Source organism: Nostoc sp. CALU 546 (assembly GCF_048836525.1).
Map to the genome: position 1 here is coordinate 1 of NZ_JAWJTF010000008.1, position 57671 is coordinate 57671.

The 57671-nt window shown below is 41.9% G+C and carries 50 protein-coding genes and 1 tRNA gene; 25 read left to right on the forward strand and 26 right to left on the reverse strand.

The window, feature by feature from the left end; genetic code table 11:
• Nucleotides 1–695: 695 nt before the first annotated feature.
• Complete coding sequence (locus RRG12_RS05950; RefSeq protein ID WP_420758674.1) at nucleotides 696–6374, forward strand: trifunctional serine/threonine-protein kinase/ATP-binding protein/sensor histidine kinase; 5679 nt, start codon at nucleotides 696–698, stop codon at nucleotides 6372–6374.
• Between the two features lie 356 nt (nucleotides 6375–6730).
• Here RRG12_RS05950 and RRG12_RS05955 read toward each other — a convergent pair whose 3' ends face one another.
• Nucleotides 6731–8116 (reverse strand): cytochrome P450, encoded by a 1386-nt coding sequence (locus RRG12_RS05955; protein ID WP_420758675.1) that lies wholly within the window; start codon nucleotides 8114–8116, stop codon nucleotides 6731–6733.
• Between the two features lie 148 nt (nucleotides 8117–8264).
• A complete protein-coding gene (locus RRG12_RS05960) occupies nucleotides 8265–9230 on the reverse strand; it encodes a terpene synthase family protein (protein ID WP_420758676.1) in 966 nt (321 codons plus the stop codon).
• Between the two features lie 650 nt (nucleotides 9231–9880).
• On the opposite strand from RRG12_RS05960, the gene RRG12_RS05965 reads away from it, so the two are divergent.
• From RRG12_RS05965 to RRG12_RS05975, 3 genes are all read left to right on the forward strand, one after another.
• Entirely contained in the window at nucleotides 9881–11203 is a 1323-nt protein-coding gene (locus RRG12_RS05965) for a response regulator (protein ID WP_420758677.1), read from the forward strand.
• Between the two features lie 193 nt (nucleotides 11204–11396).
• On the forward strand, nucleotides 11397–11939 hold the full coding sequence (locus RRG12_RS05970; RefSeq protein ID WP_069070074.1) for a methanogen output domain 1-containing protein: 543 nt from the start codon (nucleotides 11397–11399) through the stop codon (nucleotides 11937–11939).
• Nucleotides 11940–12021: 82 nt separating this feature from the next.
• Nucleotides 12022–13413, forward strand: a complete 1392-nt coding sequence (locus RRG12_RS05975) for an ATP-binding protein (RefSeq protein ID WP_069070075.1) — start codon at nucleotides 12022–12024, stop codon at nucleotides 13411–13413.
• 295 nt (nucleotides 13414–13708) lie between these two features.
• On the opposite strand, the gene RRG12_RS05980 is transcribed toward RRG12_RS05975, so the two are convergent.
• Nucleotides 13709–15313, reverse strand: a complete 1605-nt coding sequence (locus RRG12_RS05980) for an NAD(P)H-quinone oxidoreductase subunit N (protein ID WP_069070076.1) — start codon at nucleotides 15311–15313, stop codon at nucleotides 13709–13711.
• 3 nt (nucleotides 15314–15316) lie between these two features.
• Between RRG12_RS05980 and RRG12_RS05985 the strand changes: the two genes are divergently transcribed.
• Nucleotides 15317–15541 carry a hypothetical protein gene (locus tag RRG12_RS05985; RefSeq protein ID WP_420758678.1) on the forward strand — a complete coding sequence of 75 codons (225 nt, stop codon included), beginning with the start codon at nucleotides 15317–15319 and terminating at the stop codon, nucleotides 15539–15541.
• Nucleotides 15542–15642: 101 nt separating this feature from the next.
• Here the strand turns inward: RRG12_RS05985 and RRG12_RS05990 are convergent, their stop codons facing one another.
• From RRG12_RS05990 to RRG12_RS06000, 3 genes are all read right to left on the reverse strand, one after another.
• Entirely contained in the window at nucleotides 15643–15915 is a 273-nt protein-coding gene (locus RRG12_RS05990) for a hypothetical protein (protein WP_069070077.1), read from the reverse strand.
• A 60-nt stretch (nucleotides 15916–15975) separates the two neighbouring features.
• On the reverse strand, nucleotides 15976–17037 hold the full coding sequence (locus tag RRG12_RS05995) for a WD40 repeat domain-containing protein (RefSeq protein ID WP_069070078.1): 1062 nt from the start codon (nucleotides 17035–17037) through the stop codon (nucleotides 15976–15978).
• 100 nt (nucleotides 17038–17137) lie between these two features.
• Nucleotides 17138–18109, reverse strand: coding sequence for a CobW family GTP-binding protein (locus RRG12_RS06000; RefSeq protein WP_289795361.1), 972 nt, complete (start codon nucleotides 18107–18109; stop codon nucleotides 17138–17140).
• A 518-nt stretch (nucleotides 18110–18627) separates the two neighbouring features.
• Here RRG12_RS06000 and RRG12_RS06005 point away from each other — a divergent pair.
• Nucleotides 18628–19572 carry an all3515 family Zur-repressed PEP-CTERM protein gene (locus tag RRG12_RS06005; RefSeq protein WP_420758679.1) on the forward strand — a complete coding sequence of 315 codons (945 nt, stop codon included), beginning with the start codon at nucleotides 18628–18630 and terminating at the stop codon, nucleotides 19570–19572.
• Between the two features lie 52 nt (nucleotides 19573–19624).
• Here the strand turns inward: RRG12_RS06005 and RRG12_RS06010 are convergent, their stop codons facing one another.
• From RRG12_RS06010 to prfC, 5 genes are all read right to left on the reverse strand, one after another.
• On the reverse strand, nucleotides 19625–20539 hold the full coding sequence (locus tag RRG12_RS06010; RefSeq protein WP_420758748.1) for an alpha/beta fold hydrolase: 915 nt from the start codon (nucleotides 20537–20539) through the stop codon (nucleotides 19625–19627).
• Between the two features lie 94 nt (nucleotides 20540–20633).
• Complete coding sequence (locus tag RRG12_RS06015) at nucleotides 20634–21074, reverse strand: SufE family protein (protein ID WP_420758680.1); 441 nt, start codon at nucleotides 21072–21074, stop codon at nucleotides 20634–20636.
• Nucleotides 21075–21543: 469 nt separating this feature from the next.
• A complete protein-coding gene (locus RRG12_RS06020; RefSeq protein ID WP_420758681.1) occupies nucleotides 21544–22059 on the reverse strand; it encodes an RNA recognition motif domain-containing protein in 516 nt (171 codons plus the stop codon).
• Between the two features lie 633 nt (nucleotides 22060–22692).
• The gene (locus RRG12_RS06025) at nucleotides 22693–24963 is read right to left on the reverse strand and encodes a M48 family metalloprotease (RefSeq protein ID WP_420758682.1); all 2271 of its coding nucleotides are present in this window, start codon (nucleotides 24961–24963) and stop codon (nucleotides 22693–22695) included.
• 268 nt (nucleotides 24964–25231) lie between these two features.
• On the reverse strand, nucleotides 25232–26860 hold the full coding sequence (gene prfC, locus RRG12_RS06030; RefSeq protein ID WP_069070085.1) for a peptide chain release factor 3: 1629 nt from the start codon (nucleotides 26858–26860) through the stop codon (nucleotides 25232–25234).
• Between the two features lie 122 nt (nucleotides 26861–26982).
• Between prfC and RRG12_RS06035 the strand changes: the two genes are divergently transcribed.
• The 8 genes from RRG12_RS06035 to RRG12_RS06070 all read left to right on the forward strand — a co-directional run bounded on the left by RRG12_RS06035 (nucleotide 26983) and on the right by RRG12_RS06070 (nucleotide 33988).
• Nucleotides 26983–27342, forward strand: a complete 360-nt coding sequence (locus RRG12_RS06035) for a DUF4870 domain-containing protein (RefSeq protein WP_069070086.1) — start codon at nucleotides 26983–26985, stop codon at nucleotides 27340–27342.
• Nucleotides 27343–27752: 410 nt separating this feature from the next.
• Nucleotides 27753–28733 (forward strand): porphobilinogen synthase, encoded by a 981-nt coding sequence (gene hemB, locus RRG12_RS06040; RefSeq protein WP_069070087.1) that lies wholly within the window; start codon nucleotides 27753–27755, stop codon nucleotides 28731–28733.
• Nucleotides 28734–28889: 156 nt separating this feature from the next.
• Nucleotides 28890–29111, forward strand: a complete 222-nt coding sequence (locus tag RRG12_RS06045) for a hypothetical protein (protein WP_420758683.1) — start codon at nucleotides 28890–28892, stop codon at nucleotides 29109–29111.
• A 342-nt stretch (nucleotides 29112–29453) separates the two neighbouring features.
• Complete coding sequence (locus tag RRG12_RS06050) at nucleotides 29454–30437, forward strand: alpha-ketoacid dehydrogenase subunit beta (protein ID WP_069070088.1); 984 nt, start codon at nucleotides 29454–29456, stop codon at nucleotides 30435–30437.
• 150 nt (nucleotides 30438–30587) lie between these two features.
• Nucleotides 30588–31997 carry a protein translocase subunit SecD gene (gene secD, locus RRG12_RS06055; protein WP_069070089.1) on the forward strand — a complete coding sequence of 470 codons (1410 nt, stop codon included), beginning with the start codon at nucleotides 30588–30590 and terminating at the stop codon, nucleotides 31995–31997.
• On the forward strand, nucleotides 31997–32983 hold the full coding sequence (secF, locus tag RRG12_RS06060; protein WP_420758684.1) for a protein translocase subunit SecF: 987 nt from the start codon (nucleotides 31997–31999) through the stop codon (nucleotides 32981–32983). The genes secD and secF overlap by 1 nt, the downstream gene beginning before the upstream one ends.
• Nucleotides 32984–33049: 66 nt before the next feature.
• Nucleotides 33050–33421: a hypothetical protein gene (locus RRG12_RS06065; protein ID WP_069070091.1), complete on the forward strand. Its 372-nt coding sequence runs from the start codon at nucleotides 33050–33052 to the stop codon at nucleotides 33419–33421.
• Between the two features lie 96 nt (nucleotides 33422–33517).
• Nucleotides 33518–33988, forward strand: a complete 471-nt coding sequence (locus RRG12_RS06070; RefSeq protein ID WP_069070092.1) for a GNAT family N-acetyltransferase — start codon at nucleotides 33518–33520, stop codon at nucleotides 33986–33988.
• Here RRG12_RS06070 and RRG12_RS06075 read toward each other — a convergent pair.
• The 5 genes from RRG12_RS06075 to RRG12_RS06095 form a co-directional block, all read right to left on the reverse strand.
• Nucleotides 33951–34871, reverse strand: a complete 921-nt coding sequence (locus RRG12_RS06075; protein ID WP_069070093.1) for a sensor histidine kinase — start codon at nucleotides 34869–34871, stop codon at nucleotides 33951–33953. The two genes, RRG12_RS06070 and RRG12_RS06075, sit on opposite strands and share 38 nt — an antisense overlap.
• Nucleotides 34872–34993: 122 nt before the next feature.
• The gene (locus tag RRG12_RS06080) at nucleotides 34994–35578 is read right to left on the reverse strand and encodes an L-threonylcarbamoyladenylate synthase (protein ID WP_420758749.1); all 585 of its coding nucleotides are present in this window, start codon (nucleotides 35576–35578) and stop codon (nucleotides 34994–34996) included.
• 71 nt (nucleotides 35579–35649) lie between these two features.
• Complete coding sequence (prmC, locus tag RRG12_RS06085; protein ID WP_420758685.1) at nucleotides 35650–36540, reverse strand: peptide chain release factor N(5)-glutamine methyltransferase; 891 nt, start codon at nucleotides 36538–36540, stop codon at nucleotides 35650–35652.
• A gap of 25 nt (nucleotides 36541–36565) precedes the next feature.
• The gene (locus tag RRG12_RS06090; RefSeq protein ID WP_420758686.1) at nucleotides 36566–37381 is read right to left on the reverse strand and encodes a Tic22 family protein; all 816 of its coding nucleotides are present in this window, start codon (nucleotides 37379–37381) and stop codon (nucleotides 36566–36568) included.
• A 591-nt stretch (nucleotides 37382–37972) separates the two neighbouring features.
• Nucleotides 37973–38046: transfer RNA gene (locus tag RRG12_RS06095), tRNA-Pro, on the reverse strand.
• 99 nt (nucleotides 38047–38145) lie between these two features.
• On the opposite strand from RRG12_RS06095, the gene RRG12_RS06100 reads away from it, so the two are divergent.
• Nucleotides 38146–38280, forward strand: a complete 135-nt coding sequence (locus tag RRG12_RS06100) for a hypothetical protein (protein WP_420758687.1) — start codon at nucleotides 38146–38148, stop codon at nucleotides 38278–38280.
• 65 nt (nucleotides 38281–38345) lie between these two features.
• On the opposite strand, the gene RRG12_RS06105 is transcribed toward RRG12_RS06100, so the two are convergent.
• On the reverse strand, nucleotides 38346–38891 hold the full coding sequence (locus RRG12_RS06105; protein ID WP_069070095.1) for a GNAT family N-acetyltransferase: 546 nt from the start codon (nucleotides 38889–38891) through the stop codon (nucleotides 38346–38348).
• Between the two features lie 844 nt (nucleotides 38892–39735).
• Here RRG12_RS06105 and RRG12_RS06110 point away from each other — a divergent pair.
• The 3 genes from RRG12_RS06110 to RRG12_RS06120 all read left to right on the forward strand — a co-directional run bounded on the left by RRG12_RS06110 (nucleotide 39736) and on the right by RRG12_RS06120 (nucleotide 43342).
• The gene (locus RRG12_RS06110; RefSeq protein WP_420758688.1) at nucleotides 39736–41310 is read left to right on the forward strand and encodes a group II intron reverse transcriptase/maturase; all 1575 of its coding nucleotides are present in this window, start codon (nucleotides 39736–39738) and stop codon (nucleotides 41308–41310) included.
• Nucleotides 41311–41588: 278 nt separating this feature from the next.
• Nucleotides 41589–42308: a hypothetical protein gene (locus tag RRG12_RS06115; RefSeq protein ID WP_012410214.1), complete on the forward strand. Its 720-nt coding sequence runs from the start codon at nucleotides 41589–41591 to the stop codon at nucleotides 42306–42308.
• 122 nt (nucleotides 42309–42430) lie between these two features.
• On the forward strand, nucleotides 42431–43342 hold the full coding sequence (locus RRG12_RS06120; RefSeq protein WP_420758689.1) for an alpha/beta fold hydrolase: 912 nt from the start codon (nucleotides 42431–42433) through the stop codon (nucleotides 43340–43342).
• Between the two features lie 157 nt (nucleotides 43343–43499).
• On the opposite strand, the gene tsaD is transcribed toward RRG12_RS06120, so the two are convergent.
• Complete coding sequence (gene tsaD, locus RRG12_RS06125) at nucleotides 43500–44549, reverse strand: tRNA (adenosine(37)-N6)-threonylcarbamoyltransferase complex transferase subunit TsaD (RefSeq protein ID WP_420758690.1); 1050 nt, start codon at nucleotides 44547–44549, stop codon at nucleotides 43500–43502.
• Nucleotides 44550–44817: 268 nt separating this feature from the next.
• On the opposite strand from tsaD, the gene RRG12_RS06130 reads away from it, so the two are divergent.
• From RRG12_RS06130 to RRG12_RS06140, 3 genes are all read left to right on the forward strand, one after another.
• Nucleotides 44818–45312 carry a Photosystem I reaction center subunit III gene (locus RRG12_RS06130; RefSeq protein WP_069070098.1) on the forward strand — a complete coding sequence of 165 codons (495 nt, stop codon included), beginning with the start codon at nucleotides 44818–44820 and terminating at the stop codon, nucleotides 45310–45312.
• Nucleotides 45313–45351: 39 nt separating this feature from the next.
• Nucleotides 45352–45501: a photosystem I reaction center subunit IX gene (gene psaJ, locus RRG12_RS06135; protein WP_069070099.1), complete on the forward strand. Its 150-nt coding sequence runs from the start codon at nucleotides 45352–45354 to the stop codon at nucleotides 45499–45501.
• Nucleotides 45502–45774: 273 nt separating this feature from the next.
• Nucleotides 45775–46296, forward strand: coding sequence for a photosystem I reaction center protein subunit XI (locus RRG12_RS06140; RefSeq protein WP_069070100.1), 522 nt, complete (start codon nucleotides 45775–45777; stop codon nucleotides 46294–46296).
• 66 nt (nucleotides 46297–46362) lie between these two features.
• Here the strand turns inward: RRG12_RS06140 and gmk are convergent, their stop codons facing one another.
• Together gmk and remA are read right to left on the reverse strand one after the other, a co-directional pair.
• Nucleotides 46363–46962, reverse strand: coding sequence for a guanylate kinase (gmk, locus tag RRG12_RS06145; protein WP_069070101.1), 600 nt, complete (start codon nucleotides 46960–46962; stop codon nucleotides 46363–46365).
• 286 nt (nucleotides 46963–47248) lie between these two features.
• Nucleotides 47249–47515: an extracellular matrix/biofilm regulator RemA gene (remA, locus tag RRG12_RS06150; protein ID WP_041233849.1), complete on the reverse strand. Its 267-nt coding sequence runs from the start codon at nucleotides 47513–47515 to the stop codon at nucleotides 47249–47251.
• A 253-nt stretch (nucleotides 47516–47768) separates the two neighbouring features.
• Between remA and RRG12_RS06155 the strand changes: the two genes are divergently transcribed.
• Complete coding sequence (locus RRG12_RS06155; protein WP_420758691.1) at nucleotides 47769–48794, forward strand: phosphotransferase enzyme family protein; 1026 nt, start codon at nucleotides 47769–47771, stop codon at nucleotides 48792–48794.
• 5 nt (nucleotides 48795–48799) lie between these two features.
• On the opposite strand, the gene RRG12_RS06160 is transcribed toward RRG12_RS06155, so the two are convergent.
• Genes RRG12_RS06160 through tyrS form a run of 3 tightly spaced genes read right to left on the reverse strand, consistent with a single transcriptional unit; the run spans nucleotide 48800 to nucleotide 51473 of the window.
• Entirely contained in the window at nucleotides 48800–49534 is a 735-nt protein-coding gene (locus tag RRG12_RS06160) for a hypothetical protein (protein ID WP_420758692.1), read from the reverse strand.
• Nucleotides 49531–50262, reverse strand: a complete 732-nt coding sequence (gene pyrF, locus RRG12_RS06165; RefSeq protein WP_420758693.1) for an orotidine-5'-phosphate decarboxylase — start codon at nucleotides 50260–50262, stop codon at nucleotides 49531–49533. The genes RRG12_RS06160 and pyrF overlap by 4 nt, the downstream gene beginning before the upstream one ends.
• Nucleotides 50263–50282: 20 nt before the next feature.
• Nucleotides 50283–51473: a tyrosine--tRNA ligase gene (gene tyrS, locus RRG12_RS06170; protein WP_420758694.1), complete on the reverse strand. Its 1191-nt coding sequence runs from the start codon at nucleotides 51471–51473 to the stop codon at nucleotides 50283–50285.
• 173 nt (nucleotides 51474–51646) lie between these two features.
• Between tyrS and RRG12_RS06175 the strand changes: the two genes are divergently transcribed.
• Nucleotides 51647–53572 carry a transglycosylase domain-containing protein gene (locus RRG12_RS06175; protein WP_069070103.1) on the forward strand — a complete coding sequence of 642 codons (1926 nt, stop codon included), beginning with the start codon at nucleotides 51647–51649 and terminating at the stop codon, nucleotides 53570–53572.
• 84 nt (nucleotides 53573–53656) lie between these two features.
• Here RRG12_RS06175 and RRG12_RS06180 read toward each other — a convergent pair whose 3' ends face one another.
• Nucleotides 53657–53980, reverse strand: coding sequence for a DUF1825 family protein (locus RRG12_RS06180; RefSeq protein WP_069070104.1), 324 nt, complete (start codon nucleotides 53978–53980; stop codon nucleotides 53657–53659).
• 126 nt (nucleotides 53981–54106) lie between these two features.
• Nucleotides 54107–55039 carry a J domain-containing protein gene (locus tag RRG12_RS06185; protein ID WP_420758695.1) on the reverse strand — a complete coding sequence of 311 codons (933 nt, stop codon included), beginning with the start codon at nucleotides 55037–55039 and terminating at the stop codon, nucleotides 54107–54109.
• 174 nt (nucleotides 55040–55213) lie between these two features.
• Here RRG12_RS06185 and RRG12_RS06190 point away from each other — a divergent pair, with 174 nt between their 5' ends.
• Together RRG12_RS06190 and RRG12_RS06195 are read left to right on the forward strand one after the other, a co-directional pair.
• Nucleotides 55214–55588, forward strand: a complete 375-nt coding sequence (locus RRG12_RS06190; RefSeq protein WP_069070106.1) for an NINE protein — start codon at nucleotides 55214–55216, stop codon at nucleotides 55586–55588.
• 14 nt (nucleotides 55589–55602) lie between these two features.
• Nucleotides 55603–56136 (forward strand): helix-hairpin-helix domain-containing protein, encoded by a 534-nt coding sequence (locus RRG12_RS06195; RefSeq protein WP_420758696.1) that lies wholly within the window; start codon nucleotides 55603–55605, stop codon nucleotides 56134–56136.
• A gap of 85 nt (nucleotides 56137–56221) precedes the next feature.
• Here RRG12_RS06195 and lepB read toward each other — a convergent pair whose 3' ends face one another.
• Nucleotides 56222–56794 (reverse strand): signal peptidase I, encoded by a 573-nt coding sequence (lepB, locus tag RRG12_RS06200; protein ID WP_420758697.1) that lies wholly within the window; start codon nucleotides 56792–56794, stop codon nucleotides 56222–56224.
• Nucleotides 56795–57671 lie beyond the last annotated feature (877 nt).

A 57671-nucleotide genomic window follows, 5' to 3' on the forward strand; every position in this document is an offset into this window, starting at 1 on the left:
CTTTAACCCGTAAGACTTCATGCAAAAAATGTCTCACATGTTTATGTACTAAACTGCCTAAAACAGGCAGTTTAAGTCAAACAAAAAATAACACCAATAATCCGACTCGGAATGCATTCATTGAGTCTCTGACTCAATATCTGACTAAAGGCAGAGCCTCTAATCAGGCATTCCTATGCAGAGCAGAGGAACGAGATAAAACGAGATAACAATGAGAAATTGATCTTCTTTTGACTTGTGTGTACACCGTAGTTAATAAGGGGGGAACTGGAAAAACATCTATCAAAGTCCCCCAATTTATCGGGGGATTTAGGGGGATCAAGATATATGCAAATTCACATTAAATTGGTATAAGAGCAAATATTTATCAGACATAGGACTCATATTTGATTTTTGAACAAAACTCAGTACACCTTTATTCCTTCTTCCTAGTCCCCAGTCCCCAGTCCCTTACCTCTACGAGTGATTCAGAAATCAAATCGGATTGTTATACATTTGCTAGCAATATTCTTATAAGCTTTATAGCTTTTAGCATTTCCATAATACATAGTTCGAGATTCAGATATTCGTGAAAATTATATTATAAATTATGTTTTTTAAGACAAATTAAACAAAAAAAGCCTATTTAATGATACGGACAGTCTTAGCACGGGAATAATAAGCCATAGAAACAAGAATTATGAGCATAGTTTGCAATGTTAGTAGTATTAGATACTTTATATGCATTTCCTGGTTATCGCATTACCGAGGATATCTACTCAGGTAGCAAAACCCTGGTTTATCGGGCTATTAGAGAAAAAGACAAAAAACCAGTCGTTCTCAAATTGATGCGGAACGAATATCCGACGTTCGCGGAAATCGCCCAGTTCCGAAATCAATATATCATCACCAAAAACCTTGAGCTTCCTGGCATAGTCAAAACTTATAGCTTAGAAAGCTACCGTAACAGCTACGTCTTAGTAATGGAAGATTTTGGCGGCATTTCCCTCCAAGACTGGCGACTGGAGGACAAGGGGAAGAAGGAAAACTGGCTTTCCCTCAATGAGTTTTTCCATATTGCTATTAAAATTGCTTCTACCCTTGAAGGATTGCATCGCGATCGCATCATTCACAAAGACATCAAGCCTGCCAATATTCTAATAAACCCTACCACAGATGAAATAAAAATCATCGACTTTAGTATCGCCACCCTCCTACCAAGAGAAATTCAATTTCTCACCAATCCCAACATCTTAGAAGGCACTTTGGCTTACATTTCTCCAGAACAAACCGGAAGGATGAACCGAGGTATCGATTACCGCACTGATTTTTATTCCCTCGGTGTCACCTTCTTTCAACTCCTCACCGGACAGTTACCCTTCACCGCTAAAGATCCGATGGAGTTAGTTTACTCTCACATTGCCAAACAACCGCTAAAAGCAAGTCGAATTAACTCTGATATTCCGCTAATTTTGTCTGACATTATCAGCAAGCTGATGGCAAAAAATGCCGAAGACCGTTATCAGAGTTCTTTGGGATTAAAGCATGACTTGGAGATATGTCAAAGTCAGTGGCAAGAAACAGGAAATATTGCCCTCTTTGAACTAGGTGTGAGGGACATCTCAGACCGTTTCGTAATCCCCGAAAAACTCTATGGTCGTCAGAGTGAAGTTGAAACCCTACTCGCCGCTTTTGGGCGCGTGGCAGACGGGGCAACAGAAATGATATTAGTCGCAGGTTTCTCTGGCATTGGCAAAACTGCTGTGGTTAATGAAGTCCACAAACCCATTGTACGGAAGCGTAGCTACTTCATCAAAGGAAAATTTGACCAGTTTCAACGCGACACCCCCTTATCAGGATTGGTGCAAGCTTTTCGAGACTTAATCGGGCAACTCCTCTCGGAAACTGATGCCCAAATTCAACAATGGAAAGTCAAAATACTGCGAGAGTTAGGTACTCAAACTCAGGTAATTATTGATGTCATTCCTGAACTCGAACAGATTATTGGCAAGCAACCTCCGGTTACAGAGATATCTGGTAGTGCTGCCCAAAATCGGTTCAATTTATTGTTTCAAAAATTCATCCAAATCTTTACTACAAAAGAACATCCCCTGGTCATATTTATCGATGACTTGCAATGGGCAGATACGGCTTCTTTGAAATTAATTCAGCTATTAATGTGTGAGAGTAAATTCTCTTCACTTTCAGAAGAGACAGAACAAATACATGAAATTCAGGGTGGTTTATTGTTAATTGGTTCCTATCGAGATAATGAAGTTTCAAAGGTGCATCCGCTTTATTTAACACTACAGGAGATTGAACAAGCAGAAGCAACTATTAATACAATCGTCCTAGCACCGTTAAATCAGGGTGATTTAAATCATCTCATTACAGATACTCTTCATTGCTCTGAAGCAGTTGGTGTTCCTCTCACTCAGATGGTATTTGCCAAAACTAAAGGCAACCCCTTCTTTTCCGTTCAATTTCTCAAATCTTTACACGATGATGGGCTAATTATATTAAATTTTGATACTGGTCATTGGCAGTATGATATTTCAAAAATTAAAGAATTAGCTCTCACAGATGATGTCGTAGAATTTATCGGACTGCAAATAGAAAAATTGCCAATATATACCCAAAAAGTTCTCAAACTGGCTGCCTGTATTGGAAATCAATTTGACCTAAAAACTCTAGCGATCGTCAATGAAAAATCTGTAGTAGATACAGCATCAGACTTGTGGCAAGCATTACTTGATGGGCTAGTCCTACCACAGACTGAAAACTATAACATCTTTTCAAAAGAGAATAATAATCAAGAATCTATTGTTCACGGAATAGAATCTACACAATTTTCAAATTCTAATTCACAGCTACCTAAATATAAATTCGTCCATGACCGAGTACAGCAAGCTGCTTATTCTTTGATTCCCGAAGAACAAAAAAAGCCAATTCACTTAAAAATTGGACTACTGTTATTGAACAATATTCCAGTTGCAGAACAGGAAGAAAGGGTTTTTGAACTTGTCAATCAGTTTAATATCGCAGTGGAATTAATCTCTCCTCAAGCTAAACGAGATGAACTAGCCCAGATGAATCTAATTGCTGGACGTAAAGCTTTAGCATCAACAGCTTATCCCACTGCTGTGAAGTATTTAACTACCGGCATCCAACTACTGTCAGATGATAGTTGGGAAACTCAATATAAGCTAATCCTAGCTTTGTATGAGACAGCAGCAGAGGCAGCATATTTAGCTGGCGACTTTAGGCAAACCGAGCAATTAGCAGAGATAGTATTGGTACAAGGGAAAACTCTTATAGATAAAGTTAAAGCTTACGAGGTAAAAATTAAAGCATCTGGGGCACAGAACCAAGCACTTAAAGGAATTAATACTGCACTAGCCTTTTTGAAGCTTTTAGGAGTAGAGTTTCCTGAACATCCAAGCCAATCTGATGTTCAGCTAGTAATGGGAGAAATAGCCTCAAATTTGGCTGGTAGGGATATTGAAGATTTAATTAACCTACCAAAAATGACAGAAGCTAAAACGCTAGCAGTAATGAGTATTTTATCGAATATTCATGCTTTAACTTATCAAGCTATTCCTGAATTATTCGCACTGATTATTGTTAAACAAATCAACTTATCTCTACAATATGGCAATGCACCATTATCTGCCTTTGCCTATGTTAATTATGGACTAATACTGTCTGCGCTAGTGGGAGATGTTGAGTCGGGCTATCAATTTGGTAAACTAGCTGTAAATCTTTTATCGAGGTTAGAAATTAAAGAAATTAGCGCGAAAATTCTTGGCTCTTTTCTTTCACTTCTTAGACCTTGTAAGGAGCACGCCAAGGAAATATTAAAACCTTTGTTGCAAGCTTATTCTATTGGTATTGAAACAGGAGATTTAGAGTATGCAGCTTATTCTCTACACATTTATTCTTACTGCTCATATTTTATCGGTAGAGAAGTTTCAGAGCTAGAACAAGAAATGGCAAATTATAATAATGCCATCAGACAACTCAAGCAAAAAACAGTATTCCAATGGAGTAATATTTATCGGCAGAGCGTATTGAATCTACTAGGGTGTGCAGAAAATTCCTGTTCTTTAATTGGTGAGGTTTATAACGAAGATAAAATGCTGCCGATCCATTTGGAAACTAAAGATGGACTTGGACTTCTATATCTCTATGTCAGCAAACTTCATCTCTGCTATCTATTTCAAGAATTTCATCAGGCAGTTGAAAATGCCACACTAGCGAAAAATTATTTAGATACTGCAATAGGACATCTCGTTGTTCCAGTTTTCCATTTTTATGATTCTTTGGCAGGTCTAGCTGTATATTTTGAGGTATCTGAATCTGAGCAAAAATGTATTCTCGATCGGGTTCAAGCCAATCAAGAAAAAATGGAGCATTGGGCAAATCATGCCCCAATGAATTATCTGCACAAATATTATCTTGTAGAGGCTGAACGCTATCGGATTGGAAGTCAATATCTCGAAGCAATGGAATTTTACGATCGCGCTATCTTCCTTGCCAAAAAACATGAGTATATCAATGAAGAAGCCGTTGCTCAAGAACTTACTGCCAAATTCTATTTAGAATGGGGTAAACATAAGATTGCCCAAACCTACCTAACAGATGCTTACTATAGCTATGTTCGCTGGGGAGCGTTAGCCAAAGTTGACGATTTGACAAAACGCTATCTCCAATTACTGGCTCCTATATTTCAGCAAGAAAAACTGAGTATCCATTCCAGCGAAGAAAGCACTTCTTTAGATAAGACATCTATATCATCTTTATCTACCCTGAGTAATCAACAAACTGTTATTGGCTCGAAGACAAGTATTTCTGATTCTCTGGATTTAGCCGCATTCATTAAAGCATCTCAAGCACTCTCTGGCGAAATCGAGCTTGAGCGACTACTTTCTACTTTGATGAAAGTTGTGATGGAGAATGCAGGAGCTTCTAAATGTGCTTTAATTTTGAGCGAAGGTGATAACTTAGCATTAACTGTTACAGCAGTTTGTTCAAGTTCAAATTTTGAGCATACCCACACGGAGTTTCCATCCACTTCTTTGGAGTCAAGTTACGATGTTCCCATTACTTTGATTAACTACGTTAAGCGCTCCAGAGAAATTTTGGTTATTGATGATGCAATAACTGTTTCCTTTTTAGCAGGTGATAGCTACATTCTGAGTGAAGAACCTAAGAGTTTGTTATCTATACCTCTTCTAAATCAAGGTAAATTGATTGGAATTATTTACCTAGAAAATCATTTGACGACAGGAGCATTTACACGCGATCGCGTAGAAGTCCTCAAACTACTCACTACTCAAGCAGCAATATCCCTAGAGAATGCTATCCTCTACAAAAATTTGGCACAAGCTAAAGAAACCTTGGAAGAATACAACCATACCCTAGAGGAAAAAGTCCAAGAAAGAACGCAGGAACTCAACGACAAAAATCACTGTTTACAACAAACTCTACAAGAATTGCAACGTACCCAAATCCAATTGATTCAAAGTGAAAAAATGTCTTCTTTAGGACAAATGGTGGCAGGAATTGCCCATGAAATAAATAACCCTATTAACTTTATTAATGGCAATATTACTCATGCTAGTGAGTATGTCCAAGACTTGCTGGATTTGGTAGTTGTTTATCAGCAGGAATATCCCCGTCCTTCGCCTTTAATTGAGAGAAAATCTGAGGAGATTGACATAGATTTTCTATCAGAAGACTTGCCAAAGATTCTAGATTCCATGAAAGTGGGGAGTTTACGTATCCGGAATATTGTTTTAGGCTTACGCAACTTTTCTCGCCTAGATGAATCTGAGATGAAGCCTGTGGATGTTCATGAGGGAATAGACAACAGCTTAATGATTTTGCAACACCGATTTAAAGAAAAGAACAATTTTGCTGAAATTGAAGTCATCAAAGAATACGGAAAATTACCCGAAGTTATTTGTTATCCTGGTCAACTCAATCAGGTGTTTATGAATATCTTGAGTAATGCGATCGATGCTTTACAAGAGGCATTTTTTATTGATCATCCATCATTGGTAAATGACAAAGAACAAATAACAAAAGATATAAATGCGTCAGCGGCTTCTCATAGAGTAGGACAAATTCACATATTTACTGAAATAACAGATTATAATACGGCGATAATTAAAATTGCCGATAACGGTTCTGGTATGACAAAAGCAGTACAGCAGAAAATCTTTGACCCATTTTTTACCACCAAGTCGGTAGGAAGTGGCACGGGGTTGGGGTTGTCGATTAGCTATCAGATTATTGTGGACAAACACAAGGGTAGCTTAACCTGTGATTCCACATTAGGAAAGGGGACTGAATTCGTGATTGAGATCCCGATGCAACAGTCAGATATCTAGACTATGGCAATCTTATTTGATTTGCTCTCCAGTGAGAGGCTCAGATCCCCGACTTCTTGAAGAATTCGGGGATCTTTTTGTTCTGTGGGCTGGGCATCTTGCCATTGGTGTCAAGTTAAGCTCAAACTTACTATGTCAATAAGCATTTAGGCTTAAAAATTCGGTTTTCAAGGGACAAAAAACGAACTTTTTTAGGGACTATTAATGCTTTGTTTATTAGCATCACTCCCAGCTTGTGTATATAAGTCCGAAAAAGTTCACCTTTATACTTCGTTCCTAACAAAACCTATCGTTGACAAATGGGTTTTAACCTTAAGTTGACACTAATGGCATCTTGCCCGCCTTAATTATGTAACTTAAATGCCGATGAGTTTATTCACTAAAGACTCTTGAGCCTCACGTCGTCCTGTAATTACCATCTTGACTCCACTGGCTGACGCAAGGGTAAAACCTCGACGCTGAGGTCGCTCAGGTTGCTGATTAACTAGCGCTAACTGATAGCGTGATAGGATGGTTGCCAATACTAATTTCATTTGAAACAAACCTAAAGCCTCACCAATACAACGACGGACACCACCACCAAAAGGCAGAAATTCATAAGGAGAAAATTGGCGTTCTAGAAAACGTTCTGGTCGAAACTGCTTAGGTTGGGGATATAAATCTTCACGTTGATGAGTAAGATAAATACTAGGAAGCAATACTGTTCCAGGCTCTAAAGAATGTCCCAAGAGTTTAACCGGTTCTTGTACTACCCTTGGGAAACAGAACGGTAAAACAGGGCTAACTCGCAAGATTTCATTACAGACAGCCGTAAGATATGGCAGTCGATAAATGCTCATAGGTTCTGGGGAATCACCAAGAGTGTCCACTTCTTGGAGCAGTTTTTCACGGACTAGAGGCTTTTGGTGAATCCAATACAATCCCGAAGCTATTACAGATGCCGTAGTTTCATAAGCGCCAATTATTAGGGTCATTAACTGATCGCGCAATTCATGATCTGTCATAAATTGACCAGTTTCATCTTGAGCTAAGATCAGCAAGGAAAGTATATCGACACATTCTGAATTAGGTTGTTGCCGACGTTCAGCAATTTCGGCGTAGAACAATTGATCGGTTGTCTCCCGATCGCGCAGAAATTTTCCCCAAGGACTCCAAGCCCCTAAATCCTGTTGCAAGAATGGGAGCAAGAAAAAACTAGAAGTGATAGGTGAATGAGAGAGATTTAACAGCAATGGCAGTGAATGCTTAAGTTTTTGAAATCTTTCTCCCCCATACAACCCTAATACAACCTGTAACATAACTTGTAGAGATATTTCTTGTGTTATGTTACGAGCCAAAAAGGGCTGATTTAGTAGTAACTGACTAAAGGCATTTTCGGTAATATTACAGATTTGTTGGCCATAGCTTTGCATTCGCTCTCCATGAAAAGAAGGCATTATCAATTGTCGTTGTTGTTTATGACGACTTCCATCAAGTATGAGAACTGAATTTTTTCCTAGCCAGGGTTCAGTAATTTGATTGAGTTCACCGGCAGCGACAAATTTCTTTCTATCATTCGTTAAAATTTCTTGGATTGCCTGAGGATGATTCACAAATACTACAGTATCGCCAAAGGCAATTATCCTACCAGTAAAAATGTCGGGATATTGTTGAGCTGCGTTTTCCATGTAGCCCACAGGATCAGTAATCCACTGAAGCTTTTGTAGCAAAGAAGGGGTTTTGAGAGGATTAGGTAGCTGCATATGAATTTTAAGTCCAAACCAAAATCGAAAAATTGTATTAGCGAGGACAAACCCTTAACAAAATAATATGGGTTCATCTATGATGAGCTTTCAGCAAAATAGGATACCTGTTAGGTATCCTATTTTCTTATAAAGATAGAGTGAGAATTTATTGATTTAACTCCAAGCTGTCTATATTTTGATAGCGACCAGAGTGAGAATACCAAATCAGATTGGCAGATATCCAGCTATGTAGTCCTGATATATATTTGGCAAGTTCTGCATCTAATTCTTCTCCAAAAGATGGAAGAGATGATTCAAACTCTTTCAAGCGATGTACTTCTCGATCATGCATTTTGCTAACTGTGAGAATTGCTTCTTCTAAAGAAACGTTTTGTTGATAATAAATTAACAATGCTAAATTATGAACATCGCCACTTGACATTTCTCTATGTACGGAGAAAATATCATTACACCAAGCAAGAATGTTAATTGTCATCGCTTTTAATTCTTTCATCACCTCATGATTTCGGAGAGAATCAGGAATTATTAAATAATTGCAAAATTCCATCAATGCAAGGAAAACATATCCGCCTAAAGTTAACCTACGTATAAGCATATAACTGTCAACATCGGGTGTAATTTCCTGTGCGCGGTTAACTGCTTCTTGAACACAGCCATCAAAATAGCCTTCATAGCGATCAACAAAGTAATGAAACCATTCTTGACTGCCTCTTTGAAGTATCCGTTGTCGTAAATCACTTAAGGCATAAGCAAGTGGTATATCCTTACTCGTGAGTTCTGCACCATTCAATATTTCCAAAAATCTTTTATGAAAATCTTTGAGAACATCAGGTTGTCTTCCTAAATTCGATAAATCACACTGGTCATCCCAAATAAACGCCCAGCTCAACCAATCATTTGCAATTTTCAATTCTTCAAGCTGGCAATTGGGATAAGCACTTGCCGCTAGGAAGAAAAATTTTGATTTGCAAAAACGCTGATAAGATGATTCATTGGCCAGGAGATTGAAGCGAAGTACCCATTCAAGAGCGTGCCTTTCTAGAACATCAATATGTTTATTAATGTGGGATGGAAATGGGCAGTATAAATTAGGGTAAGCTAATTGATTCATAAAAATGAATTAGTTTAAAGTAACAAAAAAATCCATCACAATAGAACAAAGACAATACTGTTAAGAGTCTTTGAAAAAAAACTTCTGCAAAAATTCACAGTGATTCCATATTTTCTCAAGTGCCTAAATATGATTTAGTCCACTATCAGTACTATGTAAATCTATATGATTTTTTTAAAGTTATCTCAATATTGTTCAATGTTTTTTATTAAAAAATAACCGTAATTATCTGTAATTATATTTCTTTAATAAAAATAGCTATCTCTGTGTATATTCGTTCATGAGAAATGCTGTTGACTAACTAAAAAAGTTAACTTATGACATCAAAAATATTGTTTTAGTTAGCGCTCCTTTTATAAAAAGACAAGGGTAATAATGACTAATTTCAGAGCGTTCGCCTTCAAGAAAGAGGATCTTCAACTCCGGCAAAAGTAAAGATTGGTGCTGAATGTCCATGCTGTAGCGATCGCCTTCGTAGTTGTATAAGGCAATTTGGTGTAAGAATGTTGCTGTTATCAGACTTTTTGGGAACTATAGGATTGTCAGACGAGAAAATTGTCTGTCAGTCTGTGAAAAAAAATGGAGGTGAATTAGCTGCGATCGCAGGGCAATAGGGAATAACTAACAATGAATAAAATTAATTTAAATATATGAATGAACAACCAGACGTAAAAATGCTTTATACTCCAGAAGATAGTTTAATCTTAGTAGTAGATGATACTACTACTAATTTAGAAATTGTCTTTGATATCTTAACTAATGTTGGCTTTAAAGTTATAACGGAAAATGATGGACAAAGAGCAATTAAGCAGGTTGAATTCCAGCTTCCTGACTTAATTCTCTTAGATGTGATGATGCCAGGAATAGATGGGTTTGAAACTTGTAAAAGACTGAAAGAAAATTCAGCTACTTGTGATATACCCGTAATCTTTATGACAGCCAATTCGGATACTCCTAGTAAGGTAAAGGGTCTAAATATAGGAGCAGTTGATTACATCACAAAACCATTTCATGAAGAAGAATTATTAGCTAGAATTAAAACCCATCTTCAATTACGAAATCTCACAAAAACTTTAGAAAAACGAGTTTTAGAAAGGACATCAGCATTATCTAGGGCATTAAAAGACCTACAAGAATCTCAACTTCAGCTTGTACAGACAGAAAAAATGTCTGCCCTTGGTCAATTAGTAGCAGGAGTTGCTCATGAAATTAATAATCCAGTTGGTTTTATTCATGGAAATCTCGGACACGCTTCAGTATATTTTCAAGATATGATTAATATTATTGACCTTTATCAGCAGCATTATCCTAATCCAGTTCCAGAAATTCAAGAGGAAATTGCAGCTATAGATTTGAAGTATATGCTTGCCGATCTACCTAATTTAATTTCCTCAATGAAAGAGGGAGTTCAGCGCATTCGCAATATTAGTACCAGTTTGAGAACCTTTTCTCGAGCAGATAGCGATCGCAAAGTTTATTGTAATATTCATGATGGCATCGACAGTACCATCATGATTCTCAAACATCGCTTAAAAGCATCTGAGGATCGTCCTGATATTCAAGTAATTAAAGATTACGATAATTTGCCAGAATTAGAATGCTTTATCGGACAACTAAATCAGGTATTTATGAACTTGCTAGCTAATGCTATTGATGCTTTAGAGGAGTCTAATGTCGGACGCACCTATATTGAAATTGAAGCAAATCCCAATCAAGTTTTGATTCAGACTACTCTTGCTGAAGATAAAAATCATATCTTGATTCGCATTAAAGATAATGGCATGGGAATGTCAACTGATGTCCAGCAAAAAATCTTTGACTATTTATTCACCACCAAGCCTGTGGGTCAAGGCACAGGATTAGGATTATCAATTGCCCGTCAAATTGTTGTCGAAAAACATGGAGGAACTCTAGAGGTAAATTCAGTACTAGGAGAAGGTTCAGAGTTTATCATTAAGCTTCCCATTCAATAATCATAGTCAGTTACGTTAATAAATATAAACTGTCAGAACCACAAAATTTATAATTTGTGATGAGCATTACATAACTATTGATTAGAAACAAAAGCAAGCATTAAATTCTCCGAGAACAGAGATTAAGGAGTTACTTTCGATATATTTTCGGGAACCCTAGAAGGGTAGTTCCCAGATTGTGTCCTGAAAATTTATGAACAATGCACTTAATCACTCAATAGCTACGCTTAATCTTTCTTTAGAACGCGATATATTTTTACGTACATTAATTAGAGAATTATCTGGCACTTTACAGGATGTAGTTGGCTTAGAAGAAGCTTCTGGATTTATTAGCGTAGTTGGTGAAAGGATGGGAAGGCAGATTAACCAAGATTATAAATCTGCCTTGGAAGTCTCCAACCTTTCTCGGAAACAGGTAGCTGATGTCTTGATTGATTTAAAAAAACGCATCCGGGGCGATTTTTATGTGATTGAGCAGGATGATGAAAAAATTGTCTTTGGCAACCGCGTCTGCCCATTTGGCGACAAAGTTCTTGATCGCCCTGCCATGTGCATGATGACTTCAAACGTTTTTGGAACGATCGCAGCTAATAATCTGGGATATGCGAAAGTAGAATTGCAAGAAACCATAGCACAGGGTGATCCTGGATGTAGAGTTATTGTTTACTTAAAACTTACAGAAGAAGCAGAAGATGCAGAAGGTCGAGAATACTTTAGGGGACTAGAATCTGTGTAAACCCTTCAGCATCAAAATAATTCCGGGACATAAGCTTAGTGCAGATATGTAAAGTGAATCGAACCCTGAGATTGGAAGCACCATGACTCCTGAACAATTTCTTGAATTTGCCAGAGTTTTACCAGAACCTTTACTTCTGGTGAGTGGAGAGGGTCAGTTGTTAGCTACCAATCAACCAGTAGCGGATATGTTGGGGTTACGCCGTCAAGAACTGCAAGGAAGAATGCTTTTTGAAATTGTAATTGAGCCTGCCAACGATATTGTCAGGTATTTACAAGCTTGTTCAAGTAGCAGGGCTATGGTTATTGGCTCCTTGACTTTACGAAAGAATGATGGGCAAACGTTAATATGTCGTAGTCAGGGAGCCGTTATTCAACCTTGGTCTCCTGAATCTTCAGCTTTAATTCTCTTACGCTTGGAAAATAGAACTTTGACCAGCAGTAATTTCGTTCTCCTGAATGAAAAAATTGATGAGTTAGCCAAAGAAATTCAGAGACGAAAACAGGCAGAAGAAGCACTCAAGAAAGCGAATCAAGAGTTAGAAATTCGGGTTGAAGAACGTACCACTGCTTTACAAGAAACATTAAACGAACTACAACTTACTCAAACTCAGCTTATCCAAGCTGAAAAAATGTCTAGTTTAGGTCAGATGGTCGCTGGTATTGCTCATGAAATTAATAACCCAGTGAGCTTTATTTATGGGAACCTTCATCACGCCCATAAATACACTCATGATTTACTAAAATTGGTGCAAATTTATCAACAAATTTGTCCAAATACTCCTCCAGAAATTCAAGAGCAAGTAGAAGAAATAGACTTAGACTTTCTGATTCAAGACATAACTAAACTCTTCCAGTCCATGAAAGTGGGAGCAGAACGCATTCAGGAAATTGTTAAATCACTACGTAACTTTTCTAGACTTGATGAAGCAGAACTTAAGCAAGTCAATATTCATGAAGGAATTGATAGTACTTTAATGATTTTGGAGCATCGCCTGCAAGCTAGGCATGAGTACCCAGAAATTAAAGTAATCAAAAAATATAGTCAACTACCAAATGTAACTTGCTATCCTGGTCAACTTAATCAAGTGTTTATGAATATTATTGCTAATGCAATCGATGCATTGGAGGCGTCGGCTAATAATGGTCAATGGTCAGCAGTAAATCCACAAAGAATTGACAATCAAAAACTGATAAATAATAATCCCAAAATTCAAATTAAAACTGAGATAGTCAATGAAAAATGGATAGTGGTTAGTATTGCTGATAATGGTTTGGGGATAAATGAACAAGTTCGCTCAAAGCTATTTGACCCCTTTTTTACCACTAAATCTGTGGGCAAAGGTACTGGACTAGGACTATATATAAGCTATCAGATTATAGTTGAAAAACATAACGGACAACTTAGCTGTTTTTCTGTTCCAGGGAAAGGTGCAGAATTTGTAATTAAGATACCTATTAACTCAGTATCATAAAATTTAACTTAGAGGATGTTTGAAAAGTCTCCTCGTCGGTATCAAAACGTTTTCGATCCCCCTAAATCCACGCCACTTGCTCATGGGGGAAACCCCCAAGACCGCAGTGGCTCCCCTTAAAAAGGGGGACTTTAAGGATTTTCCCCCCTTTTTAAGGGGGGTTAGGGGGGATAAACCAGTGCTTAAAATCACAGCTAACCACTTTTCAAACATCCTCTTAAAAGATATGACAAAGCCTGTCTGCTAATTAGCAAACAGGCTTTGTATTTGAGGACAAAGTTTGGTTGAAACTCGGTTAAATCTTCGCAGTAGAATCAACTGAGGGTTGAGACTGACTAACCGAATCTAACTTTGGCAAAAGCAGTACATTTTGTGCTTTTACATTACTGTTGATTGTTGCTTGCAAAAATGGGGTATTGGAGATAGAATTGTTAGCCAATGTAAACAGTGGATTTGACAAAATCCCTGCTACTGTAGTGGCAATTAATGTTACTACCAACCCAACTTGCAAAGGTCTTAGCCCAGGCAAATCCCAACGCACTTGGGGATAATTCTTCACTGCGTCGGACATTTCATGGGGTTCTTTGACTACCATCATCTTAACTACGCGAATGTAGTAGTAGATGGAGACGACGCTGGTAACTAAGCCGAGCAAAACTAACCAATAAAGTCCTGCTTGCCAACCAGCCCAGAATAAGTAAATCTTGCCGAAAAACCCAGCCAATGGTGGAATACCACCCAAGGAAAGCAGGGAAATACTCAACGCCAGTGTTAGGAGTGGATCTTTTTGATATAAACCAGAGTATTCGGCAATCTGGTCGGTTCCCGTGCGTAGTGAGAATAAGATGATGCAGGTAAAGCCGCACAGGTTCATGAACAGGTAAACCAGTAGGTAAAATACCATACTCGCATAGCCCGCTTGTGTACCAGCAATCAAGCCAATCATCACAAACCCAGCTTGGGCAATGGATGAATAAGCTAGCATCCGTTTCATGCTGGTTTGAGCTAGGGCGACTACGTTACCCAAAATCATGCTGAGAACGGCTAGAGCTGTGAAGACAAACCTCCACTCGTCAGCAACAAGAGGGAAGGCTGTGAGCAGCAAGCGGATGGCTAGGGCAAACCCAGCCGCTTTGGAACCGACAGATAAAAAGGCGATGACTGGGGTGGGAGCGCCTTCGTAAACGTCTGGTGTCCACTGGTGGAAGGGTGCGGCGGAGATTTTGAAGCCAATACCTGCGATCGCAAATACCAGGGCAATCACTAAACCCAAAGATTGGCCGACTTTAGCTGTGGCAATGCCATTAGCGATCGCACTAAGTTCAGTTTGTCCTCCAGATAGTCCATACAGCAGTGATACACCGTACAAAAATATTGCCGTGCTGGAAGCTCCAATTAACAAGTATTTCAGCGCCGCTTCATTAGAGCGGGGGTCACGCTTGGTATAACCTGTCAACAGGTAAGAGGAGATACTCAGGGTTTCTAGGGAGATGAAAATCATCACCAACTCACTAGCCCCGGATAAAAACATCCCTCCCAGAGTAGCACTCAGCAAAATAGCAATGAATTCGGCTAAAGCAGTGCCACTCTGCTCAACGTAGCGAATTGACATCAGTATAGTGGCGATCGCAGATAAGGCAATAATGCCGCGAAAGACGATACTCAGGTCATCACTGTTAAAGCTACCGGTAAAACCGATGGGATTAGGAGAGTCCCATTGAAAATAGAGGGCGACAATCGAAGCAAATAAACCTGCGATCGCTAGATATCCAATCCAGCGTGCGGATGTACGCCCCAAAATCAAATCAACAATCAAAACCCCCAAGAGGGTGAGAATAACAATCCCCTCTGGTAAAATCGTTCCAGCGTTTAGCTGGGATGCAATATTAGCAAAATCCATGAGATGTATAGGTTTTGGCGATTAGACATTAAGGCTAACTCTGTTCACTCTAGCAAGTTTTCTAATCCCCGGACTAGCTCTTTTAACAAGAGCTTAACAGCTTGGATGCAGATGGCGATCGCACCAACCTTACTACTTTACCAGCAGCTTTCTCAGTATCCAGGGATTCACTTAACAACTTGCCTACTTCGTTTTTCAGGCGTGACTTTTAGCGAATATCATCAATAATTATGCTGCAACCAGTGCGATAGTTACGTGCAAAAAGCTAATAAAATTAATAAGGGCACAGCATTGCTGTGCCCCTACAATATCCATAACTTCTAACTTTATTAAAAATCGACAGATGGCAGTTTGCCTTGTAAAGACTGAAATTTAGACTGAACACAGTTTGCACAATTGCAACCAAGTTGATCAATAATCGGATTAGATGTTTGAGTCAACATTGGTGTTACCAGATCAGGAATTTGTTGTGTAGAGACTACCGTAAAAATTTGTGTAGGGTATAGAGATTTCAGGCTGGATGCATGTGCTGGATTGACTACCAGCAGCATGGATACCAGAAGTGCGGGACAGGCGAGTAAAATCAGTTTGACTATGTTCATTATTTACATAAAGATACCTTTGTTGATACAGCATAGCTAATAAATTGACCACCTTCAACTTTAACTACGCCCAAATCCTTGACCGCGTAAAACCTTTGACCAAATAACCAATTCGCCTTGCTCACCGCCTGCGGCCAGTAACTTGCCTTGGGGATGCCAAGCTAAGGCCGAAAAACCTCCTGAGACACCTGTGATAATTTGGGATACTTCCTTGGCTTTGTTCCACAAACATAACCAGCCATCAGCAGCAGCAGAAGCGAGAAGGAAGCTTTTAGGTGCAAAGGCGATCGCATTAATCACACCTACATGATTTGTTAAAACTCGCGCTTCCCAACCTAAAGTGTCATCCTCTAGCTTTTCCCACACCACAATACCTTCAACGCTAGAAGATGCCAGTATTGGCGCACCGACTTTGGTCATAGCTTCTGACCATGCCAATTGGCGAATTTTACCAGGGAAGCCACGCATCACCCAAGGGTCGGGGTTGTTCCATTCCAAAACGGTGACACTACGATCCATGTTGCCAGAAGCCAGGTATTTACCATCAGGCGACCAAGCCATAGCCACACTGACAGTAGTCATATCTAGGTTGTATGGTTCTTCATCCCAGTTTTGACTATGCCAAATTTTCACTCCCTTGTAACCACTAATGGCTAAGTATTGTCCGTCAATGCGCCAATCTATACCCAATACTGAAGAGTTGTCGAAATTCAGCGTCACGACAATTTCACGAGTATCAGCATCCCAGACTTGGACATAACGCCCCAAACTAAAAGCCAGTTGGTTACTGGTGTAATTCCAAGCTAGCTTGTCAACCCATGCGGGGGCATTTTCCAAAGTGGCGATTAATTCAGTGTCGCGCCAAATTTTCACCTGTCCATCTTGTCCACCAACGGCTAAAAATTTTCCATCTGGCGAAAAAGCTAGACAGTCTACAGATTTACCGTTACCAGTTTGTAAGCTTGTGAGTTCGCCATTATTCCACAGAACAACTTCCCCGGCGGCGGAAGTTGCTGCTAAAGTTTTACCTTGTGGCGACCAAGCGATCGCAGTTACATAATCTGAAAGTGTCCCCGAATAGTGTTGTTCAAATTCCTTAGATTTGCTGGTTGTGGTGTTCATATTTGTAAAGGAGAGTGGGGAATGGGGAATGGGGAATGGGGAATGGGGAATGGAGAATGGTAAATTCCCTACTCCCTACTCCCTACTCCCCACTCCCTATTTAAGCTAGACAAGCAAGAAAATCTTGCTTGAGTTGGGCTGCATCAAGGTTACGACCGATGAAGACTAGTTCGTTTTTGGGGGTTTCACTTGGTTTCCAGGGGCGATCGGGTTTGCCATCGAATATCATGTGTACTCCCTGGAATACAAATCGATTATCTTCTCCAGCAATATTTAAAATACCTTTCATCCGAAAAATATCTGGCCCTTGGGTACGCAGTAATTCAGAAAGCCAAGCGTTTAATTTTTCTCCATCAACTGCACCAGCTTCTACTAAAGCCACAGAAAATACAGTTTCATCGTGTACGTGGGCATCTTCTCCCAAGAAATCTGGATCAATTTCTAATGCACGATCTAAGTCAAAAGCTTTTACACCTAATAAAGCATCCATTCCTAGTTCAGAATTTTGGGTGCGGTAAATTTTTGCGATCGCATTCATCGCCCGAATCCGTTTCTCCAATTCATTCAACTCTTCTGGCGCTACCAAATCTGTTTTATTAAGTAAAATTACATCGGCAAAGGCAATCTGTTCTTGTGCTTCGTCTGCATCCCAGTGCTGCCAAATATGCTTGGCATCTACGACTGTTACCACCGCATCTAAAGATAGTTGGCTTTGTAAATCTTCATCAACAAAAAATGTCTGAATCACTGGTGCAGGATCGGCTAATCCAGTTGTTTCAATTACTAAATGGTCAAATTTATCGCGCCGCTTCATCAAATTGCCAATGATGCGAATTAAATCGCCGCGCACTGTACAACAGATACAGCCATTGTTCATTTCAAATATTTCTTCATCGGCATCGATAATCAATTGATTATCAATACCCACTTCCCCAAATTCATTAACAATCACAGCAACTTTTTTGCCGTGTTCGTAGGTGAGGATGTGATTAAGTAGAGTCGTTTTACCTGCTCCCAAATATCCTGTAAGAACAGTAACGGGAACTGAATTGTTGATTACGTCAGCCACCATACTCTAAATTCCTCTTGTCTCACCTTATGGATAATCATTATCGCCCATGATAAATCTTTTTATATTTTTGTGCGAACTTGCTATTGTTTTGGCTTTCAGCACAATAATCACATAATTTAATCAAGAAACATTTTATTTTTATGCATCTGTAATAAGTATTGAAGGAGGCAGGAGGCAGGAGGCAGAAGGTTTTTTTCACTTATAGGATTCAAACCCCTCCTGAAAAAGAGCCACAAAACTAGAATTTTTGGAGTTCTTGTCTTAAACCCAAGACCCTATGGTTGCGGGCTGTTACAGATAGCGCAGCGGTAGCTCAGGAGAGGAGCGTTGGGCAGTTATCCTCCTGCCTCCTGCCCTCTGCCTCCTGCCTCCCTCGATAAATATTCACAAGTTGGCGTAGCTGATAAGAATATTCCAACTCACCCTGCGGGAAGTCGCAGGTTAATACCTTGACAATGCCACAACGAGCATGATAATCATTATCACATAGAAAAATTATAGATTGATGGAGAAGCGTGGTGGTTTCAAGAAACACTACCTGCTCGAAAAAGCAAGTAACTCAAACAGGGCAAGCATCTGCGTCTATTGCAATCAGCTTTTTAGTCGTTGCGCCACTGGTTTTATCTACCGCTTTAGCGCCAGCACAAGCAGATGATACTCATAATCATTCAGATGAAACGGGCTTTTACATTGGATTAGATAGTTTGGAGGCTCTCTCTACAGGGACATACGCAGGTTTAGAGAACCCCAACTATAATCGTTTAACCCTTCTCTTTGCACACAGGAATGAAGACACGCCGGAATCAAGCCATTTCCACGGCATTGGTACTTATAGCTACTCTGGTTCTTTAGATAACCCAACCATTAACCCAACCAATACAAATAACCGAATTCCTGAGTCTTACTCAGAACAACCGCCGCTAACATTATTACCTGGTACAGGGTTTTATACTGGTCGCTTGATTAGTACTGCAACAGATAAGGAATATAGTAATCTGACAATAGAACCTATCGCGTCGCTAAAAACTTCCAAAGAATTAGACAACCAATATTTATTCAATAGCTCCAATGGTCGTTGGCAGTCGTCCCTTGAAGGTGCAAATATTGGTTTACAATTAGCGTCAATTAGCAGCGGATTGAATATTGGCGATTCAGCAGGCGTTGATATTGTCAAGTCAGTCGGTGATATCTACACAATCGGCAGTGGTGATGATTTTTCGTTCATCCCTACCTTTTGGACTGATGCTGCTGCACCACTGGGAACTTACTCTGCATCATTCAAACTCGTAGATTTAGGCAATGGCAATAACCCCATTCCCTTTAAGGAGTCTGGCACTTTCAATTTTGATTTTGAAGTCAAGACCGTGCCTGAGTCGTCAACTGTCCTTGGTCTTGGTATAGTCGGTCTACTAGCGCTTTCTCTTTCTCGCTTGCAAAAACTTAATCGCAGTAGTTTGAACTAATTTTAATCTCGCACCAAGGCACAAAATGATTTTTGCGTCTTGGTGCGAGGATTTAATTTTCTGAAGATAACAAAAAATCTTGAACTGCTTCTAAAACAACTGCTGGGTATTCTTCATGCAATCCCAGAGAACCAGGGATAACAACACTTCTCACCCCTGGTAAGGCTACCAAAGCGTTCATTTCTTCTCGTGATTTGGGAGGGCTAGATTCCCCAATTACAACCATGAGGGGTACGGTTAGAGACTTTACAAGTTCTAAAAAATCAGATTGTGCGTGTACAGCATCAAGATTACCAGTGACAAAGGCAGCAGATGCAAATCGCGCTCCTGGTTGTTGAGTTGTGTGCCACTTCTTCTCAATGAAACTCGGTGTAATTTTAGCCGCGTCAGTAAAGACATGACGGCGATACATAAAACTTAATAAAGATGGGGCAGTATTGAGTTTGTAGAGAGCTTGACCAAGTATAGGCGATCGCACCAATCCTCTCACAATGCCAGCTATCTGTTGACTTGCCCCCATTGTTGGCAAAGGCCCACGCCAAGTAGGAGCCAACAATACAATTTTTGAGAAAGCACCTTGTTGTTTGACAGCTAATTGTAAAACGTAACTAGCAGCATGACCAGCCGCCACTACAGTAATGGGAGTATTAAAAACAGCCTTGACAAAATCTTCCAGAAATTGCTGATATATTTCTGGTCGATAATTCAAACTAGGGCGAGAAGATTCACCAAATCCAGGCCAGTCTACGGCTACAACTTGAAAATTGGGAGCGAGTAACTTGGCAAGTTCGCCGACTTCCAAACGCGTCGAAACACTGCTGAAAGCTGGTAGTAGCAATAGCGGTGAACCTTTACCAAGGGTTTCATAAACAACGCGCAATTGCTGATTTTCAAAATTCCAGAGATATTCTTGAACTACTCCACCAAAGCCAATACCAGCAGGAGTAGATAATAGATTGCTTGACATAAGACTAAATTTTGGTAGTTGTACGCTATTAGTCATTTGTCAGTTGTCCTTTGTCCTTTGCAAATGACTAATGACTAATGACCAATAACCAAGTTTAGCTAGGTAAATCTAACTTACATTCCAACGCTTTTTTTTGCATGGTTCTAAAAATATTGTAAAATCCATTAGCGCGGGAAGCTGTCAGACTAACGTTTAAGCCTGTTTCTTGAATAAAATCTGGAGTCACTTGTAATATTTCTGTGGGAGTTAGCCCATTTAATCCTTCAATTAAAAGACCAACCATCCCTTTGCTTATGAGGGCATCTGAGTCAGCACGGAATACGACCTTATCATCATTGAGTGAAGCAGTGATGTAAACTTGAGAAACGCAACCAGGAACTTTATTTTCCGGTACTTTGTCAGCATCTGGAAAATCCTTCAGCTTCTTACCGTAGCCAATTAGCTGTTCAGTACGTCTTCTTTGGTCAGTTGACCGTTGAAAGCGCTGGACGATTTTAGCGAGCGCAGGTGGCAAAGAATCTAGAGTTGAGGACATAACAGAAGCTGAAAATGATCGGTATCACTTTGAGTGTAGATTATCTTTAGAGCGATCGCGCCTCTTGTTCACTTGGCATTATGAAGCTTGCCATTACTGAATATAATTTATCAAATCCAGCTAATTACTGCGTAGGCGCAGCCCGCCGCAGGCATCGCATCCCTATCATCCAGGTTTATTTAATGCGTCTGATCACAAAAACTTAATTTTATTCTAAGTAAAAATTTTCTTACTTTGTAGCATATTTTCTGCATGCCTCTGCGCTTACCTTTGCGTTCCTCTGCGTTTAAATTTCAACCCTCAATTCTCCACGATTCGACAATTCGATGCCTACGCCTGGCTGCACCTACGTACTTACAAAATTAGCTGCAAGTTCATTAAACTAAGCAGCTAGATAATTATCAACAATTAAAAATTAAAAATCAAAAAAAATTCTGATTTTTAATTTTTAACTTCTCTCCCTTAAGGATTAATTCGTAGTTTGTGCAGCTAGCATCTGCTTCAGCTTTTCTAATTCTGAAGCCCAACGAGGATCTGGACGAATAGTGTCTGAATCTGTGGTTGTGGTGCTGGTTTCACGAGAACCACCGCCGCCACTGCCGCCACGACGAGGCTTCTTAGAGCTTTTCTCACGACGGCTACCTTCTCTGTTGGGGCTAGGAGTCGGGGTACTATTACTAGTACTAGCAAGAGTAACTGGTTTAGGAGCTTGCTCGTCGCCCTCTTCACCCTTTGTCCGAGGTAATGCCTTCTCTAGCTTAATGGGAGTGTCTTTGAACATCTGCCCATTATACTTTTCAATGATTTCGTCAGCTTGCTCGTCATTGTTGACGGTAAGAAAACCGAAACCACGGCATTTGCCAGTTTTGCGGTCTTTAATTAATTTAGTTGTTACAGCATCACCTTCGGCTGCAAAAACTGCTTGCAGATCTTGACGATCTATTTCATCTTTAGGCAAATTACCTATATATAGGCGAACGGACATGAACTATACCTCCAGAGTTGAATGAACATGGCAAGGCGAGAAAACAATCGCTTGGCTTTGGCTTTTAATAAATAGATGCTATTAACCAAGGCTGCCATTAACCAATTTTTTTGCTCGAAACTGTCAACTTATACAACAATACAGTTTTTCGTCGGGATCAAGCTTGTTTAATCCAAAGGCCCACACTATGGTGAGCTAATAACACCTTAATTCTAAGAATTGTAAATTTAATAGCCTATTGCCTGCAAAAGTACACGCTTTCTTCCATGCTCTTTTTCGCAGAATCAAATACCATTCCTTACATTACCACGGTATTTTCTACGTAGCTAGTTTAGCGCATACATTTCCGACGTTAGTATTACTGCATCGTAACATAAAACACATTTTTTATTCAAGGGAGCATATTTTGAAACAAAAACCAGCCGGTGGCTGGTTGATTTCCTGCTGTGTTGGGAGGATAAAAAGGTATGGAGTGGGGGAAAAGCATCCGAATTCATCACTAAGCTGTAGTGCTGAGTTATGTTGGCTGCTAATGTTTGTGTAAATAAATGTAACACTTGTAAAGAAAACCTGCAACTTTTGTTTACATTCCAATTTGTCCTTTGTCCTTTGCTAATGACGAATGACCAATGACTAACCAGTAAGAAAAACGTATGCGCCCCAAGCCTGTGCTGCAACTGCTAAAAAAGTAGACCAAATGGGATGAGGGCTATGAATGGTTTTGCCACTTTGAGTTTCCAGGGTTTGGATATCAATCCAAGGTGTTGCTCCTCGGCGGAACCAACCTGTGACGATAATTTGCCTACCAATTAGATCCTGATGATTAACTGACTGTCCTAGCCAAGAAATGTGGTGTAATTTCACTAAACCTGCGCTGGATTGGAGGATTAAATCTTGCGCTAGAGAGTTGCTAGTGCCTTGACGACCTAATAATTTGCCCACAAGACGCACGCTGACGCTATCAATTGGTAAGGCAGAAGGGTCAGATAACAGATTGGGTAAGTAGTCGTCAGTTTGCACAGTTTCAGGTTTGATATCGGGGAAGAAAGAATTAATCCGCATCACTGTACCGATGCTAAAGCCAATCAGAAGACAGCCTGTAATGAAAGACCAATCTTCGTATATCCACTTTAGATTTAAAAACTTTAGTGTGAATGCTAGTTGCCAGGTTAGCCAGACTAAAGCTGCAAACAAAACCCCTAGAGGAATTCCCAACCAGGGAGCGATTTGTAATAAGAAAGACTGACGCTTCACCTTTGATGGTTCGCTAGCAAAATGTAGCTCGGTGTCTAGATGCCAGTGACGGGCTATTTGGCAGAGCCGTTCGATGCGATCGCCCATCAAAGGATGACTACTATTAATCGTAAACCATCCACGATAGGGATTGGCAGTATCCCACTTCAAAAAGGCTTCAAAAGATAGATTGCTGGCAATAGTGCCCAAAGCGAGGCTCTGTTGGTAGCTGACTGGTGTCAAAAGATTTAAGCTTTCTAATTGCCAACTGGTCTGTTCTTGTTTTTGGATATCAGCTGCAATGCCAATAGCAATTTTAAGTAAAGCGCGAATCAGGGCATTGGGATTACCAGTAATTTCAGATGCGACGCGATCGCTATAATAAAGCCGCAACCGCGATAACCACAATCCAGTCCCAGTCAGCAAAGACCAAACTCCATAAATTAGACTAGCCACAATTGTCACCGGCCAGCGCCAAATTTTCGCTGATATTTTGTCTCCCCACTGCGACACTTGCTGATATAGCTGATGAATTGGTAGTGTCACCAGCAGCAACAAAGACATCACAGCAAAATCCCAGTGAGCAATATGCCCTAATTGCGTGGCGTAAATAGTGGCGATTTCATCATCTGCTAATTGTTCTAATAGCCCTTGACTCACAACAATCCTGGCATTACGTGGTAAACTACCATAGGTCAGGATAATTGGTGCAGCCATTGGTAAAATCCGCAGTTTGGGTATGGGCCAGTGTCGCTGTTGGCAACAACGTTGTAGCACCCGAACGGCTTCCCGGCTATGGGTATTTAATACATCTTTAGGAAATTCTCGCTGACCATACAATTTCGCCAGTAGTAGATCCAGCAACCAAGGTGATACTCCGATTAAAATCACCAATACTATTAGCAACAATCTAGTAGGATCGCGGTATAAAAGTTGCAGCGGCTCCAGATAAGGTAGTTTGACTAAAGTCTGGTTGATGAATCCCAATGCTAACTTGAGGATTTCTCGCATAACCCAAAACAGGGCGATGAATGTCCCTGCTGACAGTAGCCGCAAAGGAATTAATTTCGGTTTGCGTAGTGGTTGCCATGCTCTAGCGCGTTGTGCTTGCCGCCAATAAATAACACCAAATAATTTAGCTTGGGTGCGAGTCACAGAACCCATGAAGCCATTTAGGGGTGCAGTTGTTGGTGGTGGTAATGGTGACGCTACTGTAGCTTTGAGTCTAGCTAGTGGCACCATCGACGGGGTGTCGTCGCTTGTGGTTTCTGTGACTTGATCTTTTGGTTTTTCCTCTAATGTAGGAGTTTCCGGGGGGGGAACTGGGGCAGAATCTGGAGTTGAATTATCAAAGGCAACAAATCCAGTTTCGACATTTTTTGATTCTTGATCGCGTTTTTTACGTTTTGTCAGGTGTTCGAGAGCGCGTGTTGCCCACTCTTGAACTTGCGGATTGTTACTCTCAATGAGATTCTGGGATATAGCGATCGCTTTGGACACTTCGCCAGTGCGAGCATAAGCCATCACTAAACCAACTTGGGCTTGTAAGCTAGCAGTACCATTGCTTTGGCTGCTAGCAATAGGTTCTAAGTGAGCGATCGCTGTTTGGTAATTTCCCTGCTTGAGGGCAACTAAACCAGCCTCCAAAGACGATTTGGCATGTGAAGGCATACAAATTCTGGCACTCCAATCTCTTCTAGGTGATCCACGTTTGTGCAAAAGCGCGAACCTCGGATGCCGTGGAACTCAACCGCGCTCAAGTTTTGCTTGTCAACCAATTTTGGATTTTGGATTTTGGATTTTGGATTGAGCCTGACCACAAGGTTACTTGGCTCAAGGATTTTAAATTAAGGATTTTAGATTTGTTCTACCCACTAGGGGCAAGACATGAACAAAAAAATCTAAAATTTAAAATCTAAAATCTAAAATTCGTAGTGAATTATTCTTCCACTGGTTTTTGACTAGAAAATACTGGAGCGATCGCGCTTAATTTTAACTCTGGATGGTCGCCCAATAATTGTTGACAATTCCATTCATTGCGGAATAGTAACACTGGACGTCCCATACTGTCTTTAACTGTAGTGGTGTTGAATATTCGGCCCACTTTTTCTAATGCTTCCCAACCACCCTCAACCCAACGGGCGACACTGTAGGGCAATAACTCTAATATGGTTTCTACACCATATTCGTTTTGTAAACGAAACTGCACCACCTCGAATTGCAACTGACCCACCGCCGCCAAAATTGGATCGCGCTTGGCTTCATCAGTTGAATACATAATTTGTACAGCACCTTCTTCTCGCAATTCCGCAACGCCTTTTTGGAATTGTTTAGATTTTGAGGGGTTGGGATTCCTCATAGACGCAAACAGTTCCGGCGAGAAATACGGAATCCCCTCATATTCGAGCTTTTGTCCCGTGTAAATTGTATCCCCGATCGCAAAAACACCGGGATTATTCAAACCGATCACATCGCCAGGATAAGCCACATCAATCGATTCCCGCTCTTGAGCAAAGAGTTTTTGCGGGCGAGATAGACGGATGAGTTTACCAATGCGGGCGTGATTCACCATCATATCTTTTTCAAACTTACCAGTGCAGACCCGGATAAATGCGACGCGATCGCGATGCTTCGGGTCCATATTCGCTTGCAGTTTGAAGACAAACCCCGAAAATTCCGGGTATGTAGGGGGAACTTCGCCAACACTGCTGACATGAGAACCGGGTTTGAGGGCATAGTCGAGGAAATACTTGAGGAATAACTCTACCCCGAAGTTAGTCATGGCGCTACCAAAGAACACAGGCGTCATTTTGCCTTCGTGTATCAACTGCAAATCTAGCTCTGGCCCAACTCCTTCTAACAGTTCTAGATCGTTTTTCAGTTGGTGGTAGAGGTCTTGTTCTAGCTGTTCTTCTATTCTCGGATCACCTAACTCGACTATCGTATCACGGGCTTCGCGGCTACCGTGGAAACTGCGCTCAAAGAGGTGTATTTGTTGCTTGTGTCGGTCAAAAACACCTTTAAAGCGATCGCCCATACCAATCGGCCAGTTGACTGCATAGGTTTGTAATCCCAATTCTTGCTCAATTTCATCCAACAATTCCAGAGGTTCCCTACCTGGGCGATCGAGCTTGTTGACAAATGTAAAAATCGGGATACCCCGCAACTTACACACTTCAAACAATTTGCGGGTTTGGGGTTCCAAACCTTTTGCCGCATCAATCAGCATCACGGCATTATCGGCAGCGGCGAGGGTGCGATAAGTATCTTCACTGAAATCTTGGTGTCCCGGCGTATCTAATAAATTTATTTGACAGTTCCGGTATTCAAATTGCAACACTGTGGAGGTGATGGAAATACCACGTTGTTGCTCCATCGCCATCCAGTCAGAGGTAGCCTTTCGCTGCGCCCGTCGCGCCTTCACCGCCCCAGCTTCGTGAATTGCACCTCCGTACAGAAGTAGCTTTTCTGTTAGTGTAGTTTTACCCGCATCAGGGTGAGATATAATCGCAAAATTGCGGCGAAGTTCAACCGCTTGAATAAGTTCAGACTGAAGTTCAGTAGACATAAATGTATTTGTTTGTTAGCTAACTTAATTTTTTGACTCTTGTAAGTCTTTTAATCTTAAGACAACGATGCTCGTGATAGGGTCGTAATATAACCAACAATCTGACTAAATAGGAGAAAAGAATGTACGACACAGACAAGCGAAAGCTTCTATCTGCCTTGTCGCATGGAGCCATTTTTTTCAGTACGGCTTTTATATCTGTAGGTATACCTATCGCCATACTGCTCGTATCTGATGATCCTGTTGTTAAAGAAAACGCCAAAGAGTCTATCAATTTCCACTTTAATGTCTGGCTGTATGGAGGAATTCTAGGAGCGCTATTTTTTCTATTTGGTTGGTTAGTGTTACCTCTATTATTGTTGGGGCCACTAGCGGGTATTGGGTATCTATTACACTGGGGATTAACAATTTGGGCGCTCATCGGAGTTTTCAGCAATCCTGATATACCCTTCCGTTATCCCTATATTTTCCGAGTTTTTTAACACAAATTATCATTGGGAATGGGGCATGGGGCATTGAGCATTGAGCATTGGGCATTGTCAGTTATTTACTACCAAATACAAAATTTAATTAATTCGTAGCGAATTCTCTGCGTGCCTCTGCGTTTTCCTCTGCGCCACTTGGCGTTGAAATTTCAACCCTCAATTCCCCAAAATTTTGCCAACAGACAGTCTTATCATTTTGAATTGCTTATTATGTCGTTTTTTTCCCAGTCCGTCGGATAGGTGCAACCAAGCTGTAGAATACAAAATTGCCCCACAACTTGATTAAGAGTAGGGCAAAAGGACAGTTAAGCACTGTTTGTAGTCTGTCCGACGGCAGGAAAATTTTAGCCTGCTTTTGTGACGCTTTGTTTTGTGTCCAATTGCGTTGTTTTTCTTCATAAAATTTTATGTTTCCTACACATCGTCCCCGTCGTCTGCGTACTCATCCCCAACTGCGCCGGATGGTTCGTGAAACTGTTTTAACAACAAACGATTTAATCTACCCATTATTTGCTGTACCAGGTGAGGGAATCGCTAACGAGGTGAAATCCATGCCCGGAGTCTACCAACTTTCGGTAGATAAAATTGTTGAAGAAGCAAAAGAAGTTTATGACTTAGGAATTCCTTCGATTATTTTATTTGGAATTCCGGCTGATAAAGATGTGGATGCCACTGGCGCTTGGCATGATTGCGGTATCGTCCAGAAAGCGGCGACGGCGGTAAAAGCAGCAGTGCCAGATTTGATTGTAATTGCTGATACTTGTTTATGTGAGTACACCAGTCACGGTCATTGTGGTTATTTACAAGTTGGTGATTTAACAGGACGAGTTTTAAATGACCCAACTTTGGAATTGTTGAAGAAAACGGCAGTTTCTCAAGCAAAAGCTGGTGCCGATATCATCGCCCCTTCGGGGATGATGGATGGGTTTGTGCAAGCAATTCGTCAGGGTTTAGATGAAGCCGGATTTCAAGACACGCCGATTTTGTCTTATGCTGCTAAGTATGCTTCGGGTTATTATGGCCCATTTAGAGATGCAGCAGACTCGACACCACAATTTGGGGACAGAAGAACTTACCAAATGGACCCAGGTAACGCCCGCGAAGCAATTAAAGAGATTGAATTGGATATTGCTGAAGGTGCTGATATGCTCATGGTTAAGCCAGCCTTGGCATACATGGATATTATCTGGCGGGTGAAGGAAGCGAGTAACTTACCAGTTGCGGCTTACAATGTTTCTGGTGAGTATTCGATGGTGAAAGCTGCCGCTCTCAATGGTTGGATTGACGAGGAGCGCGTGGTTATGGAAACTTTAACTGGGTTTAAACGGGCTGGTGCAGACTTGATTTTGACTTATCATGCCAAAGATGCGGCGCGATGGTTAAAGTAGGACAAATGATTGAATAGTAAGAATTTGCCGACATCTTGGCTCATGAGCAAACGGAAAAGAGTGAATTGATCCGACACTTGATTGTTGAACGTTGGCTAACCTTAGACCTCTTGCAAAAGTGCTTTTTGCAAGAGGTCTTATGAGTGTGAGCAATTATTGCCGCAAGATTTTTCGCGTATTGCTGAGTTGAATACTCAGTACAGAGATTTACCAGGGGATTTTGCATTCTCCTTGATCGTCATTTCGGAATGCTTAGATGTTGGTGCGATGCCTAGGTTGGGCTACGCCTATGCTACTTTGGACAGTGATTTATTTATCGGCGTTATCGTAAAAAACCTTTTGGGCGGGTATTTTAGGGATGCGATTTTCAATGCGTAAGTCCTAAAACCTATAAAATCTAACTTAGGTATGTGGATTTATTAATTTGCAACTCCTAATGTAGGGTGCGTTAGTGATTTTCGTAACATAATTTTCTCAAGTATTGATGCGTTAAGCTTGACGGAACGCAACAGCACCTATATATCTGAGAATCAGTTGTCCATTCAGCCTCTGTTACGGAGTTAAAGTTTTGCGTTTTATTTGGCTCCACGTTTCTTATATTCTTGCTCCAATGAAGAGGATCGTTTAAACAACCCAATCTCTAACTAGTGCGATCGCTCACCTTATTTGCGACAGCAGCACGATAAAATTCTAAAACCATAATCGTACTAAAAGGTCTAAATGGCAGAAACACTTTTCTTCAACGCCTTACGGGAAGCCATTGATGAAGAAATGGCGCGTGATTCCAGCGTATTCGTTCTCGGTGAAGATGTAGGACACTATGGCGGTTCCTATAAAGTTACCAAAGACCTGTACCAAAAATATGGCGAACTCCGCATTCTAGACACCCCCATTGCGGAAAATAGCTTTACTGGGATGGCTGTGGGAGCTGCAATGACTGGGTTACGTCCCATCATTGAAGGCATGAATATGGGCTTTTTATTGCTCGCCTTCAACCAAATATCCAACAACGCTGGGATGCTACGCTATACTTCCGGCGGTAACTTTAAAATTCCGATGGTAATTCGCGGCCCTGGCGGTGTGGGACGACAGCTAGGCGCAGAACATTCTCAGCGACTAGAAACTTACTTCCAAGCTGTGCCAGGGTTGAAGATTGTTGCTTGTTCTACACCAAGAAATGCTAAAGGACTACTAAAATCCGCTATCCGCGATGATAATCCAGTGTTGTTCTTTGAACACGTTTTACTTTACAACTTGAAAGAAGATTTACCAGAAGAAGAATACTTGCTACCTCTGGATAAAGCAGAAGTTGTGCGTGAGGGTAAAGATGTCACAATTATTACTTATTCGCGAATGCGGCATCATGTGTTGCAAGCTGTAAAAACTCTTGAAAAACAAGGATACGATCCAGAAGTTATCGATTTAATATCCCTCAAACCATTAGATTTTGATACCATTGGTGCATCAATAAGAAAAACCCATAAAGTCATTGTTGTGGAAGAATCAATGCGAACTGCGGGTATTGGAGCAGAAGTCATCGCCTCAATAAACGATCGCTTATTCGATGAATTAGATGCGCCAGTACTAAGGCTTTCTTCCCAAGATATTCCCACACCTTACAACGGTAATCTGGAACGACTAACAATCATCCAACCAGAGCAAATCGTGGAAGCTGTGGAAAAAATGGTGGCGTTGCGAGTCTAGGGATTGGGGACTAGGGATTGGGGACTGGGTACTGGGTACTGGGTACAAAAAAAATGACCAATCCCCAATGCCCGATCCCCAGTACCCAATACTTGCTCATAACTCCATAAAAGAGCGCTATTATAGCCTTTGTCAGTTGCGAGTTATGGTATGCAAAGACAGCGATCGCTATTAATTTTGATTTTAGTCCTGATAATCGCCGCTATTACGGTGATTGCCACAATTCCGATACCCCTTGGACTGGACTTGCGGGGAGGATCACAGCTCACAATTCAGGTGAAACCATCAGCGGATATTCCCCAAATCACCGAACGAGAATTGGAAGGTGTGAAGAAAGTTGTCGAAGGACGGATTAATGGTTTGGGTGTTTCTGAACCTGTGATCCAAACAGTCGGCACAGATAAAATATTGGTGCAACTACCAGGAGTTAATGATCCAGAGCAAGCTGAACGGGTGCTAGGGGGTACAGCGCAGTTAGAATTTCGTACCCAAAAGCCGAATACAGAAACCCAATTGCTTGCTTTCCAAGCATCTAGAGCCGAATTGAAATTTAAGCAAGAAGAGTTAAGAAAAAGTACCGACAAAGCAGCAATTGTCAAGAATCAAGAAGATTTACAGAACAGCAATCAAGCGATCGCAGAATTGTTTGAAAGCACTAATCCACCACTAATTGGCAAATACCTCAAGGATGCATACGGTGAACCCACTCAAGGCGACAACTGGAATGTTGCCATTCGCTTCGACCAACAGGGTGGTGAACTGTTTGCCAATTTGACGAAAAATCTCGCCGGTACTGGGCGGAGCATTGGTGTTTTTCTAGACAATGAACTGATCAGCGCTCCTACTGTAGGTATAGAATTTGCCGCCACTGGTATTACTGGTGGCGCTGCGGTGATTACAGGACGGTTTACCCCACAACAAGCCAATGACTTAGGTGTGCAGCTACGAGGTGGTGCATTGCCAGTACCAGTAGAAATTGCAGAAATCCGCACTGTTGGAGCAACCTTGGGTAAAGACAGCATCACTAGCAGTATCTACGCTGGTATCGGTGGTCTGAGTTTAGTATTAATATTTATGGTGGTGTACTATAGACTACCAGGACTGATTGCCGATGTAGCACTATTGATTTACGCATTGCTGACCTGGGCTACCTTTGCTTTATTGGGTGTCACCCTGACCCTACCAGGAATTGCCGGATTCATCCTCAGTATTGGGATGGCGGTAGATGCAAATGTGCTAATTTTTGAGAGGACGCGGGAAGAATTACAAGCAGGCAAATCCCTTTATCGTTCTGTAGAATCTGGTTTTTACCGTGCCTTTTCCAGTATTTTAGATGGCAACGTGACTACAGTCATTGCCTGTGCGGCACTATTCTGGCTGGGGGCTGGTTTGGTAAAAGGCTTCGCCCTAACTTTAGCTTTGGGTGTAATGGTGAGTATGTTTACGGCAGTTACCTGTAGTCGCACCTTGATGTTTTTAGCAATTACAATTCCCGCACTCAAAAAACCAGAACTTTTCTCTCCGAACCTGCCAACATCAAATAAGGCAGAGGTGGCTTAATGAAACTGAGTATTAACAAATCGCGATCGCTTTGGTGGGCTATTTCTAGTGCCTTTATCCTCGCCGGTTTCATCTCAATGGTGATTTCTTGGCAAAACCCAACTATCAAAGCACCCCTACGTCCCAGTTTGGATTTTGTTGGTGGTACACGATTACAGTTTGAACGGGATTGTAGCAAACCCGGTAACTGCGACCAGCCAATTGATATTAATGTTGTTCGAGAAGTAGCTAAAGAACAAGGATTGGGCGATAGCAGCATCCAAATTGTGGCTGACAAAGGAACTGGCGCAGAAAATGGTATATTAATTCGCACAAAAAACTTGGATCGCGAACAGCGTACCAATTTGCAAAATGCCTTAAGCGAAAAAGTTGGTACTTTTGACGAGCAAAAAAACCAACTTGACACCGTTGGGCCTACTCTGGGAGCAGAACTATTTAGGTCTGGGGTAATAGCTCTAATAGTTTCCTTTGCAGGCATCATAATCTACTTGAGTTTCCGGTTTCAGTTGGATTATGCAGTGTTTGCGATCGTTGCACTATTGCATGATGTCTTGGTTACGGCAGGGATTTTTTCGATTTTGGGTTTAGTACTGGGTACTGAAGTAGATAGTCTGTTCATCGTTGCTTTACTGACAATTACAGGTTTTTCAGTCAACGATACGGTGGTGATTTACGATCGCATTCGTGAGACGCTGCAAATAAATCCCGATCGACCAATTGCTGACATTGTGGATGATGCTGTGAACCAAACCCTAGCAAGGTCTATCAACACGACTTTAACCACGATGCTATCTTTGTTTGCGATATTTCTGTTTGGGGGAGAAACTCTAAAAAACTTTGCCTTAGCTTTAATTATTGGCTTTACAGCCGGGGCTTATTCAAGTATTTTTATCGCCAGTACTCTTCTAACTTTGTGGCGAGAGCGCAACGGTCAAACAAGTGTGGTAGTCACTGATGAATCGATTGATACATCTCCTGGTAATTAATCATTGAGTATTGGGTATTGGGCATTAGTCTTTAGCAAATGACAAATGACAAAGGACAAATGACAAATGACAACTGACCCATCCTTTACTCAACAAGTAGAAAGATTACATAGGTTGACAATATATGGTAGATGGCTGTTTGTAGTCTGTTTATGGCTCACTGTTGCCCCTGCTTCCTTGTGGGGTCTACGTGCAGAAATTTCTCTGTGGCAGCAATATTTTACCTGGGTGGCGGTGCGATATGGGCTTTTCTACAATCCACTGTCTACCTTTGGTTTAGCCTTTTGTATCGGGATGACCGCTGCTGTTTTAGTTTGGCAAAGTCGGAATATCTTACTCGGACTACCACAGCAAGAAAAACAACGTTTAGAAAAACAAGTTTCTCGAATACGTCAACAGGGGCCAACTCATCCTCTGTGGAAGTGGATTTGTGATTAAATCTTCAAATCGTTGCATATAGATATACGTATTCAGCAATTTCTAGCAAAATACGACTTAGAAACAGCAAATATACTGCTAAAAGTGGTGCCATACATGAACGATCATCAGATTCAATTTAGCGATTACAAGTCTGAAATTGACCTTTACCAACTGCAAGAACTGTTAAACGTTTCAGCTTTCTGGGCAAAGGGACGGAGTATTGAAGATTTAGGTATAGCTATCGCCAATAGTGAACCAGTGATTTGCGTCTGGGATAGCGATCGCCTGATTGGCTTTGCTAGAGCAACATCTGATGGCATATATCGCGCCACAATTTGGGATGTTGTGATCCATCCACAGTATCAAAGTAGTGGGTTGGGAAGCAAGTTAGTAGAAACCGTTTTGACTCATCCCCGCATGAGGTGGGTTGAGCGCGTTTACCTGATGACTACTCACCAGCAGGGTTTCTACGAAAAGATTGGTTTTCAAGCCAACACTACCACTACGATGGTGTTACACAACCTAGCTAACGCTGCTTTCGTTACTACTACAGAAGTTCAGCTTCAGGAATCACTAGGGGGATAGAGATTTGTAGTCTGGTAAGCTGTTGAGGTGCTTCCTTTGCAATGGTCAAGGGCAGAATTTCTAACTTTCCTCCCATAACTTCCACCAGAGTTTGATTGATTAATAGCCTCATTCCTGGGGAAAGAGCAGCGTTTGCTTGGTTAATCTGACTCAGATGATCTTCAGATTTGAGTAAATCAATCGGCTCGCTCCAGGCTATGGCATTGGTTGGTACATCCAGCCAAATGTTTACAACATTATTTGTAGTTAAGGTGCTACTGGAAATACAGATGCTGCCTTCCTCCATCTGAGTAATGGCAGTGTCTATTAAACTGATCAATATTTGGCGGAGCCAGAGGTTATCTGCCAAAACATAAATTTCTGGGTCGGCGGGTAACAATTGCAAGGGAAAATTGCGATTTGCCGCCAGCATATAGGTTAATTTATGAACCTCCTCCAAAATTTGGGCTAAAGGTCTAGGCTGAATATCTAATTTATTAGTACCATGTTCAGTTCTCGCAACGTTGAGAATTTCATCCATCAGCTTCAGCAGTTTCAGCGTTCGCTCGTGAGCTTGGGCAATAAATTCTCGTTCCTCAGCTGGATCTTCACACAAATCGGACAAAATTAACTGTTGCAAGCCAATCAGACCATTGAGGGGCGATCGCAATTCATGAGTAGTCCGCGCTAAAAAACCAGCTTTAAACTGGCTCATTTCCCTTGCCATCAGGTATGCCAGCTGCGTTTGCTGTAGCTGTTGCGATATTGGTGGCATATCCTGTTGAGCTAATGGCGCTACTGGGGATGAGCTAGATGAAACATTAGATGAACGCACAAATAACTGACGGAAAACCATACCTAGTGCAATTCCTGCTCCTAGATATATCCAGTTGCTCCAATTCATAATCTGGCAATTATTAACTTGTTAATTGATCACAACAGCGCAAACGAAAGTTCCAGATTTATCTGTTGTGCAAATCAGCGAAACAACATTATAGCTATCTATATCTGGTTATCACTCGAAATCTATAACTTGATCGCACCCTGCCGCAAAATCTGCCAATTTATCCCTGTCCATTTAGCAACTGTGGAAGGTACACCTATTCCCGTCATTTCACCCTCATATTCTGTTGTTGCTAGAGTCAGAACTTTGGGAAACTGATTCTCAATTTCTGCCATCGTTTGCAAAGGTGGCTGACCAGAAAAATTGGCGCTAGTGGTGGCGAGAGGGCCTGTTTGCGCCAAAATAGTTTGAGCGATCGCACTGTTTGGGACTCGAATACCAATTGTTGTCGGGTCAATGGGATTCATAACTTTGGGTAGACGTTCACTCGCTGGTAAAACTAATGTCAGCCCTCCCGGCCAATATTTATCTACTAATTCTTGCCAAATTTTATATTCGTCTTCACTACCTTTGACATACGGCCACAAATCTTCAGCACTAGCCGCCATCAAAATCAAAGGTTTATCTTGACTGCGTTGCTTCGCCGCAAAAATTAATCCTGCTTTTTCTGGTACGGTTGCAAGTGCCGGAACAGTATCCGTAGGAAAGCTCACCAAAAAACCAGCACGTGCGCCAGCTATTAAATTTGTTAGAGAAACTTGTGTCATTGTTATGGGTTTGGGCATGAGGCAGGTTTCCTATTTTCTATGCGCTATGCCCCATGCCCCATGCCCTTTTCCTAACTTTTATAAGCAAGGGCAAAGCGTTCAATTCCAGCTAAATCAGCATGAATTTGAATCTTACAATAGCTACCTTGATTTTGCAAAAGTTCTCGCACTGCATCCGCCTGTCCTGCCATCATCTCAATCAACCACACGCCACCCGGTTGCAAATAACTAGGGGAGACTTCTATCAAATGGCGAATGCAATCTAAGCCATCACCGCCACCATCCAAAGCTAGATGCGGTTCATGGTTCACTACTTCTGGTTGCAAACTAGGTAAAATGCTGGTGGGTATGTAAGGGGGATTCGACACCATACCACTGAACTGACCTTTTAAGAATGTCAGTGGCTCCCACCAAGAACCTTGATAAAATTTAATCCGGTCAGCAAAACTAAAATTATTGGCGTTGGTTCGTGCGATCGCCAGAGCTTCTAAACTGTAATCAACTGCATGAATTGTGGCTTTTGGCAAGACATCTGCTAATCCCAGTGCGATCGCTCCACTCCCAGTACCCAAATCTGCCCAGTGTCCTGAAGCACTGCTAGCAGATGCTTCCGCTAAATCAATTAAGCACTCTGTCTCTGGTCGGGGAATCAAAACTGCACTTGACACCATGATTTCAAAGTTACGCCAAGGTGTAACTCCCGCAATATACTGCACTGGCAAGCGGTCATTTAATCGCCTTTGCCACAACTGGTCTAACTCTTCTAAAGGCAATTGCAGCTGAACTTGCGGCCAGTTTTTAAAAGACTCCAAACGCAGTGCCAAGCGGTCTAAGCCAGCAATTTCTAAGAGCAGCCAATCTACCTCTCCTGGTGGGACATCAGTGGCGATCGCTGCTTCAAGAGCTGCATTTCGCCACTGCCAAAGTTGTAAACCAGAAACTATCAGATGTTTCTCCCCCATACCTCAACCTTGGAACGCATATCCGTTATTTTTTCGGAGCGGGGGCAGCAGGCTTGGCGGCTGGTGATTGATTCGGCGAAAGGGAGCGAATAAAATTGATCGACTCCCGTGATGGATAGAGAACAATTTTATTGATGCTAGGATCGCTGCTGCTATTGAGAGCCTCCATAACACCGTACAAATCCACTACCTGAATTTCAGTGTTTTCTGCTTCCTTTGGCACGGCTTTCTTGAATTCGTCTAACAGAGCCACTGCTTGCTCTTTCTCAAAAAAGAAGGGGATGTACCGCTCGTTGCCTTTGGCAACGGGAATGGTCAGATAGCTATTATCTTTCTTAAATTTGGGTACAAATAAGGGAATACCATTGAATTGCTCCCCTTTTTTACCATTTTGATTTAGCATACTTGTCGCCGAAGCTACCTGTTGTTGCGTCGGGACTAAAGTATAAATTACTGAGTCTGGTTTCTTTTTGCTTTCTTGGACTATTTTATAGTAGTCTGCCAGAGACAAAGGTCTAACCTGTAGGGTGCTTGCTAACTGGGGATTTTCTTTTTTCAGGCGATTGTCAAGAAATTTTTGAGCATCTTGCTTGCTAATAAAAAATCCTACCTGTGAAACCGGCTTGGATGCGTTGTTTCTGGAAAGAACTACGAATTCGCCTTTCGGATTGGTAAGCGTGAATACAGGTACTTCTTGGAGCTTTTTAACTACCTGATCTTGTGGCAATGCGATCGCCTCTAGATTTCCTATTCCTGGTAGATTGCCGATTCCTGAAAGCCCAGTTAAAAATACACTGCCAGCTATACCCAATGTTGCGCCCAAGCGAATAAATGATTTCATGACTGCTCCTCGCATCAATAGTCCAATTAAATTAAACAAATGGTTGGATTTCCACAGCACCAACTAGCTTTAGTTATATAGCAATCTATTTCAGTTGTGAAAAATTCATTGTGCGTGTTGAGGTTGGGTGTTAAACATCAACGGTCAAAATCCAATGTTCCCCAACTATTTAGGGTTGCTATAGTATCGTTTTCAGAAATTGGCTGTGTTAACGTTGTGTTTTTCTCGGATTAGCTCCGCTATTCACCGCGAAACGCCGTAGATGCCTATTATATGTCTTCTCAAACAGTGAAAAGTCTCTCCATCTCTCCGGACTTGGAGATGATAAATGCCATTCTATCGGCTTTTTATAATATTGGGTGACGCGATTGCTTAATCAATCGTTCCATCTGGGATTGCTTTAATATCTTCTCAAATATATACAAAGCTTAGTTTCAGAAATAATTTACTGCTTAAGGACTAATACTTGTATCTTAGGCTTCAACAGCAGAACAATCTAATTGATATTCTCGGTAAAAACACGCAATTAAACTGCATGTGTCTGCAAAAAAATCAGTTAATCTGCTTTAACTTTTAACTATCTTAATTAAATCGGGATGACAGGATTTGAACCTGCGGCATCCTGCTCCCAAAGCAGGCGCGCTACCAAGCTGCGCTACATCCCGGTTAGAAATATCCACTTTTTTGGTTTGCTGTTAACTCCCCATCAAAGCGATCGCACTTTTTACAAGGCATTAACTTAATTATATCAGATAAAACGGCTTATGCCTAATATCTTTTATCTTCTACAAAGACGAGCTAGATTACATCCTTACACTGATAAAGGTTTTTCTGCCGACTTAGTTTTACAAGAGATATACTTGTTTGTTCGTCGGCTAAACCTTGTCAAACCAAATTAAAGTAATAGATTTGTACTAGTATCCCTGATTTTCTTGTGCGAATCGGGTTTTATTTGGATTGAGCGCTAATGAGGATACCAGAACATGCCTTTGATGCCTTCTGGATCAGCCATAAACCCCATAGTTCGGTAGAAATCTACAACATGTGGGTCAGCAAAGAGAGTGACATTACTAATTTCTTCACTCCTAAGTTTTTTGAGAACGTATTTCATCAGCGCCTTACCCAGTCCTTGACTTTGAAAGTCTGGGTGAACCACCACATCCCAAATTGTGGCATTAAACGCGTGATCTGAGGTAGCCCGTGCAAAACCAATGAGCCGCTTTTGGTTTCCTCTCACCTGCCACATTGAGGCGACGAGAAAACTATGCTCAATAGCTTTTTTCACTTTTCTTAGAGGACGACGCGACCAACCAACTGCATCACAGAGTTCTTCTAGCTCATATAGGTCAATGTCTCGTTCCGTGCTAAAGACGATTCGAGCCTCCTTTGAAGAAGCTTCGCTAATGCTACTGGAGTTGCCCGCAGCTGCCGCTGTATGCTCTTCAAAGGGGTTTGTCCTAGTTGTCGCTATAGATTCAGGAGTACTAAACCAAGTTTTCCAAAAACCCATGCCAACGTGGTTCGGGTAGTATAACTGAATTGGTTTCCACTCTTAGGAGTGTTGATTCATATTTAACATAGCTACCCCCATTTACTACCCTTTACACTCAAAATTTTTCGGTTGTTTTCGGGATTTGTAATGGTAACAGCCAGTTAAAGCGTGTTTCACACCAATCATTTTCAACTTTAGCATTTTGTTGTAAAGGCTAGGAGAAATTCATCAAAAGGGAAGGATAATAAGTAATTCAAAATTCAAAATGGAAAAACCTAATCCTGGGAATTACTCGTATAGAGCTTGTGCGATTCGTTGATTAGAGAATCACGGTATCAGTCCGTAAATAACTAATCCAGCCGGACAGCAGATTACTGTCATCAAAGGCTGAACTCTCGGACAGATGCAAGTGAAAGTCTTGCCATTCAGACTCAGAATTGACTCCTTATCTGCCCACACCGAACAAGCTCGGTTCTTGTAGAGTGAAGCTGGGAACAGGGCGCAATCAGACGACCGTTGCGGGTTGACACTGGTGCTAACAGGGAGTTCCTACGGTGAAACAGAGCCTAGAAAAACAACCTATTTACGAGGAAGGGCGCAACAAGAAAACCCTTACTTTACTGGAGTTCATTCCCGCCGTAATAAGCTCATAAACGGCAAGAGTCTAGGGAATCCAGTGGCTGGATTGGCTACACCTAACGGAACAATCAATCTCTCCGAGGGAACGAATAAAAACGAGTTGTGGGTCTAGGGGCAATCGAACCCCAAGTAGCCCAGACGAGAGGAGGAACCCCCACAATTCGGGTAGGACAGACCGTAATTAGTCTGAGGTGTTCAGAAAATACAAACTCTAGAAGAGAAAATGATTAGACACAGTAGACATACTAGTGAATCTTGGAGAGCCTTACCGTGGAAGAAATTCCGCCGAAATCTTTTCCGCCTTCAAAAGCGCGTATTTAAAGCTGTTCAAGTTGGAGACAAGCGGAAAGCTAGGTCACTCCAAAAGCTTATTCTTAAATCCACCTCGGCTCGATTTCTTGCAATTAGACTTGTATCTCAGCTAAATGCTGGCAAAAAGACGGCGGGTATTGATGGTAAGAAATCCCTCTCATTTGAAGAACGCTTCAACCTTGAAGAACTACTGAAAATGAACAGTGGAAATTGGAAACATCATGGACTACGAGAAATCCCTATCCCTAAGAAGGACGGGACTACCAGAATGCTTAAGATACCAACCATCGCGGACAGAGCTTGGCAATGCCTAGCAAAATATGCACTTGAACCAGCACACGAAGCCACTTTCCACGCCAGGAGTTACGGGTTTAGAACTGGGCGCTCTGCCCACGATGCACAAATGTACATCTTTAATAACCTTAGCTCCAAAGCCAATGGAATAGAAAAACGAGTTATTGAACTCGACATTGAAAAGTGTTTCGACAGGATTAATCACTCAGCAATAATGGATGAACTCACTGCCCCCAAAGGCTTAAAACTCGGTATTTTCCGATGCCTCAAGGCAGGAGTCAACCCAGAATTCCCCGAACAGGGAACACCTCAAGGGGGAGTGGTCAGCCCACTATTAGCGAATATTGCACTCAACGGGATCGAGAGTATACACAGATACCACATCGAACGCGGTAGAAGTATCACAGACAACACCTCAGACAAGAGAATTGTCGAACCATCAGTCCGATACGCGGATGATATGGTCATAATACTACGCCCGGAAGATAATGCGACAGAGATACTTGAAAGAATCAGCGAGTTTCTCCGCAAACGCGGAATGAATGTAAGCCAAAAGAAAACCAAAGTTACCGCCGCGACAGATGGGTTTGATTTCCTCGGCTGGCACTGCAAAGTACAGAAAAACGGAAAGTTCAGAAGCACTCCCTCAGTGGATAACTTCAAAGCATTCCGCAAGAAAGTAAAACACATCGTCAACAACTCGAATTATGGTGCTAAGGAAAAAGCCACAAGGCTGGCTCCAATAGTTAGAGGGTGGAGAAATTACCATAAGTTCTGCAAGATGGACGGGTCAAAGTTTTCACTTTGGTTCATAAGTCACAGGGCATATACGGTATTCAACAAGGAAACCAAGCAAACACGCCACACTAGCAAAGAGTTAGTAAAAAAGGCATTCCCAGCAGTTTCCTACTCCGAAAGTAAACACGTCATGGTCAAGGGAATCAAATCACCTTACGACGGAGATAAAGCCTACTGGAGCGAACGTAACAGTAAACTCTATGACGGCGAAACCTCTAAAACCCTTAAGAAGCAAAACCATAGATGTGCTTCCTGCGGTTTAAAATTCATCGATGAGGAACGGGTTCACCTACACCACATCGACGGAAATCATGACAACTGGAAGAAAAATAATCTGGAAGCAATTCATGAGAGTTGTCACGATTACAAACACATGAGCAAAAGCGTAAGCTGAGAACATCGGAAGCTGGGTGCGGTGAAAGTCGCACGCCCAGATTTAACTGAGAGGTGCGGGGAATAATATCCCCCATCGACTCAACCAAATGCACGTTAGCTTAGGAGTGAATTGTATACAAGGGATTGGGCATTAGGCATTGGGTATTTAAGAACACTCTATTTCTTGTCCCCCCAGTCCCTAATTCCCAGTCCCTAATTCCCAGTCCCCCATCCCAGCCCTCAATCCCCAACACCCAGTCCCCAGGTGACGAAAGCAAGCGAGTCTTACCCTTAACAATGGCTTCTGGTTTAAAATCTTCGACACTGGAACTCCTAAAGCGCTTTAACCGAGCGTTTCCCCAGTTTTATGAGCAATTCGTCAGCAGTGAAATTCAACTGCAAAATTTGCGGCTAGCCTACCGTCTCTATAAAACTAGACGCGCTGTGATTGAACTGAAACCGGAAGGTAGCAAAAGTGCCCTGCATTTTGCTTACCGCAACCAGTCTTTTCTCCTCAGCGATATTTTTGGTGTACTAGCAGCTTATGGGTTGACTATCCACGGTTTGAGTTTATACGGTCAAATCCGTCCGCCAATGTTGGTTTTTATCAAACTGTTGGTGTCTCGTGGTAGTAAAGCCTTGACCGAGAAAACCGCAGAAAATGTCTGTCGCGCCATTCGCGAGGCTTTGGGAGGTCGGTTTGAGGTAGAAGAGATGCTGGCAGTAGAATTCAATCTTGACACTGGCTTAGAACAGGTACAAACTGAGTTCTATGTCGATCCGGTCTTTCATCTCCCCGCACTAGTGATTGAAGCCGATAATCAACCAGGATTATTCTACAAAGTGATGTACGCCATCTGGCAGGAAGACCTTCTGGTAGTCAATGCCAATTTACTAGTTTGGCGCGGACGTACACGGCTAATTCTCTACTTGTTGGGGCCAAATGAAAGCCTCATTCCTGAATATCTGGGTCACAAAATTGCTGAAGGAGTGCGACAGAGGTTGCTAGGTAAATGAAAAAGTTATGAGTTATGAGTTATGAGTTAAAGATTAATAACTCCTCATTCCTAACTTCTAACTTCTAACTCTCTTCCTATTCCGTATTTAGTCGCACCCGCCCTTAAGGGTACGATATAAGTATGGCAACTATCGAAATCTTGGGCGTTCCACACGCATACGAGCTAACGGCTCCCACTTCCTGCCCCCATGCTTTAGTATTTATCCACGGTTGGCTTAATAGCCGTGGATATTGGCAACCTGTGATTTCCCGCCTATCAGATGATTTGCAATGCCTTTCCTATGATTTGCGGGGTTTTGGTGAATCGCAATCCCAGGTAAAAACTGATTTTAGTCGAGCACAAACGTCTCTGAGCCTGACGCCCATCTCCAGTAGTGCGGTTGGCTCACCTTTCGATTCTATTTACACTCCTGCTGCCTATGCTCAGGATTTAGCAGCTCTTCTGAAACAGCTGAATATTACCAGTGCTTGGCTAATTGGTCACTCGTTGGGTGGGACGATCGCTCTTTGGGGAGCAGATCAAATGCCTGAGTGTATTAAGGGAGTTATCTGTATCAACGCTGGCGGTGGTATTTACCTCAAAGAAGCCTTTGAGCAGTTTCGCTCGGCGGGTCAGAAATTTTTGCAAGTCCGCCCGCGCTGGCTGTCCCAAGTGCCTTTGATTGATTTGCTGTTTACTAGAGCGAGTGTAGCTCGTCCTTTAGACCGCCATTGGGCACGTCAGCGGGTAATAGATTTCGTCGTGGCTGACCCAGAAGCGGCTCTGGGAACTCTGTTAGACTCCACAACGGAAGAAGAAATCAATCGTTTACCGGAGCTAGTATCCCAACTCAAGCAGCCAGTTTATTTTTTGGCTGGCGCAGAAGACAAAGTTATGGAACCCAAGTATGTGCGCCATTTAGCTAGCTTTCACAGACTGTTCCAATATTGTGCTGACAATGTTTTGGAAATTCCTAATTGCGGACATCTGGCTATGTTGGAACAGCCGGATGCTGTCGCTGATCATATTCGGTCGATAGTCATTGGGCATTAGGCATTGGGCATTGGGCATTGGGCATTAGGCATTGGGCATTAGGCATTGGGCATTGGGCAAAACGCCCCGCTATCCATGTACAGCACTCATTACTCAGTACTATTGAGGGTCATTGGGCATTGGTGGTTACAAATGACAAATGACAAATGACAAATAACTACTCAATAGGTTGATACAACTTCATCACCTGAGTAAGCGCTAACCTAGACTCAACGCCTAGTGTGAGGGGGGATGTATGACCACGGGATAGATGGTCAGCGGCGGCACAGCCGATCATGGCGGCGTTATCGGTACAGAATTTTAGAGGTGGGAATAAGACGCGTAGGTTATGTTTAACGGCGGCGGCTTGGAGGTTTTTTCTCAACCCGCTATTAGCTGCTACACCGCCACCAATGGCAATTGTGTCTAGGCCATAGTCTATGGCACAGGCGATCGCTCTTTTGGTTAGCGATCGCGCTACGGTATCCTGAAAGCTAGCTGCTACATCTGCTACTGGCACTTGTCCACCATCTTTCTCTAACTGCTGCACTAAACGCAATACAGCCGTTTTTAACCCACTGAAACTCGCATCATAACGATGAACCCCTCCACCAGGTAGAGAAACTTTTCCTTCCGGTAAGGCAAAGGCTTGAGAATTTCCCTGTTGTGCCAACTTGTCAATCACTGGGCCACCGGGATAACCCAGCTTTAACAATCGCGCCACTTTATCAAAGGCCTCACCCGCTGCATCATCACGGGTTTGTCCCAGTGTTTCGTAATTACCACAATCTTTGACATAAATCAAGCTTGTATGTCCGCCCGAAACTAATAAACTAAGGAAAGGGGGATTTAAAGTTGATTCGCTTAAATAAGTTGCATAAATGTGACCTTCGAGGTGATGAACTCCCAAAAATGGCTTGTTGTGTACCATCGCCAGGGTTTTAGCAGCAGTTAACCCAACCAACAGCGCTCCTACAAGTCCAGGGGCACAAGTGGCAGCAATTGCGTCAATTTTTCCCCAATCTAGTTGGGCTTGCTCTAAGGCTTGTGCGATCGCAACATTTATCGTTTCCAAGTGCTGGCGAGATGCTACTTCCGGCACTACCCCACCATACTGCTGATGGACAGGAATTTGCGAGGCTACGATACTGCTGCAAACTTTACGATTGTTAACAATTGCAACGGCAGTTTCATCACAGCTGGTTTCTATTGCTAAAACGGTTGTCATTGGTAGTGCTGAGTGCTGAGTCCTGAATAGTAGAGAGAAAATCTTGCTTCTTTACTACCCTACAACAACAATTCTTACTACTCGGCACTCGGAACTCAGCACTCAGGACTAATTTTGGTTGAGAAGCTTTAACTTTTATTTACTTAAACTTTACTCGGTTCCCACCCAAGAGTATGATGACTTCCTAGTTATGCAAATAAACAGACTGTACAAGCCGCTTCGTTTTGTACAAAAAACTTCTTGTTTTGTAATAAAAGGAAACAACTCTATGCGACGATTGTTTGCTTTGATGTTAGCGATTAGTCTTTGGTTCAATTTTGCTCCCCCAGCACAAGCTTTAGGAGCTAATTTGACACCGTGCAAGGACAATCCCGCTTTCCAAGAGCTAGCAGCTAATGCCCGTAATACCACCGCTGATCCCCAATCAGGGAAAAAGCGGTTTGAGCGTTATTCTCAGGCGCTATGCGGCCCTGAGGGCTACCCCCACTTGATTGTTGATGGTCGTCTAGATCGGGCTGGTGACTTTTTGATCCCTAGCATTCTGTTTCTATATATTGCTGGTTGGATTGGTTGGGTAGGTCGTGCCTATCTGCAAGCAATCAAAAAGGAATCTGACACTGAACTAAAGGAAATCCAAATCGATATTGGTTTGGCACTACCCATTATCCTCTCAGGCTTTGCTTGGCCAGCAGCAGCAGTCCAAGAATTTCTCTCTGGTAAGTTAGCAGCCAAGGATTCAGAAATTCCAGTTTCTCCACGCTAAATCAGCTTAACTAATTCATTCGTTTTGGAGACTAAATTCATGGCAGACAAAGGCGACCAATCATCTTATTTGATTAAATTCATTTCTACAGCGCCCGTTGCAGCTACTATATGGCTGTTTATCACAGCAGGTATCTTGATTGAATTCAACCGCTTTTTCCCCGACCTACTTTTCCACCCACTACCATAAGTGGAAAATTGGATTTAGCACAGTTGAATTTCTTGTGTTTTGCCTAATATTGTGTAGTGGATGTATTCAGCTTAGTTAAGCAGAATTATCACCAAAATAGTCAGCAAAAATAGTTTTTTGAAACTCGTGATTCTGTTTACAGATCGCGAGTTTCACAGGTTTAAAATTAGCTAAATTAATTTTTCTAAACTTCCTAGCAAAAAGACATCTTTAGCCACAATTATTATTAATATAAAAATGCCACCATTTTAATTTAGAGGCTGAACATAAAATATGGCACAAGCAGTAGATGCATCAAAGAATCTTCCCAGCGATCCAAGAAATCGGGAAGTTGTTTTTCCCGCATTCGGCGATCCTCAACTAGGCAATCTAGAAACCCCGGTTAATTCTTCTCCCTTGATCAAGGGATTCATTAATAATTTGCCTGCTTATCGCCCAGGTCTAGCTCCTGCTAGACGCGGTTTAGAAGTTGGCATGGCTCATGGTTACTTACTATTTGGCCCCTTTGCCAAATTAGGCCCACTGCGAGACACAGGTAATGCTAACTTAGCTGGATTATTGGGAGCCATAGGCTTGGTTGTTGTACTTACAGCTTGTCTATCTCTGTATTCCAATAGCAATCCGCCCAAAGCACTTCCTAGCGTTACCGTACCCAACCCTCCAGCAGATGCTTTTAACTCTAAAGAAAGCTGGAACAACTTCGGCAGTTCTTTCTTGATTGGTGGTATTGGTGGTGCAGTAGTTGCTTACTTTTTAACTAGTAATTTGGCACTAATTCAAGGTCTATTTGGTTAATTACTAGCAGTTAGGAGTTAGGAGTTAGGAGTTTAAATTTATAACTTCTAACTCCTAACTCCTAACTTATTTAAACAAAACCGTTTCAATGTCATTTAAAGCAGTTTCAAAATCGTCATTAACGATTTGAATGTCAAATTCATCTGCGGCTTGAATTTCTTCTTGGGCGCGGAGTAGACGACGGGCGATCGCTTCTTCGGAGTCTTGGGCACGAGAGCGGATTCGTTTCTCTAATTCATCAAATGAAGGCGGTAAAATAAAAATGCTGAGGGCACTGGGGAAGGAAGCACGAATTTGTCTTGCCCCTTCTAGTTCTATTTCCAACACCACCAACTTACCGGAATGAATTTGGTTAAGTACAGCTTCACGGGGTGTGCCGTAATAGTTACCAGCAAACTCTGCCCATTCTAAAAATTCACCTTCAGCAACTAATTGTTCAAACTTGCTGCGGCTGATGAAGTAATAATTTTTACCATCAATTTCCCCTGGACGGGGAGAACGTGTCGTCACGGATACGGAATAATAGAGTTCTGGATGACGCTCTAGGAGCGATCGCATTAAAGTGCCTTTGCCGACCCCACTGGGGCCAGTCAAAACAATTAACCTGCCTAAATGTAAGCATTTTTCGGTAGTAGCACTATTCTGGATGGGTAAAACTGGCATCATCCCTTCAACCTGTGAATCAATCAATAGATATTATTCATTAGTGTTGTGTTCTTGGTCTAGTCCACGGTGACTAAAGAATTTGTAGCAAGAGTGACAGAAAGCTTGTCTAATTCACATGTTACTGCCGATATGGTGCAAATAGAAGTGGGATTTAGGATTGTTAGTCTACTGTTAATAGTTCACCAAAGCAACTTTGTTAGGCAGCCATAAATTTGACAAAACGAAAGAAAAGACTTGTCTCTACTCCCCACCCTCACCCAGTAATTTTGGGTTGTTTGAGTACTAGTCAATTATCTACAGTTTGATGTTCACGGGAAATCACAAAGCGATTTGCTACCGTTTCCGGCTGAATCGCTGACAGAATGACGTGGCTGGAATCGGTGATAATTACAGCCCTAGTCCGACGACCGTAAGTTGCATCAATCAGTTGACCTCTGTCCCGTGCATCGGTAATAATCCGCTTAATCGGGGCAGACTCTGGACTGACAATGGCAACTACTCGGTTGGCAGACACGATGTTACCAAAGCCGATGTTGATTAATTGAATATCCATAAAAAAACTGACGCTAAACGCGGTTTGAAAAGCTTGAAATAAACTTATCCTCATGTTATCGCCAAAAAACAGGAGTTACAACGATTAAATTCAAGCCAGTCTGAGATTTTAAATAATGTCTGCTTTTTTTAGCTGTTTATCAGCTATTTTTCGTCAAAATCTTCCCAAAGACATAGGCGAAATTCCACTGATTCAAGCTAGTTGGGTGATGTACATTTATTTTGTTTGAAATAGGTATTTGAATCGGAAATTGATGGAGAGCAAAATCGATTGGAAGAGTCTCGCTTCAACTACGCTGGCTCAGTACAATCTCAGTGCAGTTCAAGTAGTATTCTTGGGTCATAGCGAAAATGTGACGTTTCGCGTTGACACTCGGAATAATCAAAATTTGGCGACATCTAAAGAAAATGATGAGCAAGGGTTATTTCTTCTCCGTATCCATTATCCGATCGCTAAGTTCCGCGATCGCATTTGGCAACAAAATGCCGTCATTGAGTCAGAACTCATGTGGCTGACTGCGTTGCATAGAGATACAGATTTGGTCGTCCCATACCCAGTACAGAACCTCAGTGGCAGTTTTATTACTTCTGTCCCAATTGATGAGACTAGCCGAACGCTCAACTGTACACTACTAAAGTGGGTCGATGGTTCCCCTCTCGACACTGAACCTACAGCGATGCAGGCTAGGGGAATCGGGGAACTTATGGCTCAGTTACACCAGCACGCCAGCCTTTGGGAATTGCCTTCAAGCTTCACACGACCAAAATATGACTGGGAGCAACTACACGCCTCACTAATGAAGCTGCGATCGTTAATAGATGCTGGTACGATATCTCTGACTGATTTCGCTGTGCTTGAGAGTGTCGTTCAGCAAATTAGTAATGTGATGACAGCACTAGAAAAAACACGTGCCAATTGGGGTTTGATTCACGCAGACCTGAATGAAAATAATTACATCTTTTATGTAGGTAAGGCGCGGGCTATCGACTTTTCCTGTTGTGGCTTTGGCTACTACCTTTATGACATTGCTCATACACTGCTGCATCTGTTTCCCGAAAACCGTAGATCGTTCGTCAGCGGATATCAAAGCGTGTGTCAACTGCGCGATGATTATCAGAGTATCTTGGAGGCGTTCTTTCTCGGAGCAATAATAAACAATTTTGCTTTTTTAGCGTCGCAGCCAAATGAACACAATTTCTTATTAGAAACTGTACCCTACATTAGTGAAAGCTTCTGTAGCAAATATCTTAGAGGCGAGGCATTTTTGTTCGAGTTATAGCTGTTCTACTTTGATCTTAAGGGTTCAATTTTGTCTCCTCGATTTACAGCACGCAACCGTCGTACACTTCCAGCTTGACAATCGCGTAACCAAGCTTTAACTCCTTGGGCAACAGTACCCTTACTACTATCGCGTGGCGGAGATAGTGGCTGCTGTGCTGAATCGGAACCAATTTGAGAAAACATCATCACTAGTTGCCAACCACTTGCAGTTTTAGTCAACAATAGCCAGTGGAATTGCTGCAACTCTACAAGTTTCTTTCCGATGTACTGCCGTTCTAAGCTAGTAAAGAAAACTTGCTCAATTCCTGATGCAGAGCTTTTAGGCGCATCTGCACTATATTCTTCAAGGTTAAGGGGCAGAGGAGTAAACTCAGGTCTTCCTGCCACTAGCATATAACTATAAACATCACTGCTTCTACTGAGGCGGCGGGCGCGTTGACTAGCGCGATTTGTATAACTAGGCAAATCTTCCAGTAGTTGTGTAGTTAATGTTTCTAAATTTTGCTCAGAACACAAAGACTTTGCGCCAGTATTGACATTTTCTCTTTGTGCTAGCACCAAAGGTTTAGGGGTGAGGTTTGTCGAGAACGCTGGGTAAGCAAGGCTATTTGATACTAAAACCCAGAAGCCATAAACTAAAAGCCAACTATAATTTTTCTTCCTGAGCGAAGAGGCAAGATTGTTCTCCTCTACACCCTGCACTCTGTCTCCCAGTTTCTCACTGACTCTTAGCTTCATGCCACCGTGGTTAACTCCTCAGAAATCCTTTTCCAGGCTAACTCAGGCTCAGTAGCAGTGGTGATGGGACGCCCAATTACTAGGTAATCTGCGCCGGCAATTATAGCTTGCGCTGGGGTGAGCGATCGCTTTTGATCTGCATTATCTGCCCAAGTCGGTCGTACTCCCGGACAAACTAGCAAAAAGTCATCTCCACAACTTTGTCGCAACTGCGCCACCTCTTGAGGCGAACAAACTGCCCCATCCAAACCAGATTCTTGAGCCAGCAGTGCCATTTCTAGAGCATATTCTGGCAATTCCAGAGGTATTTTTAAATCAAATGCTAATTGCCTCGCAGAAATGCTTGTTAGCAAAGTAATGGCAATTAACTTTGGTGGTTCTACACCTGCTTTTGCAGCCCCTTCCTGTGCAGCCTCAGTTGCAGCTTTCAGGGCATCCCTACCAGCAGTAGCATGAATTGTCAGTAAATCCACTCCGTATCTAGCTGCACTCCGGCAAGCACCAGCAACGGTATTGGGGATATCATTAAACTTTAAATCCAAGAAAATGCGCTTTTGCCGGGACTTTAATTCTTCTAGGATTTTCGGGCCAGTGCTGGTAAATAACTCTAAACCGACTTTCCACCAAACCACTTGAGGTAGCTGATCTATAAGAGCGATCGCACTTTGTTCATCCGGCACATCCAAAGCCACAATAATTCGTTGTTCTGCCTGTTCACCATTCCCCATTCCCTACTCCCCATTCCCATTTAAGGCACTAAACGCACAAACTTATTTTTCCCAACTTGTAAAACCTTACCTTGTAATTCACTAGGAGAATCGAAAGTGGTATCAGCATCAGTAATGCGATCGCCATCTAAACGCACTCCACCCTCTTGAATTTTCCGCTTTCCTTCACCTGTACTTTTGCACAAGCCACTGACATTGAGAATATACGCTAACTTAGTAGGAAATTGCTGTACGCCAGCTAGAGAAAATTCTGGGACAGCACCTTCCTTACCGCCGCTTTGGGCTGCTTCTTTGGCCTCTTGGGCTGCGGTTTCGCCGTGATACTGTTTCACAACTTCCCATGCTAGAAGTGTTTGGCGATCGCGGGGATTTTCTGGCAGTTGATCCAAAGGTAAATCCGTCAATAGTTCAAAATACTGCTCCAGCAGATGATCGGGAACTCCTTGCAACTTTTGATACTTTTGCCCTGGGTGTTCTGACAATCCGATATAATTACCTAAAGACTTAGACATTTTTTGCACCCCATCCGTGCCAATCAAAATTGGCAACAGCATCCCAAATTGGGGCTTTTGACCAAAATGGCGCTGCAAATCTCTGCCTACAGCAATGTTAAATTTCTGATCAGTCCCACCTAATTCCACATCTGCCTCAACTGCAACCGAATCAAAACCTTGCATTAACGGGTACAGGAACTCATGGATGAAAATTGGATTCTCTTTTTTATAGCGATCGGCAAATCCTTCCTTCGCCAACATCTGTCCCACCGTCATCGTGGAGAGTAACTCTAAAATTTTCTCTAACTTTAGTCCAGATAGCCATTCGGAGTTATAACGCACCTCTAACCTTCCTGGTGTGTCAAAATCCAAGATAGGACGTACTTGATCAAGATAAGTCTGAGCATTTTGCATTACGTCTGCTTCTGTAAGCTGACGACGCACTTCAGACTTACCAGTAGGATCGCCAATCCGCGCTGTAAAATCGCCAATAATTAAAACTGCTGTATGGCCTGCATCTTGAAAACCTCGCAGTTTTCGTACTGGTATGCTATGACCTAGATGAATATCAGTACCCGTTGGGTCAATCCCCAATTTGACCCTTAAAGGTTGGTTTGTAGTTAGTAAGAGCCTTTCTAAACTTTCGCTGTTAACATCAACTGATTGTGGGAAAACTTCTACTACACCACGACGCAGCCAAGCAAAATCTTGCGTCATCTTAAGAGACTCATTACTCGCTATGTTTTGCACACTAGAAGTTAAGTTGGTTATAAACACTTGCAATTTATCCACTTTCTCATCTGCCAAACTACTATAATTGCAAAAAATTAACCGCCTTGCTTCACCCAATCAATTACAGTTAAATTTACAAGTGAGGAAGTGAAATAGCCGTGTCGTCGTCTAGGACTTTTGAAGATAAACAGCCACAGCGTCGGGCTTCATCAGGTTTTGAGTTTTTGAAAGGAGTTGGTCAGGTAACTGGCGGTACTCTCCTCTCAATCACCATGCTGGCAAGTTCCATTGTAGCCGGAGGACTGGTTGGTTTAGCCATCAGTTTCCGTAATTTGCCAGATGTGAGACAGCTACGTAACTTCTTTCCCTCAGAAACTACTTACATCTATGACGTTAAGGGTAAACTTTTAACGAGTATCCACGGGGAAGCTAACCGAGAAGTCGTACCCCTAGATAGAATTTCCCCGAATCTCAAACGGGCGGTGTTGGCAAGTGAAGATAGCCACTTCTACGAACACCACGGTATCAACCCCACTGGTGTTGGACGTGCCGTAGTCGTTAACGCTGTAGCAGGTGGAGTCAAAGAGGGTGGCTCTACCGTTACTATGCAATTGGTAAAAAACCTATTTTTGTCTCGCAAGCGTGCCTTTACCCGTAAGTTAGCGGAGGGGGTGCTAGCAATTCGGTTAGAGCAAATTCTCACTAAAGATCAAATTTTAGAAATGTACCTCAATCAAGTTTATTGGGGTCATAACAATTATGGTGTACAAACAGCGGCCCGCAGTTACTTTAATAAATCAGCAGAATATTTAAGTTTGGGTGAGTCAGCGATGATGGCGGGTTTAATCCAAGCACCAGAAGAATTCAGCCCGTTTGCGAGTATGAAACTGGCAAAACAAAAGCAAAAAGAAGTGCTGGGACGGATGCTGGAATTAAGCTGGATCAACCAGTCAGAGTACGACAGTGCCCTCAAGCAAGAAATCAAACTTGGTAGAATCAAATCGTTTCAAGGTAGTGCCCTACCCTATGTAACTAATACTGTGGCGCAGGAGTTGGCCAAGAAGTTTGGGCGTGAGACACTACTCAAAGGCGGGATGCGGGTGCAAACTACAGTTGACGCCAACTTCCAAATGATGGCTGAGGAAACTGTCAGTAAGTGGCATAAATCACTGCTTGGGCAGGGATTATCTAAGAATCAAATCGCCTTGGTGGCAATTGATCCGCGCACGCATTTTATTAAAGCACTAGTGGGCGGTGTAGATCCTAAGACCAGTGAATTCAATCGTGCAACTCAATCTCAACGGCAGCCCGGATCTTCTTTTAAACCCTTTGTCTATTATGCTGCTTTCGCTACTGGTAAATATGGGCCGGACTCAACGGTGGTAGACTCTCCAGTTAGCTATCAAGATGGTAGTGGTCGCTACTCTCCCAGAAATTATGATGGGGGTTTTAGCGGGCCTATGCCAATCCGCACAGCTTTAGCCCAGTCGCGCAACATTCCCGTGATCAAGATTGGTAAGGCTGTTGGCATGAATAGAGTGATCGAAACTTGCCGTACCTTGGGCATCATGAGTCCGATGGAACCTGTTACCTCCCTACCTCTGGGTGCAATTGGTGTCACTCCCCTAGAAATGGCCAGTGCCTATGCTACCTTTGCTAATTATGGCTGGCAATCTCCACCAACTGTAATTGCTCGTGTCACCGATAGTAGTGGTAACGTGTTACTAGATAACACCCCTAAACCCCAGCTAGTTCTAGACCCTTGGGCATCAGCAGCAATCATTGATGTGATGCGAACTGTAGTTACTAATGGTACTGGTAAAGGTGCTGCGATCGCTCGCCCAAGTGCTGGGAAGACGGGTACAACCTCCTCAGAAAAAGATATTTGGTATGTTGGCACAGTACCACAGCTAACAACCGCTGTCTGGGTGGGGAGAGACGACAACAGACAATTAGCTAGCCGTGCGACGGGTGGCGGTATGGTTGCTCCCATCTGGAAAGATTTTATGGAGAAAGCACTTAAGAACGTACCAGTAGAAAACTTTAAGTCACCTTCCCAGTTTTCTCGGCCCAAGTCACAATAATTTTGGCTTTTGGCTCGCACTTTTGGCGTGCTTCCAGCACAATTTGGATTTTGGATTAATTGTCAATCCAAAATCTAAAATTGACTAAGCCTGTTTCTCTAGTTCGGCTTTCATCCGTTCTAAAGTGAGGTGCATTTGGTCAAACATTTGTTGCGGAGTTACACCGAACTGACCTAATTGTGTTTTCAGTTGTTCTACTGTCATTTGTGCCATAAAATCTTCGGATAGCTCGAAGCGCTTCATAAAGACGCGATATCGATCCATCATGGCTTCCATTTGCTCAATAAACAGCTTTTTACCATCGCGGTCAAATTTGCCGTAGTTGTTACCAAGCTTGATTAGCGCTTGATAATCCTCAAACAGCTGTTTTGCTTCTTGCTGAACTATCTCAGAATCGAAGAATCCCATATTGCTTATATTAAACTGAGCGTCCAGACTCAGTAGCTTAATAGTTTTACTTCTATTTATTATTTTAGTCTAGGGGAGTAATCTAGTGACAAAGCTTCGGTTTTAGTACGGTTTGTTACCGAAATTTCAACACTTGACTTGAGAACTTTTCTTTTGTGTAAACCGACCTAATAAAGCCGCAATACTCATCGCTTTAGCCATTGATTTAGGATTGGTGTTTTCACTCGGTTGAATTTTCAGTTCGGGAGCGTATTTTAAGGCTAGTGAATTTTGCGGGTTCAGTTTTAATGCTTGATAGATGTAAACCCTAGCCATCCCGATAAATTTCTGTTTGAGATGTACCATACCTAATAAAGCATAATAGTCGCTGTTATTTGGCTCTAACTTGATGGCATCGCGCAGTTCTTGCACGGCTAGGGGCCATTTGGCTAGCCTGACGTACTCAATAGCTCGCTGGTAGTGGCGTTGAGCGTAGTTTGTCAAAACTGGTTTGACATCAGTTTGTTCAGATAATGTCAATTCAACTGGCTTGACTTTTATCTCAGAGATGATGGGAGCAGCTTTTTGCGGTAGGAATAAGTCTGGTTTGTGCAACCGTAAGTATACCAAATTCAGTATAGTAATTTGTTGCGTCACCTGATAAAACTGATCTAGTGATTTATATTGAGCTTCTGCATAACAGGCGATCGCTTCTTCGTAAAATAATTCTGCTTGGGGTGTAGACATTTCGATCATTTCCTGAGCTATGGCACTTTGAGAAGACAAAGGCTTCTGCTCTGAAACTCTTGCGTCTGATCGCAGCATAGCGATCGCAATCAAGCGCTTCTGTCGATGTTTCAGCTGTTCATAAGCTGGATTGATTAAATAGCTAAATATTGCCGTAGCCAATTCTTGGTCTGGATTACAGTTTTTGGCATTGCGATCAGGATGTAGCAGCTTGGCTAAACTGTGATAGCGTTTAAAAATCTGGCGATCGTCAGCAATCACAGAAATTCCTAGCACAGCGTAAGGATCACAAAGCTGTTCAAGCCATTTTGGCGGTAGGAAGGTCTGTGACATAGTAGTAATAAAGCTGTTAAAAACTTAAAATTAGCATCAAAGCTCAATGCACAGTCATGTGAAACTTACTCAAATTTCTTCAAGTACTAAATTAATTCTAAAAGTCTGAAGGGCAAAGCAGGGTAGTTGACTGTCTGATTGTCGAACTGTGGTATTGGTAAATTTATTAGAAATATGTTGACTAAGCGTAAAAGCCGAAGTGTTGCCGCTGTCTTAGCTTTTTCTGGCACACTAACAATTTCAGGATTACATAAATTTTATTTGGGACAGCCGTTGTGGGGTATTTTGTATGTGTTGCTTTCCTGGACGCCGATCCCCAAGGTAGCTAGTGCCATTGAGGGAGTTTGGTATTTAGCCCAAGATGAAGAAGCTTTTGATCGTAATTTTAATCTAGGTAAGTCAGCAACAAGAAACTCACAAAGGGTAAGTAATCAGGTAGGAGCGATCGCTGATGCAATGCGGGAATTAGATGCTCTGCGCCAGGATGGACTGATTTCAGAGTATGAGTTTGAGCAAAAGCGCCGCCAATTGCTAGACCAGATTTCTTGAAGTGAGCGAAAATCATGAATAACTGGCTACCTTTGAATCCCAGGCTGCAAAAACTCCGCGCCAAGCTCCTCAACGATCCCTACTATCGTCTGCAATCTGGGGAAGAAATTCAGATGGCGGCAAAATTAGGTATTTGCATTGATGTTAATCAAGCGACTGTAGATGATTGGTTACGCCTACCAGGTTTGTCAATTCACCAAGCGCGATCGCTTGTAGAACTTTCACGTTCTGGTGTTAAATTTTACTGTATTGAAGATATTGCTGCGGCTTTGGCTATACCAGCGCCGCGCCTGGAGCCATTAAAGCCTCTGCTGAATTTTGTTTACTATGACCACGAATCTTTGGAAAATCCGACCCATTTAGTCAACCCGAATACAGCAACAGTTGAAAAATTAGCACAAATTCCATTTATAGATTTGTCTCTGGCGCAAGCAGTGGTGCAAAATCGGCAATCAGCCGGAACTTATCGGAACTTGGCTGATTTTCAGCGACGCTTGGAGTTAAGTGGTGATGCGATCGCTCAGATAATGTATTATTTGAGGTTTTAAGTTAAAAGTTAAAAGTTAGAAGTTTTAAATAACTCCTAACTCTGACAATTTTGGATTGAAGGAAAAATCCAAAATCTAAAATTGATTAAATGAACCCAATGCGATCGATAGGCCAAAAGCGAAACGTTGCCCGACCGATGACATTTTTTCTAGGTAAAAAGCCCCAATAGCGAGAGTCATTACTATCATTGCGGTTATCTCCCATGACAAAAAATTCGTCTTCTGGGACTTTCACCGGTTGGTATGGCTGATTTGGTGGTTCCGCGATGTAGTCTTCTGCCAAGGGTTGACCGTTGAGGTAGACTTTGCCAGAAGCAACACTAATTACCTCACCAGGCTGGCCAATAACCCGCTTGATGAAGGCTTGGTCTTTGGGATATCCTCGACGTTGTAGTTCTGCGGGTGGCTGAAAAACAATAATATCCCCAGTTATGGGAGGGTGAAAATGGTAGGAGATTTTTTCTACCACCAAGCGATCGCCTGTATGTAAGGTTGGCAACATCGAATCAGAAGGTATATAACGGGGTTCAGCGATAAAAGTCCTGATTAGGAATGCCAAACACAATGCGATCGCAATTAAAATCAGATTTTCTTGCCAACTACGCCATAATTTTAACGACGCACGCTCTTTTTCTGCATCACTTTCGTGAGGAATCATAAAAGTTTCTAGCCAGTTTAAGAAGTAAGACAAATACTTTGATTATTTTGACTCAAAAGGTATATTAATAGGAAAGCTGGGTTTAAAGTCAACCCATACAGATATTAAATAATACACTTATTGGAGCTAGCTAAGATAAGCAAAAGTACTGTAAATAAACTATGACCTGTCTAAGGCAATATAAGCTAATAATTAGGATTTATAAATAAATAATTAAAAATCTTAATTCTAATTAGTGTAATTATAAGGCAAGTTATGAGGCAGTTTTCAGCTTTGCTTCCTGCTGTTAAAAAAGTTAGTGAGCCACTGGTAGAGTGATACAGTCAATGATTTTTTTATGGGAGCAGAAAATTGTTTGTTGAGTGGCGAAACAATTTACCGAATGTCTGACAATATCTGCTTCACTTTGCTGAAAAAAGGCAGAGTGCAGTCTTCTTAGAGTCTGAGTTGTAAAAAAAAATATATTTTGATATGTATAGTAATCCGATTTTCTAAACTTATTTGCGTAGGGAGGGCATAGGAAAGAAGTGAATGGATATGTACTGAGTTTTATCAAAAATCAAATATAGGAATCCGCTTTGATTTCTGAACGAATTTGTGTAGACAGGCAATAGGCAACAGTCAAGAAGGCTTCTTAGTTGTACTGAGTTTTTTCAGAAATCAAATATGAGTCCTATATCCTTAAGTGATATTACGGTAGATAAATCACTATTCTAGTGTAATCTCCAATACATATTTTTAGGCAAGTAAAGTGTATTTAGTAAAAAATCTTACATTTCAATCTAGAATTTAATGGTTCAATAAATAGACACCATACTATTGCAATGCAATTATGATAACTTGCTCAGATGTATGTGATTAACTTCCGTAATTACAC

Bases quoted from the DNA above. Each gene is read 5' to 3' on its own strand.
- RRG12_RS05950 (WP_420758674.1), top strand. From the start codon at position 696: ATGTTAGTAGTATTAGATACTTTATATGCATTTCCTGGTTATCGCATT.
- RRG12_RS05955 (WP_420758675.1), bottom strand. From the start codon at position 8,116: ATGCAGCTACCTAATCCTCTCAAAACCCCTTCTTTGCTACAAAAGCTT.
- RRG12_RS05960 (WP_420758676.1), bottom strand. From the start codon at position 9,230: ATGAATCAATTAGCTTACCCTAATTTATACTGCCCATTTCCATCCCAC.
- RRG12_RS05965 (WP_420758677.1), top strand. From the start codon at position 9,881: ATGAATGAACAACCAGACGTAAAAATGCTTTATACTCCAGAAGATAGT.
- RRG12_RS05970 (WP_069070074.1), top strand. From the start codon at position 11,397: ATGAACAATGCACTTAATCACTCAATAGCTACGCTTAATCTTTCTTTA.
- RRG12_RS05975 (WP_069070075.1), top strand. From the start codon at position 12,022: ATGACTCCTGAACAATTTCTTGAATTTGCCAGAGTTTTACCAGAACCT.
- RRG12_RS05980 (WP_069070076.1), bottom strand. From the start codon at position 15,313: ATGGATTTTGCTAATATTGCATCCCAGCTAAACGCTGGAACGATTTTA.
- RRG12_RS05985 (WP_420758678.1), top strand. From the start codon at position 15,317: ATGTATAGGTTTTGGCGATTAGACATTAAGGCTAACTCTGTTCACTCT.
- RRG12_RS05990 (WP_069070077.1), bottom strand. From the start codon at position 15,915: ATGAACATAGTCAAACTGATTTTACTCGCCTGTCCCGCACTTCTGGTA.
- RRG12_RS05995 (WP_069070078.1), bottom strand. From the start codon at position 17,037: ATGAACACCACAACCAGCAAATCTAAGGAATTTGAACAACACTATTCG.
- RRG12_RS06000 (WP_289795361.1), bottom strand. From the start codon at position 18,109: ATGGTGGCTGACGTAATCAACAATTCAGTTCCCGTTACTGTTCTTACA.
- RRG12_RS06010 (WP_420758748.1), bottom strand. From the start codon at position 20,539: ATGTCAAGCAATCTATTATCTACTCCTGCTGGTATTGGCTTTGGTGGA.
- RRG12_RS06015 (WP_420758680.1), bottom strand. From the start codon at position 21,074: ATGTCCTCAACTCTAGATTCTTTGCCACCTGCGCTCGCTAAAATCGTC.
- RRG12_RS06020 (WP_420758681.1), bottom strand. From the start codon at position 22,059: ATGTCCGTTCGCCTATATATAGGTAATTTGCCTAAAGATGAAATAGAT.
- RRG12_RS06025 (WP_420758682.1), bottom strand. From the start codon at position 24,963: ATGCCTTCACATGCCAAATCGTCTTTGGAGGCTGGTTTAGTTGCCCTC.
- prfC (WP_069070085.1), bottom strand. From the start codon at position 26,860: ATGTCTACTGAACTTCAGTCTGAACTTATTCAAGCGGTTGAACTTCGC.
- RRG12_RS06035 (WP_069070086.1), top strand. From the start codon at position 26,983: ATGTACGACACAGACAAGCGAAAGCTTCTATCTGCCTTGTCGCATGGA.
- hemB (WP_069070087.1), top strand. From the start codon at position 27,753: ATGTTTCCTACACATCGTCCCCGTCGTCTGCGTACTCATCCCCAACTG.
- RRG12_RS06050 (WP_069070088.1), top strand. From the start codon at position 29,454: ATGGCAGAAACACTTTTCTTCAACGCCTTACGGGAAGCCATTGATGAA.
- secD (WP_069070089.1), top strand. From the start codon at position 30,588: ATGCAAAGACAGCGATCGCTATTAATTTTGATTTTAGTCCTGATAATC.
- secF (WP_420758684.1), top strand. From the start codon at position 31,997: ATGAAACTGAGTATTAACAAATCGCGATCGCTTTGGTGGGCTATTTCT.
- RRG12_RS06065 (WP_069070091.1), top strand. From the start codon at position 33,050: ATGACAACTGACCCATCCTTTACTCAACAAGTAGAAAGATTACATAGG.
- RRG12_RS06070 (WP_069070092.1), top strand. From the start codon at position 33,518: ATGAACGATCATCAGATTCAATTTAGCGATTACAAGTCTGAAATTGAC.
- RRG12_RS06075 (WP_069070093.1), bottom strand. From the start codon at position 34,871: ATGAATTGGAGCAACTGGATATATCTAGGAGCAGGAATTGCACTAGGT.
- RRG12_RS06080 (WP_420758749.1), bottom strand. From the start codon at position 35,578: ATGACACAAGTTTCTCTAACAAATTTAATAGCTGGCGCACGTGCTGGT.
- prmC (WP_420758685.1), bottom strand. From the start codon at position 36,540: ATGGGGGAGAAACATCTGATAGTTTCTGGTTTACAACTTTGGCAGTGG.
- RRG12_RS06090 (WP_420758686.1), bottom strand. From the start codon at position 37,381: ATGAAATCATTTATTCGCTTGGGCGCAACATTGGGTATAGCTGGCAGT.
- RRG12_RS06100 (WP_420758687.1), top strand. From the start codon at position 38,146: ATGCCTAATATCTTTTATCTTCTACAAAGACGAGCTAGATTACATCCT.
- RRG12_RS06105 (WP_069070095.1), bottom strand. From the start codon at position 38,891: ATGGGTTTTTGGAAAACTTGGTTTAGTACTCCTGAATCTATAGCGACA.
- RRG12_RS06110 (WP_420758688.1), top strand. From the start codon at position 39,736: ATGATTAGACACAGTAGACATACTAGTGAATCTTGGAGAGCCTTACCG.
- RRG12_RS06115 (WP_012410214.1), top strand. From the start codon at position 41,589: ATGGCTTCTGGTTTAAAATCTTCGACACTGGAACTCCTAAAGCGCTTT.
- RRG12_RS06120 (WP_420758689.1), top strand. From the start codon at position 42,431: ATGGCAACTATCGAAATCTTGGGCGTTCCACACGCATACGAGCTAACG.
- tsaD (WP_420758690.1), bottom strand. From the start codon at position 44,549: ATGACAACCGTTTTAGCAATAGAAACCAGCTGTGATGAAACTGCCGTT.
- RRG12_RS06130 (WP_069070098.1), top strand. From the start codon at position 44,818: ATGCGACGATTGTTTGCTTTGATGTTAGCGATTAGTCTTTGGTTCAAT.
- psaJ (WP_069070099.1), top strand. From the start codon at position 45,352: ATGGCAGACAAAGGCGACCAATCATCTTATTTGATTAAATTCATTTCT.
- RRG12_RS06140 (WP_069070100.1), top strand. From the start codon at position 45,775: ATGGCACAAGCAGTAGATGCATCAAAGAATCTTCCCAGCGATCCAAGA.
- gmk (WP_069070101.1), bottom strand. From the start codon at position 46,962: ATGATGCCAGTTTTACCCATCCAGAATAGTGCTACTACCGAAAAATGC.
- remA (WP_041233849.1), bottom strand. From the start codon at position 47,515: ATGGATATTCAATTAATCAACATCGGCTTTGGTAACATCGTGTCTGCC.
- RRG12_RS06155 (WP_420758691.1), top strand. From the start codon at position 47,769: ATGGAGAGCAAAATCGATTGGAAGAGTCTCGCTTCAACTACGCTGGCT.
- RRG12_RS06160 (WP_420758692.1), bottom strand. From the start codon at position 49,534: ATGAAGCTAAGAGTCAGTGAGAAACTGGGAGACAGAGTGCAGGGTGTA.
- pyrF (WP_420758693.1), bottom strand. From the start codon at position 50,262: ATGGGGAATGGTGAACAGGCAGAACAACGAATTATTGTGGCTTTGGAT.
- tyrS (WP_420758694.1), bottom strand. From the start codon at position 51,473: ATGACGCAAGATTTTGCTTGGCTGCGTCGTGGTGTAGTAGAAGTTTTC.
- RRG12_RS06180 (WP_069070104.1), bottom strand. From the start codon at position 53,980: ATGGGATTCTTCGATTCTGAGATAGTTCAGCAAGAAGCAAAACAGCTG.
- RRG12_RS06185 (WP_420758695.1), bottom strand. From the start codon at position 55,039: ATGTCACAGACCTTCCTACCGCCAAAATGGCTTGAACAGCTTTGTGAT.
- RRG12_RS06190 (WP_069070106.1), top strand. From the start codon at position 55,214: ATGTTGACTAAGCGTAAAAGCCGAAGTGTTGCCGCTGTCTTAGCTTTT.
- RRG12_RS06195 (WP_420758696.1), top strand. From the start codon at position 55,603: ATGAATAACTGGCTACCTTTGAATCCCAGGCTGCAAAAACTCCGCGCC.
- lepB (WP_420758697.1), bottom strand. From the start codon at position 56,794: ATGATTCCTCACGAAAGTGATGCAGAAAAAGAGCGTGCGTCGTTAAAA.